56 protein-coding genes and 1 tRNA gene (2 of these 57 cut by a window edge) are annotated in these 55,075 nt (G+C 63.4%); 22 read left to right on the top strand and 35 right to left on the bottom strand.

Annotated features, from left to right (window positions below):
* The 5 genes in view from NKH98_RS04870 to NKH98_RS04890 are tightly spaced (at most 12 nt apart) and all read left to right on the top strand, a layout consistent with a single transcriptional unit that may run on beyond the window.
* Positions 1-920, top strand: partial view of an ABC transporter ATP-binding protein gene (locus tag NKH98_RS04870; protein WP_352896935.1) — the 3' portion only. Its footprint begins 196 nt before the window's first position; the window shows 920 of its 1,116 coding nt (coding positions 197-1,116); its start codon lies off the left edge, out of view; its stop codon occupies positions 918-920.
* A 5-nt stretch (positions 921-925) separates the two neighbouring features.
* The gene (locus NKH98_RS04875; protein ID WP_352896937.1) at positions 926-2,440 is read left to right on the top strand and encodes a GMC oxidoreductase; all 1,515 of its coding nucleotides are present in this window, start codon (positions 926-928) and stop codon (positions 2,438-2,440) included.
* A complete protein-coding gene (locus NKH98_RS04880) occupies positions 2,437-3,198 on the top strand; it encodes a 3-ketoacyl-ACP reductase (protein ID WP_352896939.1) in 762 nt (253 codons plus the stop codon). Before NKH98_RS04875 ends, NKH98_RS04880 begins: the two co-directional genes overlap by 4 nt.
* 12 nt (positions 3,199-3,210) lie before the next feature.
* Positions 3,211-4,839, top strand: coding sequence for a GMC family oxidoreductase (locus NKH98_RS04885; RefSeq protein WP_352896940.1), 1,629 nt, complete (start codon positions 3,211-3,213; stop codon positions 4,837-4,839).
* A 10-nt stretch (positions 4,840-4,849) separates the two neighbouring features.
* A complete protein-coding gene (locus tag NKH98_RS04890; protein ID WP_352896942.1) occupies positions 4,850-5,161 on the top strand; it encodes a Dabb family protein in 312 nt (103 codons plus the stop codon).
* Here the strand turns inward: NKH98_RS04890 and NKH98_RS04895 are convergent, their stop codons facing one another.
* The 12 genes from NKH98_RS04895 to NKH98_RS04950 all read right to left on the bottom strand — a co-directional run bounded on the left by NKH98_RS04895 (position 5,162) and on the right by NKH98_RS04950 (position 19,548).
* Positions 5,162-6,007: an EamA family transporter gene (locus tag NKH98_RS04895; RefSeq protein WP_023675361.1), complete on the bottom strand. Its 846-nt coding sequence runs from the start codon at positions 6,005-6,007 to the stop codon at positions 5,162-5,164.
* A 7-nt stretch (positions 6,008-6,014) separates the two neighbouring features.
* Entirely contained in the window at positions 6,015-6,929 is a 915-nt protein-coding gene (locus NKH98_RS04900; RefSeq protein ID WP_352802136.1) for an endonuclease/exonuclease/phosphatase family protein, read from the bottom strand.
* Positions 6,930-7,018: 89 nt separating this feature from the next.
* Positions 7,019-8,569: a cation:proton antiporter gene (locus NKH98_RS04905; protein WP_352802138.1), complete on the bottom strand. Its 1,551-nt coding sequence runs from the start codon at positions 8,567-8,569 to the stop codon at positions 7,019-7,021.
* 141 nt (positions 8,570-8,710) lie between these two features.
* On the bottom strand, positions 8,711-9,775 hold the full coding sequence (locus NKH98_RS04910; protein WP_352896944.1) for an ABC transporter ATP-binding protein: 1,065 nt from the start codon (positions 9,773-9,775) through the stop codon (positions 8,711-8,713).
* A 16-nt stretch (positions 9,776-9,791) separates the two neighbouring features.
* Positions 9,792-10,583 carry an ABC transporter permease gene (locus NKH98_RS04915; RefSeq protein ID WP_352478173.1) on the bottom strand — a complete coding sequence of 264 codons (792 nt, stop codon included), beginning with the start codon at positions 10,581-10,583 and terminating at the stop codon, positions 9,792-9,794.
* On the bottom strand, positions 10,580-11,494 hold the full coding sequence (locus NKH98_RS04920) for an ABC transporter permease (RefSeq protein WP_352896946.1): 915 nt from the start codon (positions 11,492-11,494) through the stop codon (positions 10,580-10,582). The genes NKH98_RS04915 and NKH98_RS04920 overlap by 4 nt, the downstream gene beginning before the upstream one ends.
* A 64-nt stretch (positions 11,495-11,558) precedes the next feature.
* A complete protein-coding gene (locus NKH98_RS04925; RefSeq protein WP_254816895.1) occupies positions 11,559-12,665 on the bottom strand; it encodes an ABC transporter substrate-binding protein in 1,107 nt (368 codons plus the stop codon).
* A gap of 242 nt (positions 12,666-12,907) precedes the next feature.
* A complete protein-coding gene (locus NKH98_RS04930; RefSeq protein WP_352478171.1) occupies positions 12,908-14,080 on the bottom strand; it encodes an iron-containing alcohol dehydrogenase in 1,173 nt (390 codons plus the stop codon).
* A gap of 17 nt (positions 14,081-14,097) precedes the next feature.
* Positions 14,098-15,486: an aldehyde dehydrogenase family protein gene (locus NKH98_RS04935; RefSeq protein WP_352896948.1), complete on the bottom strand. Its 1,389-nt coding sequence runs from the start codon at positions 15,484-15,486 to the stop codon at positions 14,098-14,100.
* A 180-nt stretch (positions 15,487-15,666) separates the two neighbouring features.
* Positions 15,667-17,037 (bottom strand): glutamine synthetase family protein, encoded by a 1,371-nt coding sequence (locus NKH98_RS04940; protein WP_352896950.1) that lies wholly within the window; start codon positions 17,035-17,037, stop codon positions 15,667-15,669.
* Between the two features lie 107 nt (positions 17,038-17,144).
* Positions 17,145-18,701 carry an amino acid permease gene (locus tag NKH98_RS04945; protein WP_254816891.1) on the bottom strand — a complete coding sequence of 519 codons (1,557 nt, stop codon included), beginning with the start codon at positions 18,699-18,701 and terminating at the stop codon, positions 17,145-17,147.
* Positions 18,702-18,723: 22 nt separating this feature from the next.
* Positions 18,724-19,548, bottom strand: a complete 825-nt coding sequence (locus tag NKH98_RS04950; RefSeq protein WP_352896952.1) for an N-formylglutamate amidohydrolase — start codon at positions 19,546-19,548, stop codon at positions 18,724-18,726.
* 145 nt (positions 19,549-19,693) lie between these two features.
* Between NKH98_RS04950 and NKH98_RS04955 the strand changes: the two genes are divergently transcribed.
* From NKH98_RS04955 to NKH98_RS04965, 3 genes are all read left to right on the top strand, one after another.
* Positions 19,694-20,521 (top strand): MurR/RpiR family transcriptional regulator, encoded by an 828-nt coding sequence (locus NKH98_RS04955; protein ID WP_254816889.1) that lies wholly within the window; start codon positions 19,694-19,696, stop codon positions 20,519-20,521.
* A 521-nt stretch (positions 20,522-21,042) separates the two neighbouring features.
* Complete coding sequence (locus NKH98_RS04960) at positions 21,043-21,858, top strand: SDR family oxidoreductase (protein ID WP_352896953.1); 816 nt, start codon at positions 21,043-21,045, stop codon at positions 21,856-21,858.
* Positions 21,859-21,897: 39 nt separating this feature from the next.
* A complete protein-coding gene (locus NKH98_RS04965; protein WP_031211357.1) occupies positions 21,898-22,392 on the top strand; it encodes a MaoC family dehydratase in 495 nt (164 codons plus the stop codon).
* 22 nt (positions 22,393-22,414) lie between these two features.
* Here NKH98_RS04965 and NKH98_RS04970 read toward each other — a convergent pair whose 3' ends face one another.
* Entirely contained in the window at positions 22,415-23,122 is a 708-nt protein-coding gene (locus tag NKH98_RS04970; RefSeq protein WP_352896954.1) for a hypothetical protein, read from the bottom strand.
* A gap of 192 nt (positions 23,123-23,314) precedes the next feature.
* Between NKH98_RS04970 and NKH98_RS04975 the strand changes: the two genes are divergently transcribed.
* The gene (locus NKH98_RS04975; protein WP_352896955.1) at positions 23,315-23,956 is read left to right on the top strand and encodes a TetR/AcrR family transcriptional regulator; all 642 of its coding nucleotides are present in this window, start codon (positions 23,315-23,317) and stop codon (positions 23,954-23,956) included.
* 177 nt (positions 23,957-24,133) lie between these two features.
* Positions 24,134-24,373, top strand: a complete 240-nt coding sequence (locus tag NKH98_RS04980; protein ID WP_352896957.1) for a DUF680 domain-containing protein — start codon at positions 24,134-24,136, stop codon at positions 24,371-24,373.
* Positions 24,374-24,474: 101 nt separating this feature from the next.
* Here NKH98_RS04980 and NKH98_RS04985 read toward each other — a convergent pair whose 3' ends face one another.
* From NKH98_RS04985 to NKH98_RS05010, 6 genes are read right to left on the bottom strand one after another with little or no spacing between them, the layout of a single operon-like run.
* Positions 24,475-24,699 (bottom strand): hypothetical protein, encoded by a 225-nt coding sequence (locus NKH98_RS04985; RefSeq protein ID WP_352506379.1) that lies wholly within the window; start codon positions 24,697-24,699, stop codon positions 24,475-24,477.
* 53 nt (positions 24,700-24,752) lie between these two features.
* Positions 24,753-25,331 (bottom strand): sarcosine oxidase subunit gamma, encoded by a 579-nt coding sequence (locus NKH98_RS04990; protein ID WP_352896959.1) that lies wholly within the window; start codon positions 25,329-25,331, stop codon positions 24,753-24,755.
* On the bottom strand, positions 25,324-28,317 hold the full coding sequence (locus tag NKH98_RS04995) for a sarcosine oxidase subunit alpha (protein ID WP_352896961.1): 2,994 nt from the start codon (positions 28,315-28,317) through the stop codon (positions 25,324-25,326). The genes NKH98_RS04990 and NKH98_RS04995 overlap by 8 nt, the downstream gene beginning before the upstream one ends.
* The gene (locus tag NKH98_RS05000; RefSeq protein WP_254816882.1) at positions 28,314-28,610 is read right to left on the bottom strand and encodes a sarcosine oxidase subunit delta; all 297 of its coding nucleotides are present in this window, start codon (positions 28,608-28,610) and stop codon (positions 28,314-28,316) included. Before NKH98_RS05000 ends, NKH98_RS04995 begins: the two co-directional genes overlap by 4 nt.
* 8 nt (positions 28,611-28,618) lie before the next feature.
* On the bottom strand, positions 28,619-29,041 hold the full coding sequence (locus NKH98_RS05005; protein ID WP_352896963.1) for a hypothetical protein: 423 nt from the start codon (positions 29,039-29,041) through the stop codon (positions 28,619-28,621).
* Positions 29,041-30,294 carry a sarcosine oxidase subunit beta gene (locus NKH98_RS05010; protein WP_352896965.1) on the bottom strand — a complete coding sequence of 418 codons (1,254 nt, stop codon included), beginning with the start codon at positions 30,292-30,294 and terminating at the stop codon, positions 29,041-29,043. Before NKH98_RS05010 ends, NKH98_RS05005 begins: the two co-directional genes overlap by 1 nt.
* Positions 30,295-30,561: 267 nt before the next feature.
* Here NKH98_RS05010 and NKH98_RS05015 point away from each other — a divergent pair, with 267 nt between their 5' ends.
* The 6 genes from NKH98_RS05015 to NKH98_RS05040 all read left to right on the top strand — a co-directional run bounded on the left by NKH98_RS05015 (position 30,562) and on the right by NKH98_RS05040 (position 35,777).
* Positions 30,562-31,320: an SDR family oxidoreductase gene (locus NKH98_RS05015; RefSeq protein WP_352647685.1), complete on the top strand. Its 759-nt coding sequence runs from the start codon at positions 30,562-30,564 to the stop codon at positions 31,318-31,320.
* 109 nt (positions 31,321-31,429) lie between these two features.
* Positions 31,430-31,816 carry an SET domain-containing protein gene (locus tag NKH98_RS05020; RefSeq protein ID WP_352647687.1) on the top strand — a complete coding sequence of 129 codons (387 nt, stop codon included), beginning with the start codon at positions 31,430-31,432 and terminating at the stop codon, positions 31,814-31,816.
* Between the two features lie 267 nt (positions 31,817-32,083).
* Entirely contained in the window at positions 32,084-32,356 is a 273-nt protein-coding gene (rpsU, locus tag NKH98_RS05025; RefSeq protein WP_023675331.1) for a 30S ribosomal protein S21, read from the top strand.
* A 161-nt stretch (positions 32,357-32,517) separates the two neighbouring features.
* On the top strand, positions 32,518-33,363 hold the full coding sequence (locus NKH98_RS05030; RefSeq protein WP_352896968.1) for a tetratricopeptide repeat protein: 846 nt from the start codon (positions 32,518-32,520) through the stop codon (positions 33,361-33,363).
* 136 nt (positions 33,364-33,499) lie between these two features.
* Positions 33,500-33,973, top strand: a complete 474-nt coding sequence (locus NKH98_RS05035) for a DUF992 domain-containing protein (RefSeq protein ID WP_254816875.1) — start codon at positions 33,500-33,502, stop codon at positions 33,971-33,973.
* Positions 33,974-34,322: 349 nt separating this feature from the next.
* Complete coding sequence (locus NKH98_RS05040; protein WP_352896970.1) at positions 34,323-35,777, top strand: MFS transporter; 1,455 nt, start codon at positions 34,323-34,325, stop codon at positions 35,775-35,777.
* A gap of 100 nt (positions 35,778-35,877) precedes the next feature.
* On the opposite strand, the gene coaBC is transcribed toward NKH98_RS05040, so the two are convergent.
* The 5 genes from coaBC to ubiE form a co-directional block, all read right to left on the bottom strand.
* Positions 35,878-37,104: a bifunctional phosphopantothenoylcysteine decarboxylase/phosphopantothenate--cysteine ligase CoaBC gene (gene coaBC / locus NKH98_RS05045; RefSeq protein WP_352896972.1), complete on the bottom strand. Its 1,227-nt coding sequence runs from the start codon at positions 37,102-37,104 to the stop codon at positions 35,878-35,880.
* Positions 37,105-37,129: 25 nt separating this feature from the next.
* Positions 37,130-37,537 carry a type II toxin-antitoxin system VapC family toxin gene (locus NKH98_RS05050; protein WP_352478132.1) on the bottom strand — a complete coding sequence of 136 codons (408 nt, stop codon included), beginning with the start codon at positions 37,535-37,537 and terminating at the stop codon, positions 37,130-37,132.
* Complete coding sequence (locus tag NKH98_RS05055; RefSeq protein ID WP_254816871.1) at positions 37,534-37,794, bottom strand: FitA-like ribbon-helix-helix domain-containing protein; 261 nt, start codon at positions 37,792-37,794, stop codon at positions 37,534-37,536. Before NKH98_RS05055 ends, NKH98_RS05050 begins: the two co-directional genes overlap by 4 nt.
* 70 nt (positions 37,795-37,864) lie before the next feature.
* Positions 37,865-39,439 carry a 2-polyprenylphenol 6-hydroxylase gene (ubiB, locus tag NKH98_RS05060; protein ID WP_254816870.1) on the bottom strand — a complete coding sequence of 525 codons (1,575 nt, stop codon included), beginning with the start codon at positions 39,437-39,439 and terminating at the stop codon, positions 37,865-37,867.
* Positions 39,440-39,509: 70 nt separating this feature from the next.
* Positions 39,510-40,286 (bottom strand): bifunctional demethylmenaquinone methyltransferase/2-methoxy-6-polyprenyl-1,4-benzoquinol methylase UbiE, encoded by a 777-nt coding sequence (gene ubiE, locus NKH98_RS05065; protein ID WP_352896974.1) that lies wholly within the window; start codon positions 40,284-40,286, stop codon positions 39,510-39,512.
* Positions 40,287-40,453: 167 nt separating this feature from the next.
* Between ubiE and NKH98_RS05070 the strand changes: the two genes are divergently transcribed.
* The 3 genes from NKH98_RS05070 (at position 40,454) to NKH98_RS05080 (ending at position 42,846) form a co-directional block, all read left to right on the top strand.
* Positions 40,454-41,428, top strand: a complete 975-nt coding sequence (locus tag NKH98_RS05070) for an adenosine deaminase (protein ID WP_352896975.1) — start codon at positions 40,454-40,456, stop codon at positions 41,426-41,428.
* 127 nt (positions 41,429-41,555) lie between these two features.
* Entirely contained in the window at positions 41,556-42,185 is a 630-nt protein-coding gene (upp, locus tag NKH98_RS05075) for a uracil phosphoribosyltransferase (protein ID WP_254816867.1), read from the top strand.
* 100 nt (positions 42,186-42,285) lie between these two features.
* Positions 42,286-42,846 (top strand): TIGR02281 family clan AA aspartic protease, encoded by a 561-nt coding sequence (locus NKH98_RS05080; RefSeq protein WP_352896977.1) that lies wholly within the window; start codon positions 42,286-42,288, stop codon positions 42,844-42,846.
* Between the two features lie 108 nt (positions 42,847-42,954).
* On the opposite strand, the gene deoA is transcribed toward NKH98_RS05080, so the two are convergent.
* The 6 genes from deoA to NKH98_RS05110 are packed head-to-tail and all read right to left on the bottom strand — an operon-like array spanning position 42,955 to position 49,129.
* Positions 42,955-44,274 carry a thymidine phosphorylase gene (deoA, locus tag NKH98_RS05085; RefSeq protein WP_352896978.1) on the bottom strand — a complete coding sequence of 440 codons (1,320 nt, stop codon included), beginning with the start codon at positions 44,272-44,274 and terminating at the stop codon, positions 42,955-42,957.
* The gene (locus tag NKH98_RS05090) at positions 44,274-45,092 is read right to left on the bottom strand and encodes a purine-nucleoside phosphorylase (RefSeq protein WP_352647706.1); all 819 of its coding nucleotides are present in this window, start codon (positions 45,090-45,092) and stop codon (positions 44,274-44,276) included. The genes deoA and NKH98_RS05090 overlap by 1 nt, the downstream gene beginning before the upstream one ends.
* A complete protein-coding gene (gene cdd / locus NKH98_RS05095; protein WP_023675315.1) occupies positions 45,089-45,481 on the bottom strand; it encodes a cytidine deaminase in 393 nt (130 codons plus the stop codon). The genes NKH98_RS05090 and cdd overlap by 4 nt, the downstream gene beginning before the upstream one ends.
* A 6-nt stretch (positions 45,482-45,487) precedes the next feature.
* Positions 45,488-46,459: an ABC transporter permease gene (locus tag NKH98_RS05100; protein WP_254816863.1), complete on the bottom strand. Its 972-nt coding sequence runs from the start codon at positions 46,457-46,459 to the stop codon at positions 45,488-45,490.
* Position 46,460: 1 nt separating this feature from the next.
* Complete coding sequence (locus tag NKH98_RS05105; RefSeq protein WP_352509890.1) at positions 46,461-47,600, bottom strand: ABC transporter permease; 1,140 nt, start codon at positions 47,598-47,600, stop codon at positions 46,461-46,463.
* Complete coding sequence (locus NKH98_RS05110) at positions 47,597-49,129, bottom strand: ABC transporter ATP-binding protein (RefSeq protein ID WP_352896980.1); 1,533 nt, start codon at positions 49,127-49,129, stop codon at positions 47,597-47,599. Before NKH98_RS05110 ends, NKH98_RS05105 begins: the two co-directional genes overlap by 4 nt.
* 178 nt (positions 49,130-49,307) lie before the next feature.
* On the opposite strand from NKH98_RS05110, the gene NKH98_RS05115 reads away from it, so the two are divergent.
* Positions 49,308-49,529: a SlyX family protein gene (locus tag NKH98_RS05115; RefSeq protein ID WP_352896981.1), complete on the top strand. Its 222-nt coding sequence runs from the start codon at positions 49,308-49,310 to the stop codon at positions 49,527-49,529.
* Between the two features lie 65 nt (positions 49,530-49,594).
* Here the strand turns inward: NKH98_RS05115 and NKH98_RS05120 are convergent, their stop codons facing one another.
* The 3 genes from NKH98_RS05120 to NKH98_RS05130 all read right to left on the bottom strand — a co-directional run bounded on the left by NKH98_RS05120 (position 49,595) and on the right by NKH98_RS05130 (position 51,853).
* Positions 49,595-50,584: a BMP family lipoprotein gene (locus NKH98_RS05120; protein ID WP_254816859.1), complete on the bottom strand. Its 990-nt coding sequence runs from the start codon at positions 50,582-50,584 to the stop codon at positions 49,595-49,597.
* Positions 50,585-50,798: 214 nt separating this feature from the next.
* Positions 50,799-51,461 (bottom strand): peptide-methionine (S)-S-oxide reductase MsrA, encoded by a 663-nt coding sequence (gene msrA, locus NKH98_RS05125; protein ID WP_352896982.1) that lies wholly within the window; start codon positions 51,459-51,461, stop codon positions 50,799-50,801.
* A 68-nt stretch (positions 51,462-51,529) separates the two neighbouring features.
* Positions 51,530-51,853 (bottom strand): hypothetical protein, encoded by a 324-nt coding sequence (locus NKH98_RS05130; RefSeq protein WP_352802167.1) that lies wholly within the window; start codon positions 51,851-51,853, stop codon positions 51,530-51,532.
* 426 nt (positions 51,854-52,279) lie between these two features.
* On the opposite strand from NKH98_RS05130, the gene NKH98_RS05135 reads away from it, so the two are divergent.
* Positions 52,280-52,369 (top strand) — tRNA-Ser (locus NKH98_RS05135).
* 754 nt (positions 52,370-53,123) lie between these two features.
* Here NKH98_RS05135 and NKH98_RS05140 read toward each other — a convergent pair.
* A complete protein-coding gene (locus NKH98_RS05140; protein ID WP_352896984.1) occupies positions 53,124-53,840 on the bottom strand; it encodes a pentapeptide repeat-containing protein in 717 nt (238 codons plus the stop codon).
* Positions 53,841-54,205: 365 nt separating this feature from the next.
* Here NKH98_RS05140 and NKH98_RS05145 point away from each other — a divergent pair, with 365 nt between their 5' ends.
* Complete coding sequence (locus NKH98_RS05145; RefSeq protein ID WP_254816855.1) at positions 54,206-54,415, top strand: hypothetical protein; 210 nt, start codon at positions 54,206-54,208, stop codon at positions 54,413-54,415.
* A 543-nt stretch (positions 54,416-54,958) separates the two neighbouring features.
* Here NKH98_RS05145 and NKH98_RS05150 read toward each other — a convergent pair.
* Positions 54,959-55,075 carry the 3' end of a heme-copper oxidase family protein gene (locus NKH98_RS05150; protein WP_254816852.1) on the bottom strand. 291 nt of this gene lie beyond the right edge of the window, so the window shows 117 of its 408 coding nt (coding positions 292-408); the start codon falls outside the window, past its right edge — the gene reads right to left on this strand; it ends in the stop codon at positions 54,959-54,961.

Below are 55,075 nucleotides of genomic sequence, written 5' to 3' on the forward strand. Positions count from 1 at the left end.
CGATCAACGATCTCCACCCCTCCAAGCGCGACATCGCCATGGTGTTCCAGAGCTACGCGCTCTATCCGAACATGACGGTGGCCGGGAATATTGCCTTCGGCATGGAGATGCGCGGCGTGCCGGCCGATGAGCGCCAGAAAGCGATCGACAAGGTGGCAAAGGTCCTGCAGATCGGCCATTTGCTGAAGCGCAAGCCAAGCCAGCTTTCCGGCGGCCAGCGCCAGCGCGTCGCCATGGGCCGGGCGCTGGTGCGCGATCCAAAGCTGTTCCTGTTCGACGAGCCTTTGTCCAATCTCGATGCCAAGCTGCGCGTCGACATGCGTATCGAGATCAAGCGCCTGCACGCCACCACCGGTACCACCATCGTCTACGTCACGCACGACCAGATCGAGGCGATGACGCTGGCCACCAAGATCGCGGTGATGCGCGACGGCGAGGTGCAGCAGTTCGGTACGCCGGCCGAAATCTATAACAATCCGGTCAACCTGTTTGTTGCCGACTTCATGGGCTCGCCGGCGATGAACCTGATCCCGGCGACGATCGGCAGCAACGGCAGCGGCATCTCCGTCGTCATGGAGCGCGAGGCGCGCCAGCCGATCTCGCTGCCGCTGGGCAATGCGCCGGCCGGTCTTTCGGCATTCCAGGGAAAACCGATCATCTTCGGCGTCCGCCCGGAAGCACTGACCGATCCCGAAGGGGCCGAACGCAATGCCTCGAACATCGCCCGCGCCGACTGTCACATCGAGGTCATCGAGCCGGCCGGCTCGGATACGTTCGCGGTCACCAATCTCGGCGGCAAGGCGGTGGTGGCGCGGCTGCGCGCCGATGCCAAAATCCAGCCCGGCACGGTCACGCCGCTCGCCTTCAACCTGACCAAGGCGGTGTTCTTCGATCCGGCGACCGAGAAACGCATCGTCTGACGGCCATGACAAATCCCGACATCGTCATTATCGGCTCCGGCATAGGCGGCGCCACGATCGCCTCCGGCCTTGCCGGCAGCGGCGCCTCGATCCTGATGCTGGAGCGCGGCGAACCACTGCCGGCGACGCCGCACACACGCGACACCCGCGCCATCTTCGTCGACGGTCATTACCGGCCGAAGGAGATGTGGCTCGAGGCCGGCGGAGCGCCTTTCAATCCCGGCAATTACTACTATGTCGGCGGCAATTCGAAATTCTACGGCGCCGTGCTGATCCGCTACCGCAGGCAAGACTTTTCGGAGATGGAGCACTATGGCGGCGTCTCGCCGGCCTGGCCGTTTTCCTATGAGGAATTCGAGCCCTGGTATTCCAGGGCCGAGCAGCTTTTCCGCGTGCGCGGTGCACTCGGTGAAGACCCGACCGAGCCGTTCCACTCGATGCCCTACCCTTTCGGGCCGGTACCCGACGAGCCGCCGATCGCGCGCGCCCGCGCCGAGCTCAGGAGCCTGGGTCTGCACCCGGCATCGCTGCCGCTCGGCGTCGACATCGAAGCCTGGCTGAAAGACGGCAGGACGCCGTGGGACGCGTTTCCCAACACCGGTGCCGGCAAGGTCGACGCCCAAACGGGGCCGCTGGCGTCGGCCCTTGCCGACCAGAACATCAAGCTCGAGACCGGCGCCCACGTCGAACATCTCGAGGCATCGCCGGATGCGAGGACAATCGCCGCCGTCCATTATCGACAGAACGGTACGCTGAAGAAAGTCGCGCCGAAGCTGGTCATCCTATCGGCCGGCGCGGTCAATTCCGCCGCCATCCTGCTGCGCTCGCCCACCCCTGAGGGCAAAGGCGGTGGCAAAGGCCTGGCCAACCGCTCCGACCAGGTCGGCCGCAACTTCATGAACCACAATTCGAGCGCCATGCTGGCGATCGATCCACGCCGCCGGAACAAATCCGTCTACCAGAAGACGCTGATGCTGAACGATTATTATCTATCCGACGGCAAGGGCGGCAAGCCGCTCGGCAATGTCCAGCTCCTCGGCAAGATCGACGGCAACATCCTCAAGGCCAATGTCAGGCGCGCGCCCAAATTCGCGCTCGATTTCATGGCCGGCCACGCCGTCGACTGGTATCTGATGTGCGAGGACCTGCCCGATCCCGAGAGCCGCATCATGGTCGACGGCAAGGACATCGTCATGCAGTGGCGGCGCTCCAACATGCAGTCGCTCGACGGGCTGACCAAGGTGATGCGCGAGAATTTCCGCGCGTGCGGCTATCCGATCGTCCTGTCGCGGCCGTTTGACAAGCGCACGCCCTCGCATCAGTGCGGCACGGTGAAGATGGGCAACGATCCAGCGATCTCGCCGCTGGATCCGTTCTGCCGCTCCTTCGACCACAGCAATTTGTTCGTCGTCGACGCCGGCTTCCTGCCGAATTCGGCAGCCGTCAATCCGGCGCTATCGATCGCCGCACAGGCGCTGCGCGTCGCCGATCATATCCGCAAGACGGAGCTTGCAACATGAGCCGCCCGGCAGCGATCGTCACCGGCGGCACGCGCGGCATCGGCCTTGCCTGCGCCAAAGCGCTCGCAGATTCCGGCTTCGACATCCTCGTCGCCGACCTTGCCGACGAAGCCGCCGACGGGCTCGCCGCCGACATCACCGGGCGCGGCGCGAAATTTGCCTATGCCAGCAGCGACATCGCCGACCTCGACGGCCATGCAGCGCTGATCGATGCCGCGACAAGCGCCTTCGGCCGCATCGACTGCCTGGTCAACAATGCCGGCATCGGCACTGTCCTGCGCGGCGATCTGCTCGAGCTCAAGCCGGAAAATTTCGACCGGGTGCTCGGCATCAATCTGCGCGGCACGGTGTTCCTCAGCCAGGCCGTCGCCAAAGCGATGCTAGGCCTGCCGAGCGATGGTGCGAGATCGATCATCACCGTCACCTCGGTCAGTGCCGCCATGGCCTCGCCGGAACGTTCCGACTACTGCATTTCCAAGGCCGGGCTTTCGATGTGGGTGAAGAACCTGGCGCTGCGGCTTGCCACCGAAAACATCGCCGTGTTCGAGGTGCGGCCGGGCATCATCCGCACCGAGATGACCGCGGGTGTCACCGCCAAATATGACGCGCTGATCGAGAGCGGGCTGGTGCCGGCGATGCGCTGGGGCGAGGGCCGGGATATCGGTGCCGCCGTGGCGGCGCTCGCCAGCGGCAAGCTCGGCTTTTCGACCGGCTCGGTCATCAATGTCGACGGCGCGCTGTCGGTGCCGAGGCTATGAACAGGTGACGCCATGACCGACTACATAATCGTCGGCGCCGGCCCGGCCGGCTGCGTACTCGCCAACCGGCTGAGCGAAGATCCGTCGCATCAGGTGCTGCTGCTCGAAGCCGGCGGCAAGGACTGGCATCCGCTGATCCACATGCCGGCCGGTTTTGCCAAGATGACCAAGGGCATCGCCGCCTGGGGCTGGTCGACTGTGCCGCAAAAGCACATGAAGGACCGCGTCTTCCGATACACGCAGGCCAAGGTGATCGGTGGCGGCTCGTCGATCAACGCCCAGATCTACACGCGCGGCAACGCCCGCGACTACGACGCCTGGGAGAAGGAAGAAGGTCTTGCCGGCTGGGGCTATCGCGACGTGCTGCCCTATTTCAAACGCGCCGAGAACAATCAACGTTATGCCAACGATTTTCACGGCGACCAGGGCCCGCTCGGCGTGTCGAACCCGATCGCGCCGCTGCCGATCTGCGAGGCCTATTTCCGCGCCGGGCAGGAGATGGGCATCCCCTTCAATCCCGACTTCAACGGCGCCAGCCAGGAGGGCGTCGGCTATTACCAATTGACGCAGAAGGACGCAAAACGCTCTTCGGCCTCGGTCGCCTATCTCCGGCCGATCCGCGAACGCAAGAACCTGACGGTCAGGACCGGCGTTCTGGTGACGCGCATCGTCGTCGACAAGGGCCGCGCCATCGGCGTCGAGATCGTCGACAGGCCGGGCGGTCAGGCAGCGATCCTGCGCGCCGAACGCGAGGTGATCGTCTCGTCCGGCGCCATCGGCTCGCCGAAGCTTTTGATGCAGTCGGGGATCGGCCCGGCCGACCATTTGAAGGCGGTCGGCGTGACGCCTGTGCACGACCTGCCAGGCGTCGGCTCCAATCTGCAGGATCATCTCGACCTGTTCGTCATCGCCGAATGCACCGGCGATCACACTTACGACAACTACGCCAAGCTGCACTGGATGGCGTGGGCCGGCCTTCAGTACCTGCTCCTGAAGAAGGGCCCGGTGGCCTCCAGCCTGTTCGAGACCGGCGGCTTCTGGTACGCCGATCCGACCGCCGCCTCTCCCGATATCCAGCTGCATCTCGGCCTCGGCTCCGGCATCGAGGCCGGCGTCGAGAAGCTGAACAATCCGGGCGTGACACTGAATTCGGCCTTCCTGCGCCCGCGCTCGCGCGGCACGGTGCGGCTGAACAGTGCCGACCCGGCAGACCGCCCGCTGATCGATCCGAACTATTGGTCCGATCCCTATGACCGCGACATGTCGATCAAGGGGCTGAGGCTGGCGCGCGAGATCATGCGGCAGAAAGCGCTGCAGCCCTATGTGCTGCGCGAGGTACTGCCGGGACCCGACCTGCAGAGCGGCGACGAGCTGTTCGACTACGCCTGCCGCAGTTCCAAGACCGACCACCACCCGGTCGGCACCTGCCGCATGGGTTACGATGCGATGAGCGTGGTGACGCCGGAGCTCAGGTTACGTGGCATCGATGGCCTGCGTGTCTGCGACGCCTCGGTGATGCCGCGCATCCCCTCCTCGAACACCAATGCCCCGACGGTCATGGTTGGTGAAAAGGGCGCCGATCTGATCCTTGGCCGCGAGCCGCTGCCGCCGGCGGTGTTTTCCACCAACCGAGCGGAATGAGGGACAAGGAATGATCCGGCACTGTGTTTTCGTCAGAGTCCGCAACGATGTCGCTAACGCCGAGCGGGCGGCGATCCATGCCGATCTCGAAGCGTTGCGGTCGATGATCGACGGCGTGGGCAAGGTCGAATTCGGCGCCAACACCAGCCCCGAACCCTTCGCCCGCGGCTTCACGCACGGCTTCACCATCGACTTTCGCGATGCCGCCGCGCGCGATGCCTATCTCGTGCATCAAGCGCATCAGCGAGCCGGCGCAAGACTGGTCGCGGCGCTCGAAGGCGGCACGGACGGGCTGATGGTGTTCGACCTGGAGATCGCGTGACTATCCCATTCTCAGCGCAACCACGCCGGCAACGATGCTGAGCACCGCGGCACCCCGCCATGCCGTCATCTTCTCGCCGAGCGCGAACACCGAGATCATCATGGCGAACAGGATCGATGTTTCGCGCAGCGACGCCACCGAGGCGATCGGCGCCTTGGTCATCGCCCACATCACGATCCAGTAGGCGCCGCCGCTGAGCACGCCGGTATAGATTCCTGCCTTCCAGTCGCGGGCCAGCACCGGCAGCGCCTGTGGGCCGCGAAAGACGACGCAAAGCACCAGCGCCCACAGCGCATCGCAGACGAACAGCCAGGCCGCATAGCTCGATGCGGTGGCGGCCAGCCGCGCGCCGCTGCCGTCCGACAGCGTATAGCTGGCGATGAAGATCGATGTGCCCAACGCGAAACCGACAGCGCGCAAGTTCAATTTCTCCAGATGCGCGCCGCCGCGAAACGACAGCACCAGCGTGCCCGCCGACAACAAGAGAATGCCGAGAATGGCGAGCGGCGCCGGCATCTCGGCAACCACCACAACGCCCCCCAAAGCGGCCAGCAAGGGCGCGGTGCCGCGCGCCAGCGGATAGGTCTGGGCGAAATCGCCGGCCTTGTAGGCGCCGATCAGGAACGTCCTGTAGCCCATGTGGAAGACAACCGAGGCGAGGATGTATGGCCACACTTCCGGCTTCGGCACCTCGACGAAGGGCAACGTCACCAGCGCGGCGGCACCCATGCCGAGCGTCATCAGCGTTATCGACAGGAAACGGTCGAGATGGACCTTGACCAGCGCATTCCAGATCGCATGCATGGAAGCGGCGGCGAGCACCGCGAAAAAGACAAACAGGCTCATCGGCGGTTCATCCGCCGCCCGTCCCTATGGCGATAGGCGTCTCCAGGTCGATATCGACCCAGAGCGGAAAATGATCGGAGGCGACTTGGCCGATATCGGCGCTGACCGATCGCACGCGCCCGGCAAACATGCCGCCGACGAAGCAATGGTCGAGCCGGCGCTTTGCGATCCTGCCGTCGATGGTCTTCACATGGGTGTGGAAGTCCGACGTCGGTTCGCGGGCGACGGCGGCGGCGTCGACAAAACCGTCGAGATAGGCGGCACCGCGATGATAGGGCGCGCTGCCGACGATGCGGCGGTACTCGGCGCTACCCGGCTCCATATTGAAGTCGCCCAACCAGATCGCCGCTACGGGGTTTTCTGGCTCCTGTTCGCCATTGCTCCAGTTGCGCGCCGGCTCGTCGTCGGCGCCGCTCCATGGGCCGCCCTCGGACCGCGCGCGGCGATGCTCGGCCAGCAAATAGTCGATCTGCTCCAGCCGCTCCTCGGCCGCGATATGCGCCAGATGCAGCGAAAAGAACCGCACCGGGCCGGCAGGGGTGCGGATCATGCATTCAAGTGCGGCGTTGCGGGTGTTGAGCGGCCGCAGCGTGCGCCTGAGCGGCAGCGTGTGCAGCCGCGACCAGACAATCGGCAGCTTAGACAGAACTATGGTGCCGAATTGCCGCCGCCGGTTGACGATGCGGCCGTCACGCCGCTGGCTGGCATCCATGTCGAAGGCCGGGCCGTAGACCCAATGGTAGTCGGGCAGCAATCGCGAAAGAAGTTCCGGCTGGTCGTCCTCGTTGCTGCGTAACCAGTGCCGCTCGACTTCCTGCAAGGCGATGACGTCGGCGCCGGCGACGACCTTGGCGCAACGCGCCAGATCGTAGCGGCCATCGCCGCCGAAGCCGTACTGGATGTTATAGCTGACCAGCTTCATTGCCTATCCGGCTCAGTTTCCTGCTGGCAGTAGCCGTTCGGTGGATTGGTTGCAATGTGCAGCCGAACGGAGGGAGCTTGGGCCAGATGCTAAGTCGTCAGTGGCTGGAACCGCCCGGGCGGGGATGCAGCCAGTTCCGACCAGTCGATCTCTTCCTCGAGGCGGTGGTAGGCCTCGTCGCCGATCGTTCCGTCGATGCGCAGGCGCTCCAGTGCATCGCGCTGGCTTTTGATGGCATAAAGACGCAACCTGTCATACTCGGTCGCCGCCTGGGCATCCTCCGGGTTCTCGGCGATGGCGCGCTGGGCGGCATATTGCTCGCGCACCGCCCCCGCGGCGCTCGACGTCTTGCCGCTGAGCACGTCGAGCGCAGCCTGCATGATGGCGACGCGCGCCCGCGCCACCTCCCGGTCGACCGTCTGGTCGGGCTTGAGATTGAGCACACTCAGCAACGGCTTCAGGCTGACGCCTTGCAGCACCAGCGTGCCGAGCACGACCGTGAAAGCGGCGAGCACGATCGGATCACGGCCCGGAAAGTCGGCCGGCAAGGCGAAGGCTGCCGCAAGCGTCACCAGGCCGCGCATGCCGCACCAGCCGATAAGCACGCCGCCGCGAAATGTCGGCGCGTCCTTCCGCCTGTCCTCGTCGCCCAGACGTGCCAGCGCTCTGAGGATCGCGCCGCAGCCCAGCACCCAGACGAGCCGCGATACGATGACAATGGCCAGCACCGCCAGGGCAAAGACGAACGCCTCGCTTTGTCCTTGCTCGGCAAGTCGACCGACAATCGATCGCGCTTGCAGGCCCATCAGGACGAAGGCCAGGACGTTGAGCACGAACACCGCCGTCTCCCAGACCGAGTAGGAGCTGACACGATTCCTTGCCGGCATGCGGCGCGGCGATGTACGGGCGATCGTCATGGCATAGACGACGATCGTGATGATGGCGGACAGCCCTATCCTGTCGGCCAGGATCCAGACGCCAAAGGTTGAGGCGAATTGCACCACGGTGCCGCTCGCCGGATCGTCGATACGGCCGAGTATGGCGAGAGACAACCGGCCTAGCACATAGCCTGCGGCAAGGCTGCCGACCGTCGACAGCAGGATCATTGGTATGGCACTGCTCAATAGGATGGAGCCGGCGGCTGCGGAAACCGACATTCGGTAGATCAGCAGTGCCGTCGCGTCATTGAGAAGGCTCTCGCCTTCCAGGATGGCGGTGATGCGGTGCGGTACCTTGAACTGCCCGAGCACGGCCGCCGCTGCCACCGCATCGGGCGGCGCCACAATCGCGCCAAGCGCTATGGCGGCGGCGACGGGCAGGCCTGCCATCGTCCAGCCCACCAGAGCGACCGCCACCGTGGTGAAGATGACGGCGCCAAGCGCCAGCAGGATGAGCGAAACCTTGTAGCGGTTGAGATCGCGCAGCGACGTGTCGTAGGCCGCGTCGAGCAGAACCGGCGCGATGAACAGAGCGAGCGCCAGCTCCGGGTCGATCTCGATGGTCGGGGCAAACGGCAGGAAGGCGATGCCAGCGCCGGCCAGCGCCAACAATGAAGGATAGGGAATCTGCAGACGCCGCGACAGCGCGGTCAGGACGACCGCGATGAGAAGCAGGACAAGGGTGAGTTCAAAAAGCGCCATGCCTTATCGTAGCGGTGAAGCCGGGCGATTGGCACTGCAAAAACGGCAACGGCTTTGGCTGCTCGTGAATGGTGAATGGCTGCGTGCAGAGGAATTTCGGCGCGTAAAGCGCTTGCTCACCATTCACTATTCCCTCTTCCCCTAATGCAGCACCAGCATGTCGCCCGACGAGAACGAAATCTCGGCCTTTTCGCCGACGGCTGGCGGCGGCGTGGCCGGGCTGTTGAACGTGTCGAGCGAGACCGTGCTGCCGCCGATGCCGACGCGCACCCGGATGACCGAGCCGAGGAAATGCACCTCGGCGATTTCGCCCGAAAGGCTGGAGTCGCGGCCGGGGTGGCGGCCGAGCGAAATCGCTTCCGGACGCAGTGCCAACGACAGCGTGTCGCCGGATTTCGAGCCGTTGAGTTTGCCCTTGAGCGAAACCTCTTGCGAATTGACGCGCACCTTGCCCGAAGCCGCGTCGGTGACCGTGCCTTCAAGCACGTTCAGCGTGCCGACGAAATTTGCAACGAATTTGGTTGCCGGCCGGTTGTAGATCTCGAACGGCGTGCCCACTTGCTCGGCCTTGCCGCCATACATGACAGCAATGCGGTCGGAGATCGACAGCGCCTCTTCCTGGTCGTGGGTGACGAAGATGGTGGTGATGCCGAGCTTCTTCTGGATCGAGCGGATTTCCTCGCGCAGCGACACGCGCACCTTCGCGTCGAGCGCCGACAGCGGCTCGTCGAGCAGCAACAGCTTCGGCTTCGGCGCAATTGCCCGCGCCAGCGCGATGCGCTGCTGCTGGCCGCCGGAAAGCTGGTAGGGATAGCGGTCGCCCATCTGCGGCAGCTTGATGATATCGAGCATTTCGGCAATGCGCCTGTCGGCATCGGCCTTTGGCATGCCGGCGACCTTCAGCCCGAAGCCGATATTCTGCGCCACGGTGAGGTTCGGAAACAGCGCATAGGCCTGGAACACCATGCCGACATTGCGCTGATTGGGCTTCAGCCGGGTGATGTCCTTGCCGGCCACGACGATCTTGCCGGCGGACGGCTCTTCGAAACCGGCGACCATGCGCAGCACCGTCGTCTTGCCGCAGCCCGATGGCCCAAGGAAGGAGACGAATTCGCCCGGCTCGACGTCGAGGTTGAAATCCTGCACCACGGTGATGGGGCCGAAGGATTTTCGCACATGCTGGATTGAGAGGAATGGCTCGGCCATGGCTTTTTCTTTCGGGTCAGTTCGGACGATTCGCCGATCGCGGCGCGAAACGCGACAGGATCTGGATCAGCGACATGCAGCCCCAGGTGATGGCGAAGGCGATGATGGCAAGCGCCGCCGGCTCGTAGGCTCGGTTAGCGCCGACGTTCTGCAGATAGGGTCCGAAGGCAGGCCGGTTGAGCAGGCTAGCCATGGTGAATTCGCCTATCACGATGGCGAAGGTCAGGAAGGCGCCCGACAGCACCGCGATCAGCACATTGGGCAGGATGACCCGGGTGATGATCGTGCCCCAGCCGGCGCCGAGAATCTGCGCCGCCTCGGTCAGTGTCCGCACGTCGATCGTGCGAAGTCCAGTGTCGACGGCGCGGTACATATAGGGCAGCGCCAGCGTCGCATAACCGATGACCAGCAAGGCATTGGCTCCTGTCTCGCTGCCCAGGAACGGCAGCGGTGAGTTCGAGCCATACATTCTGATGTAGCCGAAGACGATGACGATGGCGGGAATGACCAGCGGCAGCAGCGTGATGAACTCGACGACGGGCCTAAGCTGCGGCATCCGCAGGCGGATCCAATAAGCGGTAGGCACCACGATCAGCACGCCGAGAATGATGGTGAAAACAGCAGCGAGTACGGAATAGCCGAAGGTCGCCTGGAAACGGGGGTCGCCAAACACGACTTTGTACGCATCGAAGGAATAGGCGCCGCGCCGCATGCGCATGGAAAATTCCACCGTCGCGATAAGCGGAATGAAGAAGTAGGCAGCGCCCAGCGCGAAGACGACCCAGGCCCAGAAACGTCCGCTCTTCATTTAAGCCACCTTTCCGAGCGCGTCCGGAACCAGATGTAGAAGACATTGGCAAGCCCGGTGATGACGATCATACCGAAGGCAATGGCATAGCCGAGATGGGCATTGTGCAGCACGTCACCGCGGATCTGCGCGTAGAGCAGGATAGGGACGATGTTGAGCGAGGAGCCGGTCAGAGCGTAAGCGGTGGCGATGGCACCGAAGGCGTTGGCGAACAAGAGGATGACGGTGCCGAGGAAGCTTGGCCAGATCACCGGAATGACGACCATACGCCAGAACTGCGCCTGGGTCGCGCCAAGCGTTGCCGCCGCTTCGCCCCATTCCTTCTTCAGCCCGTCGATCGCTGGCACGATGATCACCACCATCAGCGGGATCTGGAAATAGACATAGGTCAGTGTCAGGCCCCAGAACGACAGAATGTTGAAACCATGGGCATAAATGTTGAAGCCGACCAAGACGTTGAGCAGCACCGTGGCGAGCCCGAGCCGGCCGAGCGTCGCGAGAAAGGCGAAGGCCAGCGGCACGCCGGCAAAATTGGAGGCCACGCCGGAGAAGGTCAGTGTCGCCGAGCGTATCCATTCCGGCAGCCCGCCGCGCACGATGGCGATGGCAATGGCAAGCCCCGCGAAAGCACCGATCAGCGACGAGGCGAGGCTGACCTTGATTGAGATCCAGTAGGCGGCAACGATCGACGGCTGCGCCAAGGCCGCTATGTTTTCGAAAGTGAATTCGCCGGCATCGTTCCGGAATGCGCCCAGCATCAGATAGAGCGTGGGCAGGATCAGGAACATGATGGCGAAGATGAAGAAAGGCGCAACGCCAAGCCATTGTGTCGGCAGCCTCGTGCTGCGGGCGTCGGCAGGAGGCGCGGTCTTCCCGGCAACAGCGTGATCGGACAACGAGATATCGGTCATGCGCCGGCTACCGTCCTGGAGGTATGCCGGGCGGCGATCTAAGCCGCCCGGCTGATCTCAAGTCTTACTTGACGTTGGCGCCGACGACGGCATCCCAGTTCTTGGTGATGGCTTCCTTGGCCTTGCCCTGCTCGTCGAGCGTCGGGAACACCGCGGCTGCATAGGACTCGGCCGGCGGCAGCTTGGCCATCACGTCAGCCGGGAGCTTGCCATTCTTGGCGAGGTCGTTGAAGCGGATCGGGTGACAATAGCCCTTCAGCCAGCCGATCTGGCCTTCGTCGGAATAGAGATATTCCAGCCATAGCTTGGCAGCATTCGGGTGTGGCGCATAGGCGCTGATCGCCTGAACATAGACGCCGGCGACGACACCGGTCTTCGGCACGACGACGTCGACCGGCGGATTGCCCTTCAGCGTATCGCGGCCGGCAAGCGCGTTATAATCCCAGGTCACCAGGATTGGCGTCTGGCCTTGGGCAAGCGTCGCGGGCTTGCCGATGACCGGCACGAAATTGCCGGCGGCGTTGAGCTTCTTGAAGAAGTCGAGACCAGCCGTGCCGGCGGCTTCGCCGGCGGCCGCACCGCTGGAAAGGCCGGCGGCATAGACGGCCTGGATGGCCTGGTTCGAAGCACGCGGGTCACCGGCGAGCGCCACGGTATTGGCAAATTCCGGCTTCAGCAGGTCGGCCCAGTCGGCCGGCGCTTCCTTGACCAGGTCCTTGTTCACCAGAAACGAAAGCACGCCGTAATAGTCGCCGGTCCAAAAGCCTTCGGCATCCTTGGCGCTGTCCGGGATCGAGTCCCAGGTTGATACTTTATAAGCCTGGATCAGGCCATCCTTCTTTGCGGTCGGGCCGAAGGACAGGCCGACGTCGATAACGTCGGGCGCCTGCGGGCCCTTGTTGTCCTTGTTGGCCTTGATCGCCTCGACCTCGTCGCCGGAGCCGGCATCGGGGTTGAGTTCGTTGATGGTGATTTCCGGGTACTTCGCCTTGAAGCCGTCGATGACGGCGCCATAGCCGCACCAGTCATGCGGCAGCGCGATGGTCGTGAGCTGGCCTTCAGCCTTGGCTGCGGCGACCAGTTCATCCATGGACTGGGCCGACGAGATGGCAGAGGTCGCCATCAGGGCGACGGCCGTAAGGGAAAGCAGTTTTCCCGTGAATTTGAACATGTGTTCTCTCCGTTGAACTGACGCCGTTGGACGCCTGCGATGCGGTATCGTTTTCGTGTGACAGCCAGATGAAAGCTCTGTGAAAGCGATGCCCTGCAGTACGAAAAAGTAAACTCTTTTTAACCGGCTGTAGCAATCGCTACGCGGCTATTTTTCCGGCTAACTAGTTTCGGCCTTGCCGTTCATCCTTTCCCCCTTTCTTCGCCTCTTTTCCAAAGTGGATTTCCAATGCGGAAGTTGTCTCAGACGGCGCCGGCGATGGCGTTTTCGAGCAGCGTCAGCGCCGCCTTCTTGGTCAGCTTGACCGGGTTGCCGCCGGCGGTCGGGTCGACCACCGCCATGTCGGCGATCAGGCCCTTGCGCTTCTTGTCCATGTCGAGCCCCTTGATCAGGCCGGGCAGCGCATGCGGCACCTTGAGCTCTTTGCGCAGCTTGATGATCGCCTTCGCAAAACCGTCGAAGCCGCCCTTGATGCCGCAATAGGCGGCGAGCCGGGCGATGCGCGGCTCGATCGCCTCGCGGTTGAAGGCCAGCACATAGGGCATGAACACGGCGTTGGTCATGCCGTGGTGGGTGTCGTAGAGCGCGCCGATCGGATGCGACAGCGAATGAATCGCGCCAAGCCCTTTCTGGAAGGCGGCGGCCCCCATGGCGGCCGCGCTCATCATGTTGGCGCGGGCGACTAGATCCTTGCCGTTGGCATAGGCTTTCGGCAGGTTTTCGAAGACCAGCCTGATGCCTTCCACCGCGATGCCGTCGGCCATCGGGTGATAGCCCGGCGCACAATAGGCTTCGAGGCAATGGGCAAGCGCATCCATGCCGGTGCCGGCGGTGATGAAACCGGGCATGCCCACCGACAGCTCCGGATCCGCAATGACGATCGCCGGCAAGAGTTTGGGATGGAAGATGACCTTTTTGGTGTGGGTCGCCTCATTGGTGATGACGCCGGCGCGACCGACCTCCGAGCCGGTGCCGGCCGTGGTCGGCACCGCGATGATCGGCGCGATCGCATCGGCATCGGCGCGCGTCCACCAGTCGCCGACATCCTCGAAATCCCAGACCGGGCGTGTCTGCCCGGCCTGGAAGGCGATCAGCTTGCCGAGGTCGAGCGCCGAGCCGCCGCCAAAGGCGATGACGCCGTCATGCTTGCCCTGCTTGAACACGGCGATGCCGGCGGTCAGGTTGGAATCGACCGGGTTCGGCTTGACCTCGGAAAACACGCCATGCGGCACCTTGGCATCGTCCAGTATTTTCAGCGTCGAAGCCACCACCGGCAGTTTGGCCAGTCCCGGGTCGGTAACGAACAGCGGCCGCTTGATGCCGGTCGCCGCCAGCACCTCCGGCAGCTCCTTGATGCGTCCGGCGCCGAAGCGGACGGTCGTCGGGTAATTCCATTTGGAAACGAGTTTTGTCATTTTTGTCTTTCGAAAAGTCAGATGGCTTCGCGCAGATGGTATGATTTCGGCCTGGTCAGATTGTCGTAGCCGATGGCCGACAGTGCCGCGCCCTTGCCGGTGTCCTTGACGCCGGTCCAGACCAGCGCCGGGTCAAGATAGTCGCAGCGGTTCATGAACACGGTGCCGGTCTCGACACGATCGCCGATCGCCGTCGCATGCTCAATGTCGCGCGTCCAGATAGAGGCCGTCAGCCCATAGGGGCTGTCGTTCATCAGCGCGATCGCTTCCTCGTCGTTGCGCACCTTCATGATGCCGACGATCGGGCCAAAGCTTTCCTCGCGCATGACGCTCATCTGGTGGTCGACCTGGGTCAGCACTTCCGGCGCCAGATAGGGGGAACCCTGGCTGTCGTTGGCCACCTTCATATTGATGTGCGCCCTGGCGCCCTTGCGCAACGCCTCGGCCTTCTGCTCGCGGATCAGGTCGGCGAAGCGCGCCTGCGCCATCGGCCCCATGGTGGTCGCCTGGTCGAGCGGATTGCCGACGACGTAGTTCCTGGTCTCGGCAATGAAGCCCTCGACGAATTCATCGTAGACCTTCTCGTGGACATAGACGCGCTCGATGCCGCAGCAGCACTGGCCGGAATTGTAGAAGGCGCCGTCGACCAGATTGGCAACGGCATGGTCCATCTTGGCGTCCGGCAGCACATAGGCCGGATCCTTGCCGCCGAGTTCGAGGCCGAGCGTCATGAAGGTGCCCGCGGCCGCCTTTTCGATGGCGCGGCCGCCGGCGACCGAGCCGGTGAAGTTGACATGGTCGATCTTGCCGGAGCCGAGCAGCCTTTCGGTCTGCGCGTGGTTCATGACAAGGTTCTGGAACAGGCCCTTGGGCAGGCCTGCTCTGTCGAACGCCTGCTGAAAACGTTCGCCGACCAGCAGCGTCTGCGCCGCGTGCTTGAGGATGACGGCGCTTCCGGCCATCAGCGCCGGGACGATGGTGTTGACGGCGGTGAGATAGGGATAATTCCAAGGCGCGATCACCATGACCACGCCGAGTGGCACCTTCTTCACATAACGGCGAAAGCCGTCCTTCGGGTTGGAGGCCATGACCGGCTTCAAGGCCGCCTCGGCGATCTCGACCATGTAGCTGACGCGTTCCCTGACGCCGCCGAACTCGCCGCCATAGCGCACCGGCCTGCCCATCTGCCAGGCGATCTCCGGCACGATCTCGCCGGTTATGGCCACCAGCGCTTCAAGCATGGCAAGCATGTATTTGCCGCGCTCGACGACTGGCGTCTGCGCCCACTTCTCCTGCGCCGCCTTGGCGCGCTCAACTGCGGCACCGATCGCCTGGTCCGTCGCCAGAGGCCGTTCGGCATAGATCGAACCGTCGACAGGGGATTTTATCTTGACCGTTTCGGTCATGCCTTGGGTCCTCGCATTCTACAATAATTATCGTTGGTCACGCCGCCCTCATCCGCCTGCCGGCACCTTTCCGCCTATAGTGACGGAGAAGGGACAAGCTCCAGCGCTGGCGACCCCCTCTCCCCGTTCTTCACGAGAGGGTAAAGGTGAGGGGCGGGCGGCGCCGACATTGCCAGCCATTCAATACCGCTCGAACCCCCTGTGCAGTTCCCAGTCCGTAATCCGGCGGTCGTACTCGAACTGTTCCCAGTGTGCCGTGTGGATGTAATGCTCCAGCACATCATCGCCGAGCGCGTGCCTCAGCATCTTCGATTCCGCCAGCGTTGCGGTGGCGTCGCGCAGTGTCTTTGGAATTTCAGGCAGCTGCGAGGCCTGGTAGGCGTCGCCGACGAAGGGCTTCTGCAGTTCAAGCTTTTCATCGATGCCGGCAAGCCCGGCCGCGATCAGTGCCGCGAAGGCGAGATAAGGATTGAGGTCGGCGCCGCCGATGCGGCATTCCATGCGGATGCCCTTGGTGCCCTCGCCGCAAAGACGGAAGCCGGCGGTGCGGTTGTCCTCGCTCCACATGATCTTGGTCGGCGCAAAGGTGCCGGCCTGGAAGCGCTTGTAGGAATTGATGTAGGGCGCCAGGAACCAGGTGAATTCCTTGGCATATTTGAGCTGGCCGGCCGCCCATTGCTGGCCGAGTGTCGACAGCGTCCACTCGGCATTTTTGTCGTAGAATAATGGCGTCTTGCCGTCGGCGCTCCACAGCGAATTATGGACGTGGCTGGAATTGCCGGCGAGCCCGTAATTGTACTTGGCCATGAACGAGATCGCCTTGCCTTCGGACTCGGCGATTTCCTTGGCGCCGTTCTTCAGGATGACGTGGCGGTCGGCCATGTCGAGCGCCTCGGCGTAGCGGACATTGATCTCTTCCTGGCCTGGCCCCCACTCGCCCTTCGAATTCTCGATCGGGATGCCGGCCGCCTCCATCTCGTTGCGCAGCCGGCGCATGACGCCTTCTTCCTTGGTGGTGATGCCGATCTGGTAGTCGCCGATGTAGGGTGATGCCGTCTCGAGGCCCTGCCAGTGCTTCTTGCGGGCGGAATCATAGGTTTCGCTGAACAGATAGAATTCGAGCTCGGATGCGAAATAGCCGATATAGCCACGTTCCTGCAGCCGCTTGACCTGCTTCTTCAGCATAGCGCGCGGCGAATGCGCCAGGTCGTCATGGGTATGGTGGTCGAGCACGTCGCAGATCACCAGCGCTGTCTTCGCCAGCCAGGGGATACGCCGCAGCGTCGCAAGGTCCGGCTTCATGACGAAATCGCCATAGCCCTTCGACCAGCTCGCCGCCTTGTAGCCGGGCACCGGTTCCATATCGATGTCGGCAGCCAGCAGGTAGTTGCAGCCATGCGTCTCGTCATGCGCGGAATCGACGAAATACCGGGCCAGGAACCGCTTTCCCGCAAGCCGTCCCTGCATGTCGACGATGCAGGCCAGCACGGTGTCGACCTCTCCGCTGGAGACCGCTTGCTTCAACTGATCGAAGGAGAAATTTCCGGCCATTCCTTTGGCACTCCAGCGCTTGTCGTTTCGGGCCTGTAAAAAAGACCACTTTGAAGATGTGGGAAGCTATGGCCGGCAAAGCGCCGGCCATAGCTGGAGGACTTGCCTCAGTGGCCGGTTTCGCCGACGGCCTGTTCCGCAGCCTTGATCGCTGCCTGGCGCGCCGCGATGATGTCGCCGAGCGGCGGGCCCTGGAAGCGGTTGCGCTCGAAGGCAAACCAGACGATCGCCGTCAGGATGAAGAAGCCGACGGTGATGTAGAGCGCCCAGTCGTTCGGCGGCTGGATGCCGATGACGAAGATCAGGAGCATCGACAGGATCGAAAGCACGCCGAACAGCATGAAAATGGCGCGCCCCATATTCCACGGCCCCATCTTGTCCCATTTCGGCGTTCCCCAGGCCAGCATGCCGAGCACGATCGGCACGGTGAAGGAGAGGAACAGGAAGATGACGGTGCACGACACGACGATGGTGTAGGCCGAGGTGCCTGCGACTGAAACCAGCGTCGAGCCCCAGACAAACAGGACGGACAGGATCGACGCCGTCCAGATCGCCGCCACCGGCGTGCGGTAGGTCGGGCTGACCTTGGCCAGTGCCGAGGAACCCGGCAGGCCGCCGTCCCGCGAGAAGGCGAAGATCATACGCGAAGCGGAGGTGACGGTGGCGAGGCCGCAAAGCAGCTGTGCCAGGAAGACGACGAGGTAGACGAACTCCTTGACGCCCGGGCTGACGCGCTGGTCGAAGGCCCAGAAGAACACGTTCCAGCCCTGCTTGGCCGCATCGTCCATGTTCGGGATCATCAGCACGAAGGCTGCGAGGAACAGATAACCGAAAACGGCCGACCAGATCACCGACATGACCATGGCGCGCGGCACGGAGCTCGCCGCCTTGATGGTCTCCTCGGAAGTATGCGCCGACGCATCGTAGCCGGTGATCGTATAGATCGGCAGCAGCAGGCCAAGCGCAAACACCCAGGCATTGGATACCGACGGCCACACACCGGCGCCGGCATCGCCGGAATAATTGTGGAAGGTGAACAACCGGCTGAAATCCCAGGTTTCGGCCGAGATCAGGCAGACGACCGCGATGAGGATCGAGCCGAAGAAGATCAGATAGCCCGAGAAGTCGGTCAGCTTGGCCGTCAGCTTGATGCCGAGGTGGTTGATCAGTGCCTGGGCGCCCGTGATGATGACCAGGAAGATCATCTGGTTGGTCAGCGTACCCTCGATGCCGAGCGCCGGTCCGAAGGCGCCGAGGAAAAACGTCCAGGTGCCGACATTGATGGCGCCGAGCACGGTGATCAGCCCGAGCAGGTTGAGCCAGGCCGTCACCCAGCCGGTGCCGCGATTGCCGAGGATCGAGCCCCAATGATAGAGGCCGCCGGCGGTCGGATAGGCCGAGCTGATCTGCGACATCGCTACAGCGAAGGTCAGCGAAACGAAACAGCCGACCAGCCAGCCAATGCCGATGCCGATGCCGCCGGAGCCGGAGGTTGCCTGCGCCAGCGAGTTGATGCCGCCGGACAGGATGCAGATGATCGAAAAGGAGACCGCGAAATTTGAAAAGCGACTGAGGCGCCGCTCCAGTTCCTGGGCATAGCCCATATTGTGGAGGACCTTTACGTCCTCCGCCTTGTCAACTTCAGTGTAGCCCGATGCTGCCATTTTTAGTCCCCTTTTGGTTTTCTTAGCTGGCCGATTGAACTGACTTTCCGACTGCGCTTGGTCTGGAGGCCTTGGCCGCCTCGGGCTCCAGATTGAGAAAAATACTCGCGAGCAGATCCGCCCATTTCCGCTGCCCGGCTGCGCCGGCGATCTCGTCGTTGCGGACTTCGATCATCGCGCAAGGCAGCCCGCGGGAGCGCGCATGGCGCTCCAGCGTGAAATAGACCCGGTCGGCCGGCGAATAGGGTTCGTTGACGCCGACGGTGACGCCGGCAAGCTGCTGTAGCGCCGCGATCAGCGGCGCCGCCAGCCGGCGGTCCTCGTCATGGATGATGCCGATGTGCCACGGCCGGCTTTTGCCTTTGTAGAGCGGCGTGAAGGAATGGATCGAGACCAGCCTGGTCTCCCGCCCGGACGCCAGGCGCTCGTCGATGATGGTTGCGATCCGCTCGTGAAACGGTCGCCACGCCAGCGCGATGCGCGCCTCCCGCTGGTCGGCCGAAAGCCCCTGATTGGCCGGGACCACGGTTTTTTCGCTGGCGCTGACCGTCACTATCAGGTCCGGCGCGTCGAGCGGCCGGTTGCAGTCGATGACGAGCCGCGAGATGCAGGTCTCGACCAGCGTCGCATCGAGTGCCTCGGCCATGCGGCGCGCCACCGGCAAGGCGCCGGGATCCCAGGCGATGTGGCGGGAAAGATCCTCGGCGGCAAGGCCGAGCGTTCCGAATTCCGGTGGCAGGAAGTTTGAGGCGTGGTCGCAGGTCAGCACGAAAGGGCTCGATCCGCCAGGGTTCGTCACCCTTACGGTTTCAGGCGATGCAAGGCTGGCGGGCCGTGCTGTCTCCATTGTCTGCTGTCCCCGGGGAGCACTGTATCGTATGTTACGTATTTTGCCTCATTGCGTCCCTGCGGATGATTTCATACAGTTTGGCCGGCTTTGTCAAACGCGATTTCAATAATGCGGTAACGGCACGGCCAGGGTGGGGGAAAACATGGTTTCCAGCATTGCCGAACTGATCTCCGACCGCATCGGCGCCATGCCGGCCGGCGAGCGGCGCGCTGCACAAACACTGATCGCCAGCTATCCGCTGATCGGGCTGAAGACGGTCGCCGAATTCTCGGCTGCCGCCGGCGTGTCGTCGCCGACGATCCTGCGTTTCGTCGCCCGGCTCGGCTTCCAGAACTATCCGGAATTCCAGTCGACGCTGCAAGACGAGCTGGCGGCGCAATTGCAGTCGCCGGCCTCGCGCACGCTCAATCCGCCATCGCAGGGCGCCAGCGCCGTCTCGCCGATGCTGGAGGCAACGCTCGACAATATGCGCGAGACATTCCGGCATCTCTCGGACAAGCAGCTTGCCGACATCGTCGCCAAGCTCGCCGACCGGCGCGGCAAGACATTCCTGATCGGCGGCCGCTTCACCGACCCGCTGGCGCGCTATATGGCGGCCCACCTTGCTATCATCAAACCCAACGTCTTCCATCTCGCCGGCCAGGAAAGTGTCTGGCGCGACCGGCTGATCGACATGGGCAAGCGAGACGTGCTGGTGATCTTCGACATCAGGCGCTATCAGGACAGCCTCGTCCGCTTTGCCGAGACCGCCAACCAGCGCGGCGTGCAGATCGTGCTGTTTACCGACCAGTGGCTGTCGCCGATCGCCCGCTTTGCCCGCCATGTCATTGCCGGGCGCACCGCCGTGCCTTCGGCCTGGGACTCATCCGCCGCCCTTTTCGTCGTTGCCGAAGCGCTGATCGGCGCCGTCACAAGGCAGCTCGAGGCCGACGGCGCCAAACGCATCCGCGAGCTGGAAAGCCTGCGGTAGCGCAGGCTTTTGGAAAGCACGCTCCTGGCCGTGCCTAGTCAACCAAAAAACTGACCATCTGCAGGATCAGGATCAGCAACAAAACGCCAAAGGCAGACGCCAAAACAGCTGCCAGCAGGACGATGCGTTGTTTCTTACCCATAGCTCCCCCGGGGAAGCATAGCTCCCGTCCACGAAGACGAATGTCAGTCCTGCCCTATCGCTCGGCCACCGTCCCACGTCATCAAGACCCGCCTGCGGCTTGGCGGAGGAGTAAGGACGACTTGCTTCACGCGCGAAATGAACCGCTGGGGCCAAGGTGCTCGCTTAGAGGGACGGCTGCATCATTCATCCGACCCATGTCACGGCCGAATGACCACCTTGCCGTTCGGGCTTAACCATTTCAGCCGCAAACCGTGCCATCGCCGCAGTCCGGATACTTTTGGCGTGGCAAGGACAATCGTAGTTCGGCTAGCCTTGTCGAGGCGAAGCCGCTCCTTGAACCATCAGTCAAACAGCGGTGAACTGCGCGGAGGAAATCGATGAGCTATCTGGACGAGCTGTTCTCAGTCGCCGGCAAGACGGCGCTGGTCACCGGCGCCGCGACCGGCATCGGCCGTATGGCGGCGACCGCTCTGGTCAAGGCCGGCGCCTCGGTGATGATCGCCTCGCGCAAGGGCGAGGATTGCGTCGGGGTTGCCGGCGAACTGAACGGCCTTGGCGCCTCCGGCCGGGCCGAGGGTTTCGCCGCTGACGTCTCCAGCGAGGCCGGCATTGCGGCGCTTGTGGCCGAGGTCAGGGCGCGGACCGAGCGGCTGCATATCCTGGTCAACAATGCCGGCATCTCTTGGGGCGCGCCGCTGGAAAGCTTTCCCTACCATGCCTGGGCCAAGGTGTTCGGCGTCAACGTCACCGCGGTTTTCCATCTGACGCGCGAATTGCTGCCTCTGCTCGAAGCCGCCGCCAGCGACGCCGACCCGGCCCGGGTGATCAATCTTGGATCGGTGATGGGCACGCAGCCGTTGGCCGAAGACGCTTACTCCTACTCGGCCTCGAAGGCCGCGGTTCACCACCTGACGCGCATCCTGGCGATCGAATTCGCCGCCCGCCGCATCACCGTCAACGCCTTTGCACCTGGCCCTTTCCGGAGCCGGATGACGGCCTTCGCCACCGGCACCGAAGACCAGGCAAGACATGTGGGCAACCATGTTCCGATCGGCCGCATCGGCGCACCGGATGACATTGCCGGCGCAACGCTCTATTTGTGCAGCCGTGCCGGCAGCTATGTCACCGGCGCCATCCTGCCGATCGATGGCGGGCAGTCGGTGCAACACGGGCTGACATTATTCAAGGAATGAGACGCACGCCATCCGGCGAGTGAAATGCCGGGGGTGAAGATGGAGGACATCAGCGTGGAACCGATCAGTCTCGATGTGCTTCTCGCCAACGTCGGCAAGGAAGTCGGCGTGTCGCCATGGCGGGTCGTCACCCAGCGCATGATCGACCAGTTCGCCGATGCCACCGACGACCATCAGTTCATCCATTGCGATCCTGAACGCGCCAGCCGCGAAACGCCGTTCGGCGGCACCATCGCGCACGGCTTCCTGTCGCTTTCGCTGTTGTCGGCGATGACCTTCGAAACCATGCCGCCGCTGGAAAACAGCAAGATGGGCGTCAATCACGGCTTCGATTCGCTGCGCTTCCTGGCGCCGGTGAAGACCGGCTCGCGCATCCGCACCCGTTTCGTGCTGGCTGACGTCAAGGTCAGGCCGTCCGGCTGGGTGCAGACGGCGCACGACGTGACGATCGAGATCGAGGGCTCGAAAAAACCGGCGCTGACCGCGCGCTGGCTGACGCTGACGCTGATCGAACGCCAACCGGAAGCGGTTTGACTGGCATCCAACGCCCGGGGACCTAAATCTGTTTGGCTTCGGCCGCGACATACTTCATATGGCGGCTGACCTGCAGCGCAATGTAGACGACCAGTGAGCAACCGATTGGAAACACGATCTCGTTGAGGCCGGTTGCGATCGCCTGCGGCAGTGCGAGAGCAGCGTCATTTGCCGCGGCCGTCTCAATCGTCAGCACCGTGATGCCGCCGCCGAATACCGCGCCTATCAGGGCGCCTGCCAGCGCGAAATGGAGCGGACGCGGTTCTTCCTTCGATGCCAGCGACGCCAGTATCCAGCCGAGCAGCCCGTATTCGATCGCCCGCAGCACACCCAGGGTCGTGAGCGACAGGATGGCCGGCTTTGCCGCCGCGTCCAGCGCGCTGACCATGACCTTTTGCGTCCCTTTGGCGATGCCCATCGCCAGTGGCGCTGAAATCGCGCTGATCAAGCCGCCGAGCGAGGCTCGCACCTTGGTGAGTGCCGTGCCGAGGCTGACGCCGGCGCAGACGAAGAACGACCAGGTCACGCCTTGCGCCAGTTCGATCAGAACCTGCGTCGTCGCGGGGTAGGCACCTGCCGCAAATCTGACGGTCAGAATGAGAGCTTCCATGGCGAAGCCAAGCGCGATCGCCAGCCATGCGACCATGACGACGCGCCTGAGCGCCATCCTGGCGCGATGGGAAAGCGGGTCCACGTCCGGCACGCCGGACGAAAGCTCAGTTCCGGTCATAACGGCCTCCCGAAACGAAATTCTTGCAGAGCCGCGAATTAGTCTTTGTCTGTAACAGTCCGATGTTGCCGGCTTTATTGCCGGGTTACATGGGTATTGCCACAGTCAAGCTTCTGCTTGGTGCCACCCTTGCCCGACGCCGTACAGCGTATATATGCTGCATCCAGCCATCAGTCATAAGGCAGTAGAAAGTTGCAGCTAAGCGTCCAGGAGCGCCGCGAAAAACAAAAGGCCGAACTGCGTTCCGAACTTGTCGACGCCGCGCACAAGCTTGTCGAGGAAGAAGGCTATGACGGCCTCACCATCCGCAAGCTCGCAGAGCGCGTTGGCTATGCGCCGATGTCGGTCTATTCCTATTTCGCCGACAAGCAGGACATCCTGTTCGCGCTGGCCGAGGATGCCTTCGAGACCTTGGCCAGGCGCATCGCAAATCATACGGCCGACGACCCGATCGAGGCGCTCGAGGCGGTGCTTGTCGAATACGCCGTCTTTGGGCTGGAAAATCCCAACGAATACCGCACCGTCTTCATGACCGAAAAAGTCAGGCCGCCAGCCGGAAAAACCTTCGCCGAAATGGAGAGCGGCAACCCAGCGATGAAAGTGCTGATCGCGAGGGTCGAAGCCTGCGTTGCCGCCGGCAGGCTCAAAGGCGATCCACGCGCCATCGCCACCATGCTGTGGGCGGTCGGCCACGGCGCCATCTCGCTGCTGATCACCTTCCCGTTCTACCCGTTCGGCGACCAGACGACGTTCATCACACGGATCGGCGACATCATGCTCGAAGCCATCGCCGCGCACGAGATTGCGCCGCTCACGCCGTCGGTCAACTGCTGAAGAGCGGCGCTCCTCCCGATCTGCAGGATCTTCTCCGAACGTTCTGCGCTGCGGCGCCGAGCGTTCGGCAATTCTCCGTACGCGTACGATTTTGCTTGAACACCGGGAGTCCAGGGCGTATCTGTACGTAGTTCCGTACACGTACGAGAAATTCAATAGCTGAACCGGAGACCGACGATGAAGAAGGCAGTCCTCACGCTCGCCGCCCTGCTGGCGCTCTCTGGCGCCGCATTTGCCGGCAGCAGTCAGCCAGCCAAGCAAGAAGCGGCCTGCATCGACACCAAGACCGGTGCTAAGCTCGATTGCGCGCCGACCGGATCGCTTGAAAAGACGGACGCCGGGGCCCACAAGGCTGGCAGCAAGGGCCCGAGGCTCGGCATCGGCATCGACCCGTGGATCGTGCCAAGCAGCTTCTGAGCCGGTCGGGCGACAATACGCGGTGATGAACCGAAAGGGCGGCAGGACTTTCCGGCCGCCGATCTTGTCTGCTTCAGCCCTGCTTTATCGCGGCGTGCAGATCACTTCTTACGCTTCTGTCCCGCCACGTTTTTACGCTTGCCGGGTCTTGCCGGTGCGCCGGGAATGGCCGTTCCGGTGATCGACACCGGATCGCTGGCCGGGAATGTATCCTCGAGGCCTTCCTCGAGTTCCTCTTCGATATCCGTCCCAGTGCGCTGCTCGTCTTCAAAAGAGCGCACGGCCGGCGTCTTGACCGGCGACTTCGGCGCGGAGTTCGGCGGCATTTGCATTCTCCCTCGGCTCGCTGTCGCAGAACGGTCAGGCGCGGCGAACATGCCTATGCTGCCGCGTCGCGCGCTGCCTCGGACAGAAAAGTAAAGACATAATCGGAAAAGGAACGCCAGCATTCGACGCGGAACGCGTCGGCCGCCGTGCGCAACAGCACAATTTCGACCTTGCCGAGAATGCTACGCGACGCCGCCCCGACCGGAAAGGCGTCGAGCGACAGATCCTGCGGGCAGCCGGCATTGATCGTCGCCGCGGCAGCCGGACCGATAACCGATATGGCGACGTTGCGGTGCGAGATGCCGACCGCCGAATGCAGTACGGAAATGCTGGCGCAGTCGGCGAGCGGATCTTTTCGGTTCTCGTCAATGACCAGCCATTCGTCCGGCCCGAGCCACAAGGCCGTGCGTCCGGCCTTTGCCGCCGAGGTTTTCGGCCTTTGCGGCAGGACGACACCGAGCGCTTTCGAAAGTGCCGCAATCGAGGCTTCCGGCGCGCGCAGCGATATGCGCTCGGCCGGCGGCAGCACGGCAAGTATAACGCCGGCGGCGGAAAGCGACTGGCCGGCGAGAGCCGGACGGCGTTCGACTGAGGGTCCGGCGGCGTTGGTTTTCACGGCGGCCTTAGCCATTGAGGCGCTCCCCCTTCTCGTCGAAGAACACCATGCCGGTGACCTCCACCTCGATCACCCCGTTCGGCATCGGCACATAGAGCGTCTCGCCCGTGCGATCGCGGCCGCCGGCGACCAGCCCCAGCGCGATCGAGCGGCCGCAATTTTGCGACCAATAGCTCGACGTGACATGGCCAATCATCTTCATCGGGATCGCCTGCTTCGGGTCCGCGACGATCTGCGCGCCCTCCTCCAGCACCACCTTGGGATCCCTGGTCTTCAGGCCGACAAGCTGCTTGCGGCCCTTGGCGACCAGATCCGGCCGCGCCATGCCGCGAATGCCGACGAAGTCGGTCTTCTTCTTGCCGACCGCCCAGTCGAGCCCGGCGTCGTTCGGCGTCACCGTGCCGTCGGTATCCTGGCCGACGATGATGTAGCCCTTTTCGGCGCGCAGCACATGCATGGACTCGGTGCCGTAAGCACAGGCGCCATGCTTCTGGCCCTCGGCCCATAGCGCTTCCCAGACTGCCTCGCCGTAATCGGCCGGCACGTTGACCTCGAAGCCGCGCTCACCGCTGAACGACATGCGAAACAGCCTGGTCGGCACGCCGCAGATCCGGCCTTCGCGCACAGACATATGCGGCAGCGCCTCATCCGACATGTCGATGCCCTCGACCAGCGGCGCAATGATGTCGCGAGACTTCGGTCCCTGCACGGCAATCACCGCCCATTGCTCGGTGATCGAGGTCAGCCAGACGTTGAGATGCGGGAACTCGGTCTGGAGATAGTCTTCCATATGGTTCATGACCCGGGGCGCACCGCCGGTCGTCGTCGTCACATGGAAACGGTCGGGTGCAAGCCTGCCGACGACACCGTCGTCATAGATGAAGCCGTCCTCGCGCAGCATGATGCCGTAACGGCAGCGGCCGGGCTCGAGCTTCTCCCATGGATTGGTGTAGAGCAGTTCCATGAATTTGGCCGCATCCGGCCCGACCACCTCGATCTTGCCTAGCGTCGAGGCGTCGAACAGGCCGGCCGTCTTGCGCACCGTGACGCATTCGCGGTCGACGGCGGCATGTATGTCCTCGCCCGGCTTCGGGAAATACCAGGCGCGCTTCCACTGACCGACATCCTCGAATACAGCGCCCTGGCGCTCGGCCCAGGGATGGATCGCCGTCTTGCGGGTCGGGTCGAACAGGGGACCCCGCGCGTGCCCGACGATCGAGCCGAATGTCACCGGCGTATACGGCGCGCGGAACGTCGTCAGCCCGACCTGCGGGATCGGCTTGCCCAACGTCTCGGCGGCAATCGCCAGGCCGTGCATGTTGGAGGTCTTGCCCTGGTCGGTCGCCATGCCATTGGTGGTGAAGCGCTTGACGTGCTCGATCGAGCGCATGCCCTCATGCACTGCCTGGCGGATGTCCTTGGCGGTGACGTCGTTCTGGAAGTCGACGAACGCCTTCACCGTCGTGTCGGCGCCGGCACCGGGTGCTGCACCCAGCATGCCGCGCGACCAGCTTTCGCCGGCGTCGACCTTCGGCTTGGTGCCCTTGGCCGGCCTGCTGCCGGCATCTTTGGCCGCCTTGGCGCCGGCGGCGTAAGCTTCGTCGATGGTGGCCGACAGCCCGTCGGTGCCGTTGCAGGCGCCGACCGAGACGCAGTCCTGCGCATAAATTCCGGGCACAAAGCGCTTGGTCTCGTCGTTGAAGGCGACCTTGCCGCGTGATTGCGAGAACAGGTGCACCGACGGCGTCCAGCCGGCCGACATCAGGATCGCGTCCACCGGAATGGTGCGCTCGCCGCCGCCGTTCTTCGGCTGCACGGTCATCGACGACACCCGCAATTTGCCGCCGGCCCGGATCACCGCGCGACCGAAATTGACCTCGATGCCGAGCGCCCTCGCCTCGTCGATCACCGGCCCGGTCGGGTTGTCGCGCAGATCGACGATCGCCGCCACGTTGATGCCGGCCTTCTTCAGATCGATCGCCGCCGCGTAGGCGGAATCGTTCGCCGTATAGACGCCGACATTCCTGCCGACGGCGACGCCGTAATGGTTGAGATAGGTGCGCGCCGCCGACGCCAGCATGATGCCGGGGCGGTCGTTGTCGGCAAACACCATGTGGCGCTCGATGGCGCCGGTCGCCAGCACCACGCGTTTGGCGCGAACCTGCCACAGCCGCTCGCGCGGCACGTCGCGGCCGGGGTTCTGCAGATGGTCGCTGACGCGCTCGACCAGCCCGACGAAATTCTGCGCGTAATAGCCGAACGCCGTGGTGCGCGGCAGCACGCGCACATTGTCCATCGACTTCAACTTGGCGACGGCGGACTGCGCCCAGGCAAAACCATCCTGGCCATCGATCCTGGCGCCGCTCTCGAAATGAAGGCTGCCGCCGAATTCCGCCTGCTCGTCGGCAAGGATGACAAGCGCCCCGGTTTCAGCCGCGGCCAATGCCGCGGCGATACCCGCGGCACCGCCGCCCAGCACCAGCACATCGCAGTGGGCGAAGCGCGCCGAATAATGGTCGGGGTCCGGCTGGTCGGGAGCGACGCCAAGGCCGGCGGCGGCCCTAATCTTTGGTTCGTAGAGGTTTTTCCACGCAGTCTTCGGCCACATGAACGTCTTGTAGTAGAAGCCGGCCGAAAGCATCGGCGAGGCAATACTGCTGACCGCGCCGATGTCGAAGGCGAGCGACGGCCAGCGGTTCTGTGACTGCGCGGTCAGCCCGTCATAGAGCTCCTGCACCGTAGCTCGGACGTTCGGCGTCTTGCGTGCCGCGTCGCGTTTGATCTCGACCAGCGCGTTCGGCTCTTCGGCGCCGGCCGACAGAAAGCCGCGCGGCCGGTGGTACTTGAACGACCGGCCGACAAGATGGACGCCATTGGCAAGCAGCGCCGAGGCCAGCGTGTCGCCCTCGATACCGGTATAGGGACGGCCATCGAAGCTGAAGCCAGCTATCTTTGCCTGTTTGAGCCGTCCGGCGCCGGCAATGCGGAATGTCGCGCTCATTTGGTGGCTCCCGGCAGCTTTACGGGCTTCGGCTCGCCGGCCTTGTAGGTCATCAGGAACCTGTCGCTGACGGTGTCGCGCACGGCGTTGAAGAACCGCGCGCAGCCGTGCATGTGCCGCCAGCGCTCATAGATGATGCCCTTGGGATTTGAGCGGATGAAGAAGAACTTTTCGAAATCGTCGTCGCTCTCGCCGGCGATGTTTGGGGAACGCGCAATATGCGCCTCGCCGGCGTTGCGGAATTCGAGCTCCGGACGCTCTTCCTCGCAATAGGGGCAGCGGATGAGAAGCATGGTTGGTCCTACAATTCGCCGTGGCCGACGCGGGCGCCGGCCGGTTGGTCGCAAAGCCTCTGGCCCAAGGTCAAGAAGGGCGCGACCAGCCGGATGCGCTCCTCGATGCTTGCCGCAGGGCTGAAGAGGTCGCGGTTGGCCATGTTGCCGATCGTCAGCAGGACCGGATCGACCGTGACGATGACGACGCGCGGCTCGAACGGCTCGTCGTTGTCCAGATCCGCCGGCCGGCCTTCAAGAAACGAGACGACCCTTTGTCCGCCGCTCCAGACGCAGGCCAGAATGCCGTCGTCGACCGAAAACGGCCATTCGGTCTCGTTTTCGGCGCGGCTGATCGGCTGCGTGCGCACCTCGTCCGGCGACGGAAAATGGAACAGGCCTTGCTCGCCGGCGAGCATCAGCGGCATGGCGACGGCCATCTCGGTCATCATCAGTGCGCCACCGCTGCCGCCGCCGCCTCGTCGATGAGGCGGCCGGTGCGGAAGCGCTCGATGGTGAAGGGCGCGTTGATCGGGTGCGGATCGTCCCTGGCGATGGTATGGGCAAAGACATGGCCCGAACCCGGCGTCGCCTTGAAACCGCCCGTGCCCCAGCCGCAATTGACATAGAGGCCGGGCACCGGCGTCTTGGCCAGGATCGGCGAACGGTCCGGCGTCACGTCGACGATGCCGCCCCATGAGCGCAGCATCTTCATCCGGGTGAAGATCGGGAACATCTCGCAGATCGCATCGAGCGTATGTTGCAAAATGTGCAGCCCGCCGGTCTGCGAATAGGAGACATACTGGTCGGTGCCGGCGCCGATTACCAGTTCGCCCTTGTCGGATTGCGAGATATAGGCATGCACCGTGTTCGACATCACCACACAAGGCACCACCGGCTTGACCGGCTCCGACACCAGCGCCTGCAGCGGATAGCTTTCCAGCGGCATACGCACGCCGGCCATGTTCATGATCACCGAGGAGTGGCCGGCGGCGACCACGCCGACCTTCCTGGCGCCGATGAAGCCGTGCGTCGTCTCGACGCCTGTGACCGCACCGTTCGGCGCCCGCTTGACGCCGGTGACCTCGCAATTCTGGATGATGTGGACGCCGCGCGCCGAGGCGCCGCGCGCATAGCCCCAGGCGACCGCATCGTGACGCGCCGTGCCGCCACGGCGCTGCAGGGAGGCGCCCATCACCCGATAGCGCGCATTGCGTGAAATGTTGAGCGGCGGGCAGAATTCCTTCGCCTGCTCCGGCGTCAGCCATTCATTGTCGATGCCGTTCAGCCGGTTGGCATGGACGTGGCGCTTCAGCACCTGGATGTCGTGGATGTTATGGGCGAGCATCATGACGCCGCGCGGCGAATACATGACGTTGTAGTTGAGCTCCTGGCTGAGCCCGTCCCACAGCTTCAGCGCATGGTCGTAGATGCCGGCGCTCTCGTCGTAGAGATAGTTCGAGCGGATGATGGTGGTGTTGCGGCCGGTATTGCCGCCGCCGAGCCAGCCTTTTTCCAATACCGCGACGTTGGTGATGCCGTGCACGGTGGCGAGATAATAGGCGGTGGCCAGGCCGTGGCCGCCGGCGCCGACGATGATGACGTCGTACTCCTTCTTCGGCTCCGGCGAGGACCACTGCTCCTCCCAGCCCTTATGGCCGCGCATGGCCTCGCGGGCGATGGCGAATACCGAGTATTTCTTCAACGTCGCAGGCCTCACAAATGGCGGCCGGGCAGATCAGCCAACCCCGGCGCGCGAGCTTGTATCACTAGCGAAACGGCGCTGCCAGCCTTGCACTGTTTGCGACGGCGCTTGCCGTTTTGCGCCGTGGTGGAAAGAGGCATGCGACGTGATGGAGCGATCAAACCACATCTGAAGCACCTTGCACGTATCGGGTGGCTCGCGCCGCCCCGATTTGCGACCAAGCATCCCGATTGCCGGCAAGGGCCGGCGCGAAAAGGATGCAGGAAAATGCTCACACTTGCCAACAAAGTTGCCATCGTCACAGGCGCCAGTTCCGGGATCGGCCGCGCCACGGCCAAGCTGTTTGCGGAGGAAGGAGCCAAGGTGGTCGTCGCTGCCCGCCGCAAGGCGGAGCTTGACGCGCTGGTTGCCGAAATCGAAGACGCCGATGGCACGGCCATCGCCCTTGCCGGCGATGTCCGCGACGAAGCCTACGCGAAGGCCCTGGTCGACCTGGCGGTCGAGAAATTCGGCGGGCTGGACATCGCCTTCAACAATGCCGGTTCGGTCGGCAAGACGGGGCCGGTTTCGGAGCTGTCGCTGGAGGGCTGGCGCGAGGCGCTCGACACCAACCTGACCAGCGCCTTTCTCGGCGCAAAATACCAGGTGCCGGCGATGGTCGACCGCGGCGGCGGATCGCTGATCTTCACCTCCACCTTCGTCGGCCACACCGTCGGCATGCCCGGCATGACCAGCTATGCCGCAAGCAAGGCCGGACTGATCGGATTGACGCAGGTGCTTGCCGCCGAATACGGCGCCAAAGGCGTGCGGGTCAACGCGCTGCTGCCGGGCGGCACCGACACGCCTTCGGCAACGTTCAAGACCCCTGAATCGCGAGCCTTCGTTGAAAACCTGCATGCCTTGAAGCGCGTCGCCGAGCCTGACGAGATCGCCCGCTCGGCGCTCTATCTGGCTTCCGATGCATCGAGTTTCACCACCGGCACGGCGTTGTTCGCCGACGGCGGCGTCTCGATCACCCGCACGTGAAGCGTTTCGCGGTCGGGGTAGGCCCCGCAAGCCGCAATGCCTGAAAACCGGTCTTGCTTTTCCCGGCGATTTGACGATTCCGTCTTCTCCTCGAAAACGGGTTGGAAACATGCTGCTGATCAGGACCTATATCGCTGCAAGCGCAATCGAAGGCGTCGGCGTGTTCGCCGCCGAGCCGATCCGGAAAGGGGCGCAGATCTGGCGGCTCGATCCGGACTTCGACCGGCTGATCCCGGTGGAAAAATACGAGACGGCGCCGCCGCACCTCAAGGAATTGCTCGACAGATATGCCTATCCCAGTCCGGACCGGCCGGGCTTCATGGTCTATGAGGTCGACAATGGCCGCTTCATGAACCACGCCGACAAACCGAACACCGACTTTTCGCAATATGGCGGGGCCACTGCGACCCGCGACATCGCCGCCGGCGAGGAGATAACCTGCGACTACGGCGAGTTCTTCGAAGGTTTCGAGCAGCTCCACCTGGCCACGGCGTAGCGTCGCCTATCTGGCCCACGGCGAATTTTGTTCTTGCTTTGTGCCGGCAGCTATGCTACTAATCTCGATATGGTGCTGATTCACACGAACGACCCGCCGCTGAGGCGGGTTTTTTCGTTTCGGGGTCGGCACCGCCTCTCAATCGGCAGTGGACAGAGCGCCTTGATTCTGCTATCAGCCGCTCCAATTCGTGGTGTAACGCGCCGCGGAGGCTTGTGGCTATGGCCGCTTGCCTATTGATTTCAAACCCGAAAGACAGGATTGCCCGTGCAGGTACTCGTCCGCGACAACAATGTTGATCAGGCGCTTCGCGCGCTCAAGAAAAAGATGCAGCGGGAAGGCATCTTCCGCGAAATGAAGATGCGCGGACATTACGAGAAGCCCTCCGAGAAGCGCGCCCGTGAAAAGGCGGAAGCTGTGCGCCGTGCCCGCAAGCTGGCCCGCAAGCGTGCCCAGCGCGAAGGCCTGCTGCCGATGACGCCGCGTCCGGTCGCGGCCGGTGCTGCCGGTGCCGGTGCCCCGCGTCCGCCGCGGTTCTGACGCCAATTTTTCGTCCTTTTCCAAGGATATCCAGGGTGGCGCGATGCGGAATCGCCGCCACCTTTTTGTTGTGATTTAGACCCGGTCCGAAAGGACCGGTTGGGAGAGATGCCGGTTCGGAGGGGGAACGGACCAGACGGCGCAGTAAGGACAGGGCAGACATGGACGCAATTACCGTAGAGCGCAGAACCGCGTGGCGCGGCCTCGCCCTGACGGCGGCCCTGCTTTCCGGGATGGCGCTTGCCAGCTGCCAGAGCGTTCCGACCGGCGAGTTCAACAACATCGACAAGGCGCAAGCCTCGAGCGAGAACATCTCCTCGCTGTCGGCGGTGATCCAGCGCAACCCCCAGGATCCGGAAGCCTACAATGTGCGCGGCTCGGCCTATGGCCGTGGCGGCCAGTACCAGGCGGCGCTGAAGGACTTCAACACCGCCATCCAGCTCAATCCGAATTTTTACCAGGCCTATTCGAATCGCGCGCTCATCCAGCGCTTCCTCGGCGATCAGGCGAGCGCGCTTGCCGACTACAACCGCTCGATCCAGATCAATCCCAACTATGACGCCGCCTATATCGGCCGCGGCAATCTCTACCGCAGGGCCGGCCGGGTGCAGGAAGCCTTCAACGATTTCCAGAAGGCCATCCAGCTCGACACGACCGACGCGCGCGCCTATCACAATCGCGGCCTGATCTACCAGAGCCAGGGCCAGCACGCCTTTGCCATCGAGGACTTCTCGACCGCCATTTCGTTGGCGCCGGACGCCTCCGAGCCCTACAATGGACGCGGCCTCTCCTACCTGGCCATGAACGACGAGGACAATGCCTTCGCCGACTTCAACATGGCCATCAAGCTCGACGGCAAGAACGCCGAGGCCTGGTCCAACCAGGCGTTGATCTACGAGCGGCGCGGCGACAAGGCCAGGGCCGCAAAATCCTACCGCGAGGCCGTGCACCTCAATCCGACCTACCAGCCGGCCAAGGACGGCCTGGCCCGCACCAGCGCCGGCTGAGCGGCCGGTTAATCGGCCGGCCCTTTCCGCGCCCCGACAACCCTGCGTTTACCCTTGCCTTGCTGGCGCCAGGTTTTCGGCGGAACGCTCGGCGTGCTCAGCCGTTTGTACAAGGTAATTTCGAAAGGACCCTGCCATGATCAAGAAACTCGCTTGTGCCGCCGCTCTCGCGACGACCGTCGTTGCCGCTCCCGCCAGCGCCAGCAAGCTCCAGCTCGGCGTGCTCGACTGCACCATCGACGGCGGCACGGCCTATCTCGTCACCTCCAACAAGGGTGTTTCCTGTGTCTTTCGTCCACATCGTGGCGGCCCCTCCGAAGTCTATACCGGGGTGATTTCCAAGCTCGGCGTCGATGTCGGCCGGACGCATCAGGGCCAGCTGGTATGGGCGGTTCTGGCGGCGACCCGCAACCACGATGAAGGCGACCTTGCCGGCAGCTACTATGGCGTGAACGCCGAGGCCAGCGTGGTCACCGGTGGCGGCGCCAATCTCCTGGTCGGCGGCCTCGACAGCGCCTTTTCGCTGCAGCCGCTCAGTGTCCAGGCACAGACGGGCGTCAACCTGGCGGTCGCCGTCACCTCGCTGGATCTGATCCACTCGTTGAAATAGCGGCGTAGTATGGCTCCCGAGCGGCGGGGAGCGCAGGGTGTCGGCCTGCGAATAGCTGCCGAAGGCTTATAGTTTCCGGCAGGCCCACTCCGCGGAGGATGGGCCGCCGTGATGTTCAAAGTTGCGGCGCTCGAAGATCACGTCTTCGGTCTGACCAGAATCTCAACGCCTCGTGATCGTCCCCATCGCACAACTTTGAAATCCGCCACGTCAACGGCGATCAAAGCCGCTTGATCTCAACTGCGGTTGAGGTTCTAGAAGTCCTCCCATACTGCGGCATGTACTCACTTGGACGTGAAGAACGCTTCAATACTTTTGACCAGCGTCTAAGAAAAGCCTAGGGGGCCGGATGACCAAGACAAGCACAAACAGGGTCGACTGGCGCGCGCTGTGGGCGAGCGGCGATCTGGCGCGCTTCTGCTTCATCAGCCTCGGCATCCTGCTGCACGCCACCAACGAAACGATGGTGGCGACGGTCATGCCGGCCATGGTCGGCGAGCTCGCCGGCGTGCAACTGGTGGGCTGGTCGCTGGCGATCTACGAGCTCGGCGCCATCGTTGCCGGTGCGGCCGCCGGACGGCTGGTGAGCTATGTCGCGCTGCGCACCAACATGATGGTCGCCGCGATGCTCTATGCCGGCGGCGCGCTGGTTTGCGCCACCGCGCCTTCGATGCCGCTGTTCCTCTGCGGCCGCCTGATCGAGGGGCTCGGTGGCGGCGCGCTGGTGTCGCTGGCCTTCGTCTCGGTCGAGCGGCTGTTTGCCCGCGCGATCTGGCCGCAGCTTTTCGGCGTCATGTCGGCGATCTGGGGTGTCGCCGCCTTCAGCGGGCCGGTGCTCGGCGCGGTCATGACCGAATTGCTGTCCTGGCGCTGGGCCTTCGGCGTCTTCACCCTCGGCGGCACGGCGATGGCGTTGGCAAGCTTCATCGTGCTCGACACACCGGAAGCAACAAGGCCGCAGGCGACCGGCGGCTCAGCGCCGCCCTTCCCCTTTGCAGCACTTGGCTGCCTCGCCGTTAGCGTCGTGCTGATCGCCACCGCCGGCGTCGACATCGCCCTGCTGCGCTCGTCGCTGCTGCTCAGCCTCGGCCTGATCGGCCTGGCGCTGTTTATTTATATCGATGCACTGAAGCCGCGCTCGCGCCTGTTCCCATCGCGGCTGTTCTCATGGCGCTCGCCGGTCGGCGCGGGCATGACCATGGTCGCGGCGTTCTCGGTGGCGACCTGCTCCTTTACCGTCTACGGACCGCTGCTGCTGACCAGCCTGCACGGCATCCCGATCCTGACCACCGGCTACATCATCGCCGCCGAATCGATCGCCTGGTCGATCCTTTCGATCCTCGTCGCCAATGCGCCGCCGGAACGCGAGCGGCTGATCATTGTCGGCGGTGCGCTGATGATCGCCACGGGCGTTGCTGGTTTCGCCTATACTGTGCCGGCGGGCTCGATCCCGCTGATCCTGCTTTGTGCCTTGCTGCAAGGCGGCGGCTTCGGCATCGCCTGGCCGTTCGTCACGCGCGTAATCGTGGCATCGGCGCGGGAGGGCGAGCAGACGATCGCCTCGGCCGCCGTGCCGACCATGCAGCGCATCGGCTATGCGGTGGGTGCGGCATTGACCGGCATCGTAGCCAACGCCAGCGGCTTTTCAGAGGGCCTAAACCGCGAGGCCGCGGCAAACGTCGCTGCCTGGCTGTTCCTGGCGTTTATCCCGCTCGGAATCCTGGGATGCCTTGCCGCCTTGCGGATTTCGGGGGCACCGCCAGCGAAGCTGCCGATCTCCCCCCTCGCAGGGAAGATTGACTAATGCATGTCGCGCAAAGGTGTGCAGCGGTTTTGCGGTAACGACATGCATCAAAACAAGAACCTAAAGCGCGTCACATGAGGCCGGTCGAACGCGACGCGCTTTAGACGACGACCGTCTTCAGCCGCTCGGCGATCAGTGCCGCGAGCCGCGTCGCCACCTCATCCTTGCTCATCTCCGGCCATTCCTCGACGCCGGCCTTTGAGACGATCCGCACCTTGTTGCGGTCGCCGCCCATCACGCCCGGAGCACCATCTTCATGCGAGACATCATTGGCGACGATAAGATCGGCCCCCTTTTTTGCAAGCTTGGCCTCGGCATTCCTGATCAGATCCTGCGTCTCCGCAGCGAAACCGACCACCAGCATCGGCCGCTTTTTGTGATGCCCGACACCGGCAAGAATATCGGGATTTTCCACCATCTGCAGCGCCGGCGGCCCCTCGCCCGCCACCTTCTTGATCTTTTCCCCGGCCGAACTTTGAGTGCGCCAGTCGGCGACAGCCGCGACGAACACTGCCGCGTCGGCCGGCAGCAGCTGCTCGACAGCGTCCTTCATCTCGACGGCCGTTTCGACATGCAGCGTGGCGACGCCGGCCGGATCGGCAATGCCAACCGGACCGGAGACGAGACGCACATGGGCGCCGAGCCTGGCCAGCGCCGCCGCAATGGCGTGGCCCTGCTTGCCCGACGACCAGTTGGCGATGTAGCGGACCGGGTCGATCGGCTCATGCGTCGGCCCGGAGGTGACGATGATCTTCCTGCCTGCCAGCGGCTTTGGCCGGCCGTCGAGCAGCGCCTCGATCGCGGCGACGATCTCCAGCGGCTCGGCCATGCGGCCCTCGCCCACCTCGTTGCTCTCGGCCATCTCGCCCTTCGCCGGGCCGACGAATGCGACGCCGTCCTTGCTCAGCGTCGCACGGTTGCGGCGGACCGCCGGATGCGCCCACATTGTCGGGTTCATCGCCGGCGCCATCAAAACTCGTTTGTCGGTGGCGATGAGCACGGTCGAGGCAAGGTCGTTGGCATGGCCATTGGCGAGCTTTGCCATCAGGTCGGCGGTGGCCGGCGCTACGACCACAAGGTCGGCCTCGCGCGAAAGCCTGATATGGCCGATATCGTGCTCGTCCTGCCGATCGAACAGTTCGGTGAAAACATGGTCGGCGGACAGCGCCCCGGCCGACAGCGTGGTGACGAATTCCTGCGCCGCGGCAGTCATCACCACCCGCACTGCCGCACCGCGCTCGCGCAGCCGACGGATCAGGTCGAGCGCCTTGTAGGCAGCAATGCCTCCGCCGATGATGAGCAGGATGCGCTTGCCGGAGAGGGTCATGCCCGAGGCCAGTTCTTGTCCAATGTCATGCCGGCTTCAGCGCCGATTCGATGTCGGTATGGATGAAATCGTCACCCTTGAAAAGTAGCGGCAGGTTTCGGGTCTTGGCCAGGGCATAGGCGAAACAGTCGCCCATGTTGAGGTCAGCACGATGGCGGGATCCGCGACCGTACCGAGAGTAGGCAAGTCGTGCGACCTCGAGCTGCGCCAGATCAAAAGGAACGACCGTCAGTTCGAGGCGATCGATGAGCACCTGAAGTTCGGCGGGGTTGATGCCACCGCCGGACCGGTTCGCCACACAATGTGCCTCCAGAAGTGTTGCAGTGCTTATCAGTACAGCAGATGAGGTGCCGAAAACATCGACGAATGCAGCCGCATCCGGCTCTGCGCCGATGATTGCGATTAACGCAGACGTATCAACTGCAACGGTCACAGAAGTCCCTCATCCCACATGTGATCAGTAAGCGCTTTGAGGTCAATGGGGTGTTCTGATTTCCGTCCGAGCGCCAAGATCTCGTCACGTGACGCTTTCAGCCGCCACTCCCCGTTCTGGAGCTTGCTCTCGGGGATCGTCACTTTGCGCAAGGCATCCCGCGCTTCCTGCTCCATCGAAACGCCGCGCGCGGCAGCGCGTTCGCGCAGCACCTGCTTCACTTCGTCATCAAGATTACGGATTGTGATAGTGCTCATAGCGTAGCTCCTCGCCGTTACATAAGCGACAAGCGGCGTGATTGCAATGACAGCACTGCTGTCATTGCAATCAGAGCAGCTTCCAGGCGATATACACCAGCGTCAGCGCGATCACCCACAGCGCCAGCCGGCCGGAGCGGGTGTGGCGCGCCTCGGCTTTGCCGATCGCGTCCGCCGTCCCCTCGTCGAAGCGCAGGCCGTTTTCGGCCATCAGGTCGATCTCACGCGACAGCCGCTCGGTACGGGCTGCGAGGTCCGGCGCCTGACGGGCCAGCGCCAGCAGCGCGCTGGCACCGTCGCGCGCATCGGCCAGCAGCGCGCGCGGGCCGAGATTGCGGGCAATCCAGCCGCTGACCACCGGCTCCGACGTCTTCCACATGTTGAAGGCCGGGTCGAGGGTGCGGGCGACGCCTTCGACAACGACCATGGTCTTCTGCAGCAGCACCAGTTCGGATCGCGTCGCCATGTCGAACAGGTCGGTCACCTCGAACAGCAGCGTCAACAGCTTGGCCATCGAGATGGTCTCGGCCGGCTGGCCGTGGATCGGTTCGCCGATCGCCCGGATCGCCTGGGCGAAAGCCGCGACATTGTGCTGGCGCGGCACGTACCCGGCCTCGAAATGCACTTCGGCGACGCGCTGGTAATCGCGCGTGATGAAGCCGTAGAGTATTTCGGCGAGGAACCGGCGCTCCTTCCTGCCGAGCCGGCCGGCAATGCCGAGATCGACGGCGACGATGGTGCCGTCGGCTTCGATAAACAGGTTGCCCGGATGCATGTCGGCGTGGAAGAAACCGTCACGCAGCGTGTGGCGCAGAAACGACTGAACGAGGTTGGCAGCAATCGCCTTCAGGTCGTGGCCGGCGGCGGCTAGGCCGGCAATGTCGTTCATCTTGATGCCGTCGACCCATTCCATTGTCAGCACGTCACGACCGGTGCGCTCCCAGTCGACCGACGGCACACGGAAGCCGGGATCGTCCTTGGTATTCTCGCCGAGCTCCGAAAAAGCCGCCGCCTCCAGCCTCAGGTCCATTTCGATTTTGGTCGTCTGGGCCAGTGTCTCGGTCACCTCGACCGGCCGCAGCCGGCGCGACGACGGGATGTATTTTTCCTGCAGCCGGGCGGCGAGAAAATAACTCTCGAGATCGCGAAAGAAGCGGCGGCGCACGCCCGGCCGGATGACCTTCACCGCCACCCGGGTAACGACGCCGTTCTGCAGGATTTCAGCGGTATGGACCTGGGCGATCGAGGCGGCGGCGACGGCCTCGCCAAAACTGACATAGAGCTCGTCGACCTTGCGTCCGAGCGAGGCCTCTATCGCGGCGACAGCCTCGGCCTTCGGAAACGTCTGCATCTTGTCCTGCAGCATGGCAAGATCAAGCGCGATATCGTTTCCGACGACATCCGGCCGTGTCGCCAGGAACTGGCCGAGCTTGACGTAAGACGGGCCGAGCCGCACGACCGCCTTGGCCAGCCTGTCGCCACGCTCATAGGCAAGCGCGCGACGGCGGGTGAACAGCCGGGCCATGCGCCAGCCGAATTTCGGCAAGCCGAAGAGCTCGTCACCGGGCAAAGCCGCGATGACACCCTCGCGGACCAGCACCCAGCCGGCCCGTACGAGCCTGAAACCAGCGCCGATGCTGCTCATGGCTGGCTTTGCCTCGCCGATTTCCTAGACCGGCGAAGAGCACATTGAGTACGAAAGATACGGGCCAGCCTCAAAGCTTCCAGCCCGAATGGAGCGCGGCGATGCCGCCGGAGTAGTTGCGGAATGAGACGCGCTCGAAGCCGGCGCGCGAAATCATCGTCGCGAAATTCTGCTGATTGGGAAATTTGCGAATCGATTCGACCAGATAGGAATATGGCTCGCCATCGCCGGTCACCACCTTGCCGATCCGCGGGATGGCGTTGAACGACCATGCTTCGTAGACCTTGTCGAGCAGCGGCATCTCGACCTCGGAGAATTCAAGGCAGAGAAAGCGCCCGCCGGGCTTCAGCACGCGATAGGCTTCGGCGAGCGCCACATCGATGCGCGGCACGTTGCGGATGCCGAAAGCGATGGTGTAGGCATCAAAAGTAGCGTCGGCAAAAGGCAGTTCCTCCGCATTGGCTTTGACGAAATCGGTATTTGCCGACAGGCCCTTTTTCTCGGCCCGGTCGCGGCCGACGGCGAGCATCGAGCCGTTGATGTCGAGAACCGTTGCATGAGCGTGCCTGCCGCTCGCCTCGACGATGCGGAAGGCGACATCGCCGGTGCCGCCGGCAACGTCGAGAACGCTCCAGCCCGGCCGCTTCGGTGGATTGAGCCAGGCAACCAAGGCGTCCTTCCACAACCGATGCAACCCGGCCGACATCAGGTCGTTCATCAGGTCGTAGCGGTTCGCCACCTTGTGGAAAACATCATTGACCAGGGACTGCTTGTCGCCCGGTCCTACCCGCTTGAAACCATAGGAGGTTTCCATGCCGCCCGCAGCAGTGGTTCTTTCAACCGACATTGTTTTGATCCGCCATAAAATCGGCGGGACCATAGCCGATCGATGGTGCGGGCGCTATTGTTTAAGGCGCGGTGTTCGGCCGCGCTTCGAAGCAGGTTCCGGAAAAGTGTCACACGCTTCCGACAGGAACTTGCGTCATAAGTAAAAAGGCCTGACGGGATAATTGAATGCCTTTGAAAGCAGAACTGCACTGCCACATCGAAGGGGCAGCGGCGCCTGAACTCGTCCTCCGCCAGGCTGAGAAATACAGCAAGGATGCCTCGCCCTACATCCAGGACGGCTCCTTCGTCTGGCACGACTTCACCTCTTTCCTCGCCGCGTACGACTTCTCGTCGGACCTGTTCCGCACTGAAGAAGACTATGCGCGGCTGGCCGACCACTACCTGACCAGCCTCGCCCGCGACGGCGCCATCTATTCCGAGGTTTTCACCTCGCCCGACCATGCAAGCAAGGCCGGGCTGTCGCCGAAGGCCTATACCGACGCGCTTGGCGAAGGCATGGCCCGCGCCAAGGCGAAGACCGGCATCGAAGGCCGCATGATCGTCACCGGCGTGCGCAATTTCGGTGTCGAATCGATCGAGCGGGCGGCACGTTTCGCCGCGCGCTGCGGGCATCCGCTGGTCACCGGTTTCGGCGTCGCCGGCGACGAGCGGATAGGCGATCTGGAAGATTATGTCAGGGCCTTCGAGATCGCCCGCGAGGCCGGCCTCGGCATCACCGTGCATGCCGGCGAATTGATGGGCTGGGAGAGCGTCGAGGCGGCACTCGACCACATCCGCCCGTCTCGCATCGGCCATGGCGTGCGCGCCATCGAGAACCCCGATCTTGTGCGGCGCATCGCCGACGAAGGCGTCGTGCTCGAATGCTGCCCCGGCTCCAACATCGCCCTGAAAATCTTTGACAGTTTCGCCGACCATCCGTTCCCCGCCTTGAAGGCGGCGGGCTGCAAGGTGACGCTCAACTCCGATGACCCGCCCTATTTCTGGACCTCGCTGAAACGCGAATACAACATCGCCGCCGAGCATTTTTCTCTGGATGACAAGGCGCTAACCGCCGTCACCAGGACGGCCATCGAGGCAGCCTTCGTCGACAGGAAGACCAAGGCGGCGCTGCTGGGCAGGCTCGGCGCCAAGGGCAGGTGAATGGTGAATGGCTCACCCGGCGCTTCGGTCCGTCAACTGCGGGCTTTGCCGCGCACCAAGGACTCGCAAACCAGTTCACTATTCACTATTCACCATTGACCATTCACTTGCGCAGTTGGAGAACACCATGAAGGGCGTCACCGTCGTCGACCATCCGCTTGTCCAGCACAAGCTGACCATCATGCGCAAGAAAGAGACTTCGACGGCCGGCTTCCGGCGGCTGCTGCGCGAGATCTCGCTGCTGCTCGGCTACGAGGTCACCCGCAACCTGGAACTGACGACGACGACGATCGAGACGCCGATCGAGACGATGGAGGCGCCGACGCTGGAGGGCAAGAAACTGGTGTTCGCCTCGGTGTTGCGCGCCGGCAACGGCTTGCTCGAAGGCCTGCTCGATCTGGTGCCGGCGGCGCGTGTCGCCCATATCGGCCTCTACCGCGACCATGAGACGCTGGAGGCGGTCGAGTATTTCTTCAAGGCGCCGGGCGACCTCGCCGACCGGCTGGTGATCGTCGTCGACCCGATGCTGGCGACCGCCAATTCGGCGATCGCGGCCATCGACAAGCTGAAAGGCCGCGGTGCCACCAACATCCGCTTCCTCTGCCTGTTGGCGGCACCAGAGGGCCTTGAGCGGTTCACCCACGCGCATCCGGATGTTCCCGTCTTCACCGCCTCGATCGACCGCCAGCTCAACGAGAAGGGCTACATCATGCCCGGCCTTGGCGATGCCGGCGACCGCATGTACGGCACCAAATAGATCCGTTTACCGACTGTTTACGCAAACGGCTGGTTTCCGCATTCGTTAAAGCGGCAAACACCATGTCGGACTAAGGATCGGCAATCACAAAGGCCGGTCCATGCTGCGCAAGCTTCTCATCCTTGGCGTGTTTGCCGGAACGTCGGCATCGCTGCCGATCGTATATCAGTCCAATTCACAGGTGATCGAGCGGCTGTTGAAATCCGCCATCGGAGCTAGGCAGGCCGACACCCAAACCGACCTGAATCTCGCCGCCGTTCGGGACAGGTCGGCGACGCCGCAGCCGCTCCGCCGCAAGGTCGTCGTCACCGCGGACGCGCGCGGGCATTTCATGTCGGTCTTCAAGTTGAACGGCCGACAGATCGACGGCATGATCGATACCGGCGCGACGCTCGTCGCCATCAACAGTTCGACCGCGCGCAGGATCGGCATCTCGCTCAATCCGACGGACTTCAGCCATCAGGTCAACACCGCCAACGGTGCGATCAAGGCCGCCGTGGTGACGATTGATCGCCTGCAGATCGGCAGGATCACCGTCGAGGGCGTCGAGGCCGTCGTGCTCGACGACAGGGCGCTGCACACCAACCTGATCGGCATGAGCTTTCTGCAGCGGCTCGAAAAATACCAGGTCGAAGACGGCACGCTGCTGCTGGTCCAGTAGGCAATGATCCTGAACCGCAGGTCCACGCCAGCGAAAAGGGCACCGGTCGTCGGACAAGATCATGGTCCAAAGAAAGATAGAGCCGATCCGATACCATCGGAATGGGCTCTATCCGCGCGGCAGGATCCGCCGGATGACGGTTTTCTCCGTGGGCGGTTTGGAAGGGCCGATCATATAGGCCGAAAGCACGACGGCCGCGGCCGCTTCGGCATCCCCGGTATTGCGGGCATGGACCAGTGCGAGCGCTTCGCCGGCCCGCACTTCGGCGCCGACCGGCAACAGCCTGGTGATGCCGACGGCGTGATCGATCCTGTCGTCGGGCCGCGTCCGCCCGCCGCCAAGCCCGACCACGGCAAGCCCGATCTCGCGCGTCGCGATGCCGGAGACAAAGCCGTTCGCGCTCGCCTTGACCGCGAATTCAGTTGCCGCTTTCGGCAGATATTTTTCCGGATTTTCGACAAAGTCGGCGGGACCACCCAGTGCCGCCACCATGCGCGCGAAGATGGAAGCGGCGTGGCCGCCGGCCAGCGTCTCGGCGGCGCGGCGCAGGCCGTCCTGGTTGGACGACACCAGGCCTGCCGATTGCAACATCTCGGCGGCCAGCGCCAGCGTCAAGTCCTCCAGCCGCCGGTCGCGAAAGCGGCCGGTGAGAAAATCGACGGCGTTGCGGACCTCGACCGCATTGCCGGCGGCGGAGGCCAGCGGCTCGTTCATGCCGGTGACCAGCGCCGATGCCTTCAGGCCGGCGCCATTGGCGACCTCGACCAGGCTGTTGGCCAGCGCGGTTGCGTCGCGCGATTTCTCCATGAAGGCGCCGTTGCCGACCTTGACGTCGAGCACCAGCGAACCAAGGCCGGCCGCCAGCTTCTTCGACAGGATCGAGGCGGTGATCAGCGGCACCGATTCGACCGTTCCCGTCACATCGCGGATCGCGTAGAGCCTGGCGTCGGCGGGTGCGAGGTCTGCGGTCTGGCCGATGATGGCGCAGCCGGTTTCGAGCACGGTCCTGCGGAAGCGCGCAACATCCGGCTGGCTGATATAGCCGGGGATGGCATCCATCTTGTCCAGCGTGCCGCCGGTATGGCCCAGACCCCTGCCGGAAATCATCGGCACATAGGCGCCGCAGGCAGCGACGATCGGCGCCAGCATCAAGGAGACATTGTCGCCGACGCCGCCCGTCGAATGCTTGTCGGTGACCGGGCCGGGCAGATCCGACCAGTCGAGCACATCGCCGGAATCGCGCATCGCCGTAGTCAGCGCCACCGCCTCGTCGCGGCTCATGCCGTTTAAGAATACTGCCATGGCGAGGGCACCGACCTGTGCGTCGGTAACGGTGCCGGCGGCCAAGCCCTCGATGAAGAACGCGATCTCCTCAGCCGACAGCTTCTGCCCGTCGCGCTTGCGGCGGATGATTTCCTGGGGAAGCATCAGGCGTCGACCCTGTGCTCCGGAAGCCCGTCCTGAAAAACACGCTGCAGGATGGTCGCCAGCCGCGCACCGCCGACCGGCGCCATGTCCTTGGTCTCCTGGTGCGACAGCTCGGCTCCGGTCATGCCAGCGGCAAGGTTGGTCACGACCGAACACGCGGCGACGCGCAGCCCGAGGAAGCGCGCGAGAATGACCTCCGGCACCGTCGACATGCCGACCGCGTTGGCGCCCATGACGCGCGCCATGCGGATCTCGGCGGGCGTCTCGAAGCATGGGCCGGAGAACCACATATAGACGCCCTTGTGCAGCATGGTACCGGTCGCCTTCGCCGCCCGCTCGATGGCGGAGCGGAGACCGGCGTCATAGGCTTCGGTCAGGCCGACGAAACGGCGGTCGCTCGGTTCGCCGATCAGCGGGTTGGACCCCGAGAAATTGATATGGTCGGTGATCAGCATTACCGAGCCCGGACCCATCCCGGGATCGACCGAACCGGCGGCGTTGGTGAGGATCAGCCTGGAGATGCCGAGGCCGGCGAGCACTTCCAGCGCCGGCCGCATTGCCGCTGCGTTGCCGTGCTCGTAATAGTGTGCGCGGCCGGACAGCATCAGCACCGGCGTGCCGGCAAAGAGCCCCGCCACCACCTCGCCGGCATGGCCGCTGACGCCGCTTCGGGGAAACCCCGGCAAGTCGGCGTAGGAGATGCGCACCGCATCCTCGACCTGGTCGACGAGCCCGCCAAGCCCTGACCCCAGCACCAAGGCGGTGGTCGGCGCCAGCCCATCCAGCCTTTCGACGAGGTGATCGAGCGCTTCCTTCATTTCAGCACATCGCCTTCAAACCCGTATGGCAACAACTCGCCCATGGTCACGGTCTCGACCACGCCGCTGTCATCGCAGAGATAGAACTTCGTTTCCGGCCGGCAGAATTCGGCCAGCCGCTGCCGGCAGCCGCCGCAGGGCGAGCATTTTGCCACGCGTTCGGCGATCACGGCGATTTCCGTGATCTTGCCGCCGCCGCCCATGACGTAGTGGCCGAGCGCGGTGGTTTCGGCGCACCAGCCCTCTGGATAGGACGCGATCTCGACATTGGCGCCGGTGAAGACACGGCCGTCCTCGGTGCGCAACGCCGCCCCGACCGGAAATTTCGAATAGGGCGCATAGGCCTTGGCCATGGCGGCTTTCGCCGCTTCGAACAGATCATGAGCCATGATATATTAGCGTTCCTTGACATAAGGCACGCCGCCGGCGCGCGGCGGGATTGCCTTGCCGATGAAGCCGGCAAGCAGGATGACGGTCAGCACATAGGGCAGCGCCTGCATGAATTGCACCGGCACCTTGCCGATCAGCGGCAGCGGCGTGCCTTGCAGGCGGATCGACGCGGCATCGAGGAAGCCGAACAGCAGGCAGGCGAACATGGCGTTGACCGGTTTCCATTTGGCGAAGATCAGCGCGGCCAGCGCGATGTAGCCCTTGCCGGCGGTCATGTCCTTCACGAAGCCGCCATTCTGCACCATCGACAGATAGGCGCCGGCAATGCCGGTGAGCACGCCGGTGCAAATCAGCGCCCGATAGCGCAACCAGGCGACCGAGATGCCGGCGGTGTCGACGGCCGCCGGGTTCTCGCCGACAGCGCGCAGGCGGAGCCCGAAGCGGGTGCGAAACAGCACCCACCAGGTGAACGGCACGGCCAGGAAGGCGAGATAGACCAGCACGGAATGGCCGGAGATGAGTTCCGAATAGATCGGCCCGAGAATCGGAACGCCCCTGAGCGCATCCGCGCCTGGCCAGATGATTGCTTCGAAGCGCTCGCCGGCAGCCAGCGCCGGCGTGCGCCCGCCTTGCTGGAACCAGGCCTGGCCGAGCATGATCGTCGATCCGGCGGCAATGAAATTGATCGCGACGCCGGAAACGATCTGGTTGCCGCGATGGGTGATCGAGGCAAAGCCGTGGATCAGCGCGAAGGCAACCGAGATGAGGATGGCCATGCCGAGGCCGATATAGGCCGAGTGGAAGACCGAGGCGGCGGCCGCACCGGCGAAGGCGCCGACAAGCATCTTGCCCTCGAGCCCGATGTCGAAGACGCCGGCCCGCTCCGAATAGAGGCCGGCGAGGCAGGCGAGCAGCAAGGGGACCGAAAGGCGGATGGTCGAGTCCAGGACTTGTACGATGGCGTTGAAGAAATCCATCTCAGGCGCCCTTCCCTTTGACCGCTTCCATGCCGACCGATTTCGGGCTGAGCGAGGCGAACAACGCCTGGACATAGGGCCGGAACATATGCTCGAGCGCGCCGGCGAACAGGATGACGAGGCCCTGGATGATGACGATCATGTCGCGGCTGATCGCCGGCATTTCGAAGGCGAGTTCGGCGCCCCCCTGGTAGAGCATGCCGAACAGGATCGCCGCCAGCACGATGCCGACCGGGTGCAGGCGACCCATCAGCGCCACCGCGATGCCGACGAAACCGGCGCCCGAAACGAATTCGAGCGCGACATTGTGCTGGTCGCCCATCGTCGGGTTGAGCGCCATCATGCCGGCCAGCGCGCCCGAGATCATCATCGCAATGATGATGATGCGTATTTCCGAAATCCCGGCATAACGCGCCGCTTTCGGGCTGTGGCCATAGGTGCGCATCTCGTAGCCGAGCTTCGTGCGCCAGATCAGCACCCACACCAGAAAGGCCATGGCTAGCGCCAGCAGGGAACTGACGTTGAATGGCGCCGAACGGATTTTGGCGCCGAACAATTCGATGACCCAGTTGAGCTTCGGCAATTGCGCGCCTTCGAGGAAGGTGCGCGTCTGCGGCGCCATCGAGCCGGGCGGCTTCAGCATCCCCACCAGCGCATAGACCATGACGCTGGCGGCGATGAAGTTGAACATGATGGTGGTTATGACGATGTGCGAGCCGCGCTTGGCCTGCAGATAGGCCGGGATCAGCGCCCACAGCGCGCCCATCGCCGCGGCGGCGATAATGGCAATCGGGAAGGTCAGCCACCAGGGCAGCACGCTGTCGAAGGCCAGGCAAACGATGCCGATACCGAGACCGGCGATATAGCCCTGGCCCTCGCCACCGATGTTGAACAGGCCGCAATGCGCCGCAACCGCCACCGAAAGCCCGCTGAAGATGAAGGTGGTGGCATAGAAAAGCGTGAACGCGATGCCTTGGCCGCGACCGAAGGCGCCCTCGACCAGGATGACAGCCGCGCGCAACGGGTTCTCACCGACCAATATGACAACGAAGCCGGCAACGACGAAGGCGACGAACAGATTGATCAGCGGGATCAGCACGTAGTCGGCCCAGGCCGGGAGCTTGGCATAGGGAGTGCTCATTCCGCCGCCTCGCGCTGCTCGACGCCGGCCATCAGCAGGCCGAGCTCGCCCTCGGTCGCGTCGGGGCCGCGTTCGCCGACGATGCGGCCGGCAAACATCACCAGGATGCGGTCGGACAGCGAGCGGATCTCGTCGAGTTCGACCGAAACCACCAGCACCGCCTTGCCCTGGTCGCGCATGGCGATGAGGCGCTTGTGGATGAATTCGATGGCGCCGACATCGACGCCGCGCGTCGGCTGGCCGACGATCAACACGCCGGGATCTTGTTCCATTTCCCGCGCCAGCACGATCTTCTGCTGGTTGCCGCCGGAGAAATTGGCGGTCTTGAGGCGGCAGTCCGCCGGGCGGATGTCATATTTGACGATCTTGTCCCGGGCATCGTCACGGATGGCGTCGATGTCGAGAAACGGCCCCTTCAGATAGCGCTCGTCGTCCTGGTAGCCGAGGATCGAATTCTCGTTCTCCTCGAAGGCCAGCACCAGCCCGACGTGATGGCGATCCTCCGGCACATGAGCAAGGCCGCGCTCGCGCAGCTCGCCAGGGTCGGCGGCGCCGGTGAGGTCGATCGGCTTGCCGTCGAGCATGACCGAGCCCGAAACGGCATGCCTGATGCCGGAAATCGCCTCGAGCAATTCGGACTGCCCGTTGCCGGCGACGCCGGCAATGCCGACGATCTCGCCGGCATGGACGTCGAAGGAGACGTCGTCGACCATGGTGACGCCGCGGGAATCCTTGACCGTCAGGTTCTTGACCGCGAGCTTGACGCCGCCGGCCTTCGCCTCGCCCTTCTCGACGCGCAGCAGCACGCGCCGGCCGACCATCAGCTCCGCCAGTTCCTCGACCGTGGTCTTCCTGGTTTCGCGTGTCGCCACCATCGTGCCCTGGCGCATCACCGAGACGGTGTCGGTGATCGCCATGATCTCGCGCAGCTTGTGGGTGATCAGCACGATCGTCTTGCCCTGCTCCTTCAGCTGCCTGAGGATGCGGAACAGATGGTCGGCCTCGGCCGGCGTCAGCACGCCCGTCGGCTCGTCGAGGATCAGGATTTCGGCGCCGCGATAGAGCGCCTTGAGGATTTCGACGCGTTGCTGCAGGCCGACCGGCAACTCCTCGATGACGGCGTCGGGATCGACTTCGAGCCCGTATTCGCGCTCGAGCCGTTCCAGCTCGGAACGCGCCTTGGCGATGCTCTTCTTCAGCAGTGCATCGCTTTCGGCGCCGAGAATGACGTTTTCCAGGACCGAGAAATTGTCGACCAGCATGAAATGCTGATGCACCATGCCGATGCCGAGCGCGATCGCATCATTCGGTGTCTTGATCGATGCCGGCTGGCCGCCGACACGGATTTCGCCGGAATCGGCCTGGTAGAAACCATAGAGGATCGACATCAGCGTCGACTTGCCGGCGCCGTTCTCACCGACGATGCCATGGATGGTGCCGCGCATAATCTCCAGATTGATGTCGCGGTTGGCGCGCACGGCGCCAAACCTCTTGTCGATGCCGATCAGCTCGATTGCGGCTTGCGCCATGCAGCCTGTTCCCACTGTTTTTTTACCGCTTGGTCAAACGCCTAGCATGACGCCCAGTCTGTGCCAATTGGGTCTATGCCAATTGCCCGGAGCAGGGTTCACTCTCGACAAATCCCGCCATGCTTGTCAATTTCCAACGTGGCCGCAGCCTGCACAATCGCCTGATCGAGGATGTGAGATGACCATGCCCGACGACATGCCCGACCACCGGCTGACGACGCTGGAAATCCGCGCCGCCGAGCAGGAGAAGACCATCGAGGAATTGTCAGGCCAGATCGCCGAGCAGTGGAAGGTGATCGAGCGCATGCAGCGCAAGCTCGATGCGCTGGCCGAGCGCTTCCTGGCGCTGGAGGAACAGGCCGCACCCGACGTGCCGGTGACCGAGCCGCCGCACTGGTGAGCGGCTGACAGTGCAAAACCGCCGGGCTTTCACCCGGCGGCTCGTCAGTCTGCAATGTCGATCAATCAATACGGGCAGGCATTGTCCGACATGTAGTCGTGCACCTTGATGGTGCCGGCGATGATGTCGGCCTTGGCCTTTTCGACCGCTGCCTTCATCGCGTCGTCGACAAGCGCCTTGTTGTTGTCGTCCATGGCGTAGTCGACGCCGCCTTCCTTGAGGCCGAGATCGTTGACGCCGGCCGTGAACTTGCCGTTCTTGGCATCCATGAAGGTGTTGTAGACGGCAACGTCGACGCGCTTGACCATGGAGGTCAACACCTTGCCGGGCTGCAGGCCGTTCTGGTTGGAATCGACGCCGATGCCGAGCTTGCCGGCGTCGGCCGCTGCCTGCAGCACGCCGACACCGGTGCCGCCAGCCGCTGCGTAGATTACGTCGGCGCCCTGGTCGATCTGCGTCTTGGCGATCTCGCCGCCCTTGGCCGGATCGTTCCAGGCTGCCGGCGTATCGCCGGTCATGTTCTGGATGACGTCGGTGGCGCCGGCCGCCTTGGCGCCGCCGACATAGCCGCAGCCGAACCTGCGGATCAACGGAATATCCATGCCGCCCACGAAGCCGACCTTCTTGGTCTTGGAAGCCATCGCCGCCATCACGCCGACGAGGTACGAGCCTTCCTGCTCCTTATAGACCAGGGAGCGGACATTGGGCTTGTCGACGACCATGTCGATGATGGCGAATTTGGTGTCGGGGAACTCGGTGGCGATCTTGTCAAGCGCGTCGGCCCAGGAGAAGCCAGCCATGACGATCGGATTGCGGCCGTCCTCGGCGAAGCGGCGCAGCGCCTGCTCGCGCTGGGTGGCGTTGCTGACCTCGAATTCCACATAGGGGATGCCGGTCTCGGTCTTGAACTTTTCGGCGCCGTTGAAGGACGCTTCGTTGAACGACTTGTCGAACTTGCCGCCGAGATCATAGAGGATCGCGGGTTGAATGTCCGCGGCGAAGGCCGGAAGAACCATTGCAGCTGCGGCCATAAGGCCGAGAACGATACGTTTCATGTGATCCACACCCCTGTCGGTTATTTGTCCATTATGCACCGCATGCCGGCCCGGTTCTCCGGCAGGCATGCAGCGTCAGGCAGGAGTGTCTTCCTCCCGCTTCCGGTCAATCTGGCACGGCCCGAAACAAAATTCACGTGGAATTTTGACCCTTTGGAAAAGCACGGCGCCGCATCGCGGCGCCCCAGCATATTCCTTGCGTCAGGGGCATAAATCAGGCGGAGACGGCGGCCGGAATGGCGCAGGAGACGCCGGTTCCCCGCAGGCCGCAATAGCCGTAGGGGTTCTTCGCCAGATATTGCTGGTGGTCTTCCTCGGCGAAGTAGAATTCCGGCGCCGGTGCGATCTCGGTGGTGATCTTGCCGCGTCCGGCACCGCGCAGCGAAGCCTCGTAGGCATCGCGCGAGGCGAGTGCCGCCTGGTACTGCGCGTCATTGAACGTATAGATCGCCGAGCGGTAGGTGGTGCCGACATCATTGCCCTGGCGCATGCCTTGCGTCGGGTCGTGGCTTTCCCAGAACAGCTTCAAAAGCTCGGCATAGGACACGATCTTGGGATCGTAGACGACGAGCACGACTTCGGCATGGCCTGTGAGGCCGGTGCAGGTTTCCTGATAGGTCGGGTTGGGCGTGATGCCGCCGGCATAGCCGGCCGCCGTGACCCAAACGCCCTCGACCTGCCAGAACAGGCGCTCGGCGCCCCAGAAGCAACCCAGCCCGAACATCGCCGTTTCCATCCCTTCGGGATAAGGGCCCTTGAGCGGGCGGTTCGAGACAAAGTGCTTCGATGCGGTCGGGATCGGCCGGTCGCGGCCGGGCAGCGCCTCGGAGGGCTTCGGCAGGTTGAGCTTCTTGTTCAGCATGTCGCTGAGAAACATAGTGCGGTTTCCTTTTCTTCTTGGTTGAGCCTTCCCCGGCACGGGAACACCGGGTCAGGCTGGAAATGTCAGGTCGCGGCGAACCGCCCGCTGGGGCGCTGCCGCCTGTAGCCGATGGCGTAAAGAATGAACGCCAGCACCGCGAACACGGCGAAGCCGGGCTGGCTGAGCACCCAGGCGATGGCGCCGTCCCACAGCAGCGGATTGACCTTGTCGCGGACGAAGCTTTCGAAGGCGCTGCGCGTATCCGGCGAGACCGCGAGCCAGCTGGAATTAAGCGGTGTCATCACCAGCGCCGAAGCCGCCACCGACCGGGTCGCATCGAGCACGGCCATGATGACCGAAACCGACAGCGCGACCATTGCAGCGAGACGAAAGATGAAGCGGAACATCCAGACCCTTCCTCCCCAGGAGATTATCAGAATGTCGTATCGGACTGTTAGATAGGATCTACTTGCTTCGCCTGCAATCGCGACACGCGAAGTTGAACCCGCGACCGCCGGTTCGCCGGAACCGGCGGCGCGCCGGACGGCGAGCACACCTCGGCCGCCCCTTTCGATAGGCTCCCTACGGGTGCTCCGGTAACATGGGGTGAGCATCCGTATCCGGCAAAGCGAATAGACTATCGTTATGTCTTGGCATTCGGCACCGGATCGACTAGATGAGCCCCGCGCCTGTTGCTTTGACGGCTCAGGTGCGGGGAAAGGGTATCCGCTGGTCGACGGCGCCCACGGCCGGAATTCCGGTCCGGAATCCCAAAGGAGATGCATCTCCCCAACCCGCGCGGCGAAACCGGCCGCGTCGAAAATGCTAAAGACGGAGAGGTGGCCGAGTGGTTGAAGGCGCACGCCTGGAAAGTGTGTTTACGGGAAACCGTAACGCGGGTTCGAATCCCGCTCTCTCCGCCAGATACCCACTTAAGCGTCCGTTATTGTTTGGCTTTGTGAGTTGCGGCCATTCCGTTCCTAACGTCCGCAAACGATGAAGCTCGGCCACCATGCCGCCGCCCCTTTGTTGACTTTGCTTGGGAATCGGAGTGTCCGGAAAAACCGCAGGGCAGCCCCCAGGATTCGCGTCTGCGGACCCCAATCCGCCCCGCCGGCGCCTACAGGCAATCTACCCCAACGCCCCCCAAGCGGCGCCGGCCACTTTCAGCCCCTTCGTTCGAAAGTTGGCTTCCAGTCGCGATTGCGCGCCCGCTGATGGCCTTCGTAGTCAGGAATGCATGCGAAGAAGGTCGGTCACGGCCGGCAGCCTCGCAATTTGAGCAGACAAAGAGCCCGACCAAGTCGTCATGCATCGAGCCGTGGTCATTGCCGAGCCTGTCAATCAGCGCCTGGATGTCAAGTTTCGTCGATTTGCAGCACATCGGGTGCGCACAATTGACATAGATGGTTTCGCGGGCGGACAGAGTGTCGGCGAGGGTCTTTCGAGTCATGGCGATTCTCCGTTGAAGGGGCTCGCCGCGACGGGAGGATTATATTCCTTAATGCTGATCCCCTGCATTGTCTCGTGCGGAATGGGCTCTCCGGCATTAGACAGGGATATCCGGAGTTCGCCGTCTCGGGTGGTGGCTTCGACCTTAATGGGCATGCCCGCGGCACAAAGTTACAGGTTCGAATCCTCTCGGGTGCAGCATTGCCGCAGCTCGCTTGCCGACAACTATTCCTGCTGGAATTGACAGGGCCAATCTTCAGGCCTCGTCAGGCCAGAAGGCAACTCGGTCCGGGCGTCTCCGCAAGCCATGTTGATCTGCCACTGGGACAGACCCAGCGAATTGGAAAGGTCGAGGCCCTCGATACGGGTCAGAAAGAAAAAGGCGCGGTCAAAGTCTATCGGCGCGGTGAACGTCGCTCCTCGGAAGTCCGCCCGCGCGAGATTGGCAAACGAAAAGCGGCTGCCGCTGATATCGGCGTCATGGAAGTGCGCACGCCCCAATTCTGCCTTTGTGAAATCAACATTGGTCAGATTGGCGTCCTGGAAATTCGAGCGCTGCATTTCCGCGCTCGCAAACACAGCGCCCTGCGCGTCCATACGGCTGAAGTCGGTCCTGTAGGCCTCGATTCTGTCGAACCGGGCGCCTTTGGCGGTCGAGTCGGCCAGGGAAGCACGCACAAGCGTTGCCTTCTCAAGATTTGCGGCAACGAGATTGCTGTTCCTGAGGTCGGTCGAAGTGAAATCAACACCGAACAGGTTCGCCCCGCTCAGGTCCTGTCCTTCTAGGATGAGAAGCTTCTTGTCACACTCTTGCCAATTGACGCCAGGCGTCGCGGCTGCGTCGCAATTTTGAGCGGCAGCGGCGTTCTGCCAAGCAAACACAGTGCAAACCGCTAGAACCAGGCCGGATGCGCCGTAAGCTCTGGTTCGTCTCAAAGTCATTGTTGCTGGACCTCTGCCACTCGCCGACACTCAACCTTACCACATCTGCTGACACTCGAGCCACGGTGACCACATGGCTGTGCTCGCGGCGCAGTGGGTCAAGCCTAGTGTGAAGCTCCGCGTCAAACACCTTCGCGGCGAATTCTAGGCGGCCAGCTTACATTAGCCAGAGTGAACAGAACGTGATTACGGGCCAGGCCTTCACACCTTCGCCTTGCACCAGCCCGCCCACCTAACATGCCCCGCCATCGCGAACGGCCCAGCACGGGCGAAAGACAAGCTCCTTCCTGGCGCTGCGCCGCGTGCAGTCGGAACAAATGGGATCGACGCCGGTTAACAATCGAAGGGACCGCAAACGAAGCGGTATGATGATGATTGATATTTTTAGCTTCGAACTGGCCAATGCCAGGCTGCGCGTTAAACGGGCCGAGCGCTCGCTGAAGCGTGCGAATGAACTGTTGTTGAACGATGGCTGTGTCGCCGTCAATCTCGCGTTGTGCGACCGCATACGGTCTGAGCAAAAACGCGTGATTGAGGCCCGGGAACGCATGACGAAGATCGATCGGAAGAATTGACCCATGATGCTCGCGACCCTCCACCTTGAAACTGCGAGATACGGCGACGAATATCGCGTCGCAAGGCTCGCGCTGCTGAGGCAGCAAATGATACGGCACATCAAGCGCACAGACGCCTCGGCGCAGAAAGTCGAACAATCGCTGGCAAGATTTGCCGAAGCAAACACGCTCGGGGACCGGCTCGCGCAACAGTAGGTCCGCGCGCTCTACCGTCGTTTGACGATGACCTCGTCATGCTGCGTCGCCAACAACAAGGCTGCATCAACATCGCACCTGCGCTCGCTGGGCGTCGCGCCCCAAAAGCACAAGGCAGTCATTTCGGCGAAGATCCAAGAAGTGTCGATATTTTCACCTTCCTAGGGACGCAGGCACAACGCCAAAATGAAGGCCGCGATAAGCAGCATGGCAGGCAGAGGGGCGCGCGAAGGCTACTGAGCGGCTTTGATCTCGCCGCACTCTTGCCTCAGATCAGCCTACAACCAATCTGCCCGCGCTTCACCAGAAGCACGGGCATTGATAGGCTCGGCACTATCGCCGCCCCGTCTACCGCGGGACCGCTGGTATTCCCGAGACTGAGCGCTCTGTTTCGGCGGAGAAAACCACGAAGGCAAAGATCAGCACGGCGACAGCGACAATCATCGAGCCGGTGGCGACGATCGG

It is taken from the genome of Mesorhizobium sp. M0833 (genome assembly GCF_040319905.1).
Taxonomy (GTDB): Bacteria; Pseudomonadota; Alphaproteobacteria; order Rhizobiales; family Rhizobiaceae; genus Mesorhizobium.

Excerpts from the sequence above, each read along its gene's own strand:
- NKH98_RS04875 (WP_352896937.1), top strand. The coding sequence starts at position 926 with ATGACAAATCCCGACATCGTCATTATCGGCTCCGGCATAGGCGGCGCC.
- NKH98_RS04880 (WP_352896939.1), top strand. The coding sequence starts at position 2,437 with ATGAGCCGCCCGGCAGCGATCGTCACCGGCGGCACGCGCGGCATCGGC.
- NKH98_RS04885 (WP_352896940.1), top strand. The coding sequence starts at position 3,211 with ATGACCGACTACATAATCGTCGGCGCCGGCCCGGCCGGCTGCGTACTC.
- NKH98_RS04890 (WP_352896942.1), top strand. The coding sequence starts at position 4,850 with ATGATCCGGCACTGTGTTTTCGTCAGAGTCCGCAACGATGTCGCTAAC.
- NKH98_RS04895 (WP_023675361.1), bottom strand. The coding sequence starts at position 6,007 with ATGAGCCTGTTTGTCTTTTTCGCGGTGCTCGCCGCCGCTTCCATGCAT.
- NKH98_RS04900 (WP_352802136.1), bottom strand. The coding sequence starts at position 6,929 with ATGAAGCTGGTCAGCTATAACATCCAGTACGGCTTCGGCGGCGATGGC.
- NKH98_RS04905 (WP_352802138.1), bottom strand. The coding sequence starts at position 8,569 with ATGGCGCTTTTTGAACTCACCCTTGTCCTGCTTCTCATCGCGGTCGTC.
- NKH98_RS04910 (WP_352896944.1), bottom strand. The coding sequence starts at position 9,775 with ATGGCCGAGCCATTCCTCTCAATCCAGCATGTGCGAAAATCCTTCGGC.
- NKH98_RS04915 (WP_352478173.1), bottom strand. The coding sequence starts at position 10,583 with ATGAAGAGCGGACGTTTCTGGGCCTGGGTCGTCTTCGCGCTGGGCGCT.
- NKH98_RS04920 (WP_352896946.1), bottom strand. The coding sequence starts at position 11,494 with ATGACCGATATCTCGTTGTCCGATCACGCTGTTGCCGGGAAGACCGCG.
- NKH98_RS04925 (WP_254816895.1), bottom strand. The coding sequence starts at position 12,665 with ATGTTCAAATTCACGGGAAAACTGCTTTCCCTTACGGCCGTCGCCCTG.
- NKH98_RS04930 (WP_352478171.1), bottom strand. The coding sequence starts at position 14,080 with ATGACAAAACTCGTTTCCAAATGGAATTACCCGACGACCGTCCGCTTC.
- NKH98_RS04935 (WP_352896948.1), bottom strand. The coding sequence starts at position 15,486 with ATGACCGAAACGGTCAAGATAAAATCCCCTGTCGACGGTTCGATCTAT.
- NKH98_RS04940 (WP_352896950.1), bottom strand. The coding sequence starts at position 17,037 with ATGGCCGGAAATTTCTCCTTCGATCAGTTGAAGCAAGCGGTCTCCAGC.
- NKH98_RS04945 (WP_254816891.1), bottom strand. The coding sequence starts at position 18,701 with ATGGCAGCATCGGGCTACACTGAAGTTGACAAGGCGGAGGACGTAAAG.
- NKH98_RS04950 (WP_352896952.1), bottom strand. The coding sequence starts at position 19,548 with ATGGAGACAGCACGGCCCGCCAGCCTTGCATCGCCTGAAACCGTAAGG.
- NKH98_RS04955 (WP_254816889.1), top strand. The coding sequence starts at position 19,694 with ATGGTTTCCAGCATTGCCGAACTGATCTCCGACCGCATCGGCGCCATG.
- NKH98_RS04960 (WP_352896953.1), top strand. The coding sequence starts at position 21,043 with ATGAGCTATCTGGACGAGCTGTTCTCAGTCGCCGGCAAGACGGCGCTG.
- NKH98_RS04965 (WP_031211357.1), top strand. The coding sequence starts at position 21,898 with ATGGAGGACATCAGCGTGGAACCGATCAGTCTCGATGTGCTTCTCGCC.
- NKH98_RS04970 (WP_352896954.1), bottom strand. The coding sequence starts at position 23,122 with ATGACCGGAACTGAGCTTTCGTCCGGCGTGCCGGACGTGGACCCGCTT.
- NKH98_RS04980 (WP_352896957.1), top strand. The coding sequence starts at position 24,134 with ATGAAGAAGGCAGTCCTCACGCTCGCCGCCCTGCTGGCGCTCTCTGGC.
- NKH98_RS04985 (WP_352506379.1), bottom strand. The coding sequence starts at position 24,699 with ATGCCGCCGAACTCCGCGCCGAAGTCGCCGGTCAAGACGCCGGCCGTG.
- NKH98_RS04990 (WP_352896959.1), bottom strand. The coding sequence starts at position 25,331 with ATGGCTAAGGCCGCCGTGAAAACCAACGCCGCCGGACCCTCAGTCGAA.
- NKH98_RS04995 (WP_352896961.1), bottom strand. The coding sequence starts at position 28,317 with ATGAGCGCGACATTCCGCATTGCCGGCGCCGGACGGCTCAAACAGGCA.
- NKH98_RS05000 (WP_254816882.1), bottom strand. The coding sequence starts at position 28,610 with ATGCTTCTCATCCGCTGCCCCTATTGCGAGGAAGAGCGTCCGGAGCTC.
- NKH98_RS05005 (WP_352896963.1), bottom strand. The coding sequence starts at position 29,041 with ATGATGACCGAGATGGCCGTCGCCATGCCGCTGATGCTCGCCGGCGAG.
- NKH98_RS05015 (WP_352647685.1), top strand. The coding sequence starts at position 30,562 with ATGCTCACACTTGCCAACAAAGTTGCCATCGTCACAGGCGCCAGTTCC.
- NKH98_RS05020 (WP_352647687.1), top strand. The coding sequence starts at position 31,430 with ATGCTGCTGATCAGGACCTATATCGCTGCAAGCGCAATCGAAGGCGTC.
- NKH98_RS05030 (WP_352896968.1), top strand. The coding sequence starts at position 32,518 with ATGGACGCAATTACCGTAGAGCGCAGAACCGCGTGGCGCGGCCTCGCC.
- NKH98_RS05035 (WP_254816875.1), top strand. The coding sequence starts at position 33,500 with ATGATCAAGAAACTCGCTTGTGCCGCCGCTCTCGCGACGACCGTCGTT.
- NKH98_RS05040 (WP_352896970.1), top strand. The coding sequence starts at position 34,323 with ATGACCAAGACAAGCACAAACAGGGTCGACTGGCGCGCGCTGTGGGCG.
- coaBC (WP_352896972.1), bottom strand. The coding sequence starts at position 37,104 with ATGACCCTCTCCGGCAAGCGCATCCTGCTCATCATCGGCGGAGGCATT.
- NKH98_RS05055 (WP_254816871.1), bottom strand. The coding sequence starts at position 37,794 with ATGAGCACTATCACAATCCGTAATCTTGATGACGAAGTGAAGCAGGTG.
- ubiB (WP_254816870.1), bottom strand. The coding sequence starts at position 39,439 with ATGAGCAGCATCGGCGCTGGTTTCAGGCTCGTACGGGCCGGCTGGGTG.
- ubiE (WP_352896974.1), bottom strand. The coding sequence starts at position 40,286 with ATGTCGGTTGAAAGAACCACTGCTGCGGGCGGCATGGAAACCTCCTAT.
- NKH98_RS05070 (WP_352896975.1), top strand. The coding sequence starts at position 40,454 with ATGCCTTTGAAAGCAGAACTGCACTGCCACATCGAAGGGGCAGCGGCG.
- upp (WP_254816867.1), top strand. The coding sequence starts at position 41,556 with ATGAAGGGCGTCACCGTCGTCGACCATCCGCTTGTCCAGCACAAGCTG.
- NKH98_RS05080 (WP_352896977.1), top strand. The coding sequence starts at position 42,286 with ATGCTGCGCAAGCTTCTCATCCTTGGCGTGTTTGCCGGAACGTCGGCA.
- deoA (WP_352896978.1), bottom strand. The coding sequence starts at position 44,274 with ATGCTTCCCCAGGAAATCATCCGCCGCAAGCGCGACGGGCAGAAGCTG.
- NKH98_RS05090 (WP_352647706.1), bottom strand. The coding sequence starts at position 45,092 with ATGAAGGAAGCGCTCGATCACCTCGTCGAAAGGCTGGATGGGCTGGCG.
- cdd (WP_023675315.1), bottom strand. The coding sequence starts at position 45,481 with ATGGCTCATGATCTGTTCGAAGCGGCGAAAGCCGCCATGGCCAAGGCC.
- NKH98_RS05100 (WP_254816863.1), bottom strand. The coding sequence starts at position 46,459 with ATGGATTTCTTCAACGCCATCGTACAAGTCCTGGACTCGACCATCCGC.
- NKH98_RS05105 (WP_352509890.1), bottom strand. The coding sequence starts at position 47,600 with ATGAGCACTCCCTATGCCAAGCTCCCGGCCTGGGCCGACTACGTGCTG.
- NKH98_RS05110 (WP_352896980.1), bottom strand. The coding sequence starts at position 49,129 with ATGGCGCAAGCCGCAATCGAGCTGATCGGCATCGACAAGAGGTTTGGC.
- NKH98_RS05115 (WP_352896981.1), top strand. The coding sequence starts at position 49,308 with ATGACCATGCCCGACGACATGCCCGACCACCGGCTGACGACGCTGGAA.
- NKH98_RS05120 (WP_254816859.1), bottom strand. The coding sequence starts at position 50,584 with ATGAAACGTATCGTTCTCGGCCTTATGGCCGCAGCTGCAATGGTTCTT.
- msrA (WP_352896982.1), bottom strand. The coding sequence starts at position 51,461 with ATGTTTCTCAGCGACATGCTGAACAAGAAGCTCAACCTGCCGAAGCCC.
- NKH98_RS05130 (WP_352802167.1), bottom strand. The coding sequence starts at position 51,853 with ATGTTCCGCTTCATCTTTCGTCTCGCTGCAATGGTCGCGCTGTCGGTT.
- NKH98_RS05140 (WP_352896984.1), bottom strand. The coding sequence starts at position 53,840 with ATGACTTTGAGACGAACCAGAGCTTACGGCGCATCCGGCCTGGTTCTA.
- NKH98_RS05145 (WP_254816855.1), top strand. The coding sequence starts at position 54,206 with ATGATGATGATTGATATTTTTAGCTTCGAACTGGCCAATGCCAGGCTG.